Here is a 57,671-nt window from a genome sequence, read left to right as displayed (position 1 = left end):
AAGACCGTTACTCCCGTCGTGTACCGATGTCAGAGATCGGGAAAAACGAGTTTAACCTGAACATCTCGCGCTACATCAGCACCGCCGTTGGTGAGGAGGAAATTGACCTTGAGGCAACCAACCGCTCATTGCTTCAGATCGAGCAGGAAATCCGTAAGGCGAAGGACACACACAACGGCTTCCTAAAGGAGCTGGGGTTGGAGTTGTTGCCCTGAGACGGGAATCAGGAACATGACCGAATTCCGCATCCTGTCTCCTGACTCCTGTCTCCTGACTCCTGTCTTCTCACTCATAACGAATCGCTTCGATGGGATCGAGGCGGGTGGCCATCCGGGCCGGGTAAATGGCGGAGAGAACCGCAAGAATGAGGGAGATAGAGGTAACCGCGAGAAAATCGGTCCATTCGACTGCGACCGGGAAGGAATCAATGATAAAGTTTTCGGAATTCGGGATTTTATACCATCCGGTCAGTTGCTGCAGCCAGACCACGCCATAACCCAGCAGTGAGCCCATTCCCACACCCGACAGTCCGACCAGCAAACCCTGATTGAGGAAAATGCGGTAAATCTGTTCACGTGAGCTTCCCATGGACATGAGAATACCGATATCCCGGCGTTTTTCGAGTACGGTCATCATGAGCGTACCGACCACGTTAAAGGCAGCTATCACAATCAGGAGGGTGAGAATGAAATAAGCTCCCCATTTTTCGAACTGCATGATGCTGTACATGTTCCGGCGAAGATCATACCAGGTTCTGATTTCATAATCGGAGCCCAGCCGGGACTGAAGCCGTTCTTTCACGTCGGCTGCATCGGCTTCAGGTGACAGCCTGATCGCCACACCGGTCATTTCATCGCGGTAACGGAATAAGTCGGCGGCGGCTTCAAAGCTGATGTAGGAAAACCCGATGTCGTACACGCGCTGAACCTGGTACATACCGGTCATCTGTAACCGTTTGGTACGGGGGGCCTGCATCTGAGTAAACACTTTATCCAAACCAACCGGTGACAATACCGCAATGGTATCATGAACCATGGCATCCAACTGATCGGCCAGTGCGATCCCCATGACCATTCCGCGCTGATCCTGTTCATTCCCGGCCACATTTTGTAAACCGGCCACCATGTGGAGATCCAGACTGACCATTTTCTTAAACAGACTGTCATCCATGCCGTAGAGCCAGGCAACCTGATGGTTTTGTCCTCTGACCAGCAAGCCCTTTTCTTCGATAAACGGCGCTGAAAGCACAATGGATTTTTCTTCGCGGAGGGCCTGAATTAAAACCGAATCACTGACAGACAAGCGGTCACCGGTAGCCGATTCGATGCGGATATCGGGATCAAGCCCTTTGAGCAAACTCCCCACCAACGTTGAAAATCCGTTAAACACCGAGAGAACCACAATCAGGGAGGCGACTCCGACCGTCATGCCGGCAATGGAAATCACCGAGATGATGTTGATCAGGTTGATTCGCTTACGCGAAAACACATACCGTCCGGCGATTAACCATTCAAAGCGGTTCATCCGAACCTCACTGTATCAGAAACCGGCAACCGGGATGCGACCCATGCAGGTGCCCAGGCAGCCAGCACCGACAAGGAAAGCGTCAGCACGTTGACAAGGACCACATCGGTCAGGGATAACCGGATGGGAACGGTATCCATGAAATAGGATTCGGGCGGAAGCGGGATAATCTGGAAATAGTATTGAAGCAGACAGAATCCGATGCCAATCACGTTGCCGATGATCAGACCCGTGGTGGTAATCAGCACACCCTGACCGATGAAAATCCGCAGAATCTGATTGCCTGTTGCGCCCATCGATCTTAAAATGCCGACTTCCCGGGTTTTATCGACCACCATCATCAGAATGGTTCCGACAATGTTGATGATCGCAATCATGATCAGCGCCAGAATAATGATGGGGATCATCTGCTGCTGCAATCCGATCCACCCGAAGAGATTGGCCTGTGTCTGAAAAATACTCCGCACGAAAAACGGCCAGGGCAATGCATTCTGAAGTTCATCCGTGCGGTCATTGGCCAGCATCAGATCATCGGTTTCCAGACTGATTTCGGTGAGCAGACCGGGGCTGGAAAATAATTCACGGGCCGATTCCAGCGGAACATACACGAATAAATCGTCAAATCCCTGCATGCCTGTGTCGAAAATGCCAACCACCCGGCCCTGAATGATGTTGGGCAAATTGCCCGGAGAAGGCATTCCGCTGATTCCAAAAAAGGTGATCCGGCTGTTCAGTTCCGCACCCAGAAGCCGTGCCAGGGTTCTGCCCAGAACCACCGGATGTTTCACCGAATCGGTATCATCAAAGAACCGGCCGTCGGTCATGTACGGACCTAAACGTGCCACCAGCGGACCGTTTAATACCCCGTTAACCAGCACACCTTCCAGGTTTTTCCCGCAGCGAACCAGTCCTTGTCGGGCAAAGACAGGAGAAACAGAAGTGATAAAGCGGGTGGTATCGAGGGCCTGAAGTTTTTCATTTGGGTATTGAAAAACCTCTCCGGAAAAGGCCGTGACCGAAATGTGAGAACCAAAGGCGACCAGTTTTTTCTGAATTTCATCAGAAAACCCGTTAACGATGGCCAGGGTAATAATCAGGGCTGCAGAACCGATGGCAACGCCGCCAATGGCAAAAGCCGTGATGAAGGAAAGGAATCCCTCGCTTTTCCGGGACCGGTAAAACCGGCCGGCAATCAGCCGTTCAAAAACCAGCATGAAGATCAGGCTTTCCGACTTAACTCATTGCCGGCGCTGCCACTCATTCGGGTCTCATGGTCGGAAAGAATAACACATCGCGGATTGATTCCTGATCGAGCAAAATCATGGTCAGACGGTCAATTCCGATTCCGAGACCGGCTGTGGGAGGCATGCCATATTCCAGCGCCCGGATAAAATCGTCATCCATCACCATGGCTTCATCATCACCCCGCTCGCCCAGCCGGCCCTGTTCTTCGAATCGTTCCCGCTGATCGATGGGATCGTTCAATTCGGAAAATGCATTGCAGAGTTCCTTCCCGCCTACAATGGCCTCGAACCGTTCAACCAGACCTTCTTTAGAACGGTGTTTCTTGGCGAGAGGAGACATTTCAACCGGGTAGTCGGTGATAAAAGTCGGATTGATCAGGGTTTTCTCGACGAAAGTTCCGAAAAACTCATCAATGATTTTCCCCACTCCGATTTTCGGATCGAGATCGAGTCCCTTTTCTTTGGCAATTTTGCGCAACTCGGCTTCGGATTTCCCTTCCAGATTCACGCCGATTTTTTCGGCAATGGAATCGAACATGGTCACCCGGCGCCAGGGTGTTTTAAAATCGATTTCTTTCCCCTGATAGGAAATGCGGGTGGTTCCGTTCAGTGCGAGGCAAACCGTCTCAATGGCATTTTCAACAAATTCCATCATCCAGTTGTAGTCTTTATACGCCACGTACAATTCCACCTGAGTGAATTCCGGATTGTGGAACCGGTCCATGCCTTCATTCCGGAAATCGCGGGAAAATTCATAGACGCCATCGAATCCGCCCACGATGAGACGTTTGAGGTACAATTCGTTTGAAATCCGCAGATACAGCGTCATTCCCAGCGCATTGTGCGTGGTGGTAAACGGACGGGCTGCGGCGCCGCCATAAATCGGCTGAAGAATCGGTGTTTCCACCTCGAGGTACCCGGCCTTGTTGAAGTAATCACGCAGGGTCTGAACAATTTGCGACCGTTTCTGAAACACTTTCCGAACGTCGGGGTTCACCACCAGATCGACATACCGCTGGCGGTATCTGACTTCCTTATCGGAAAACTCATCATACACGACTTTCTGGCCATCCACTTCCTTTTCCTTGGCAATGGGCAGCGGACGAAGGGTCTTGGTCAGAAGGGCAATTTCGCGGGTATGGATGGAAATTTCACCGGTCCGGGTGCGGAAGACGTAGCCTTTCACGCCGACGATATCACCCAGATCATACATGTGAAACTGCTGATACTTTTCCTCGCCGATTTCATCTTTTTTCAGATAGACCTGAATGCGGCCATCCGAATCCATCAGATGAAAGAAGGAGGCTTTTCCCATCTGACGGATCGCCATGATGCGTCCGGCCACCGATACTTCACGGGGTGGTTGCTGGTCATCCTGGAACGACTGAATAATCTCAGCCGATTTAGCAGTGATTTCCCATTCATAAGCAAAGGGATTCACACCGGCTTCCCGCAGGTCCTGCAGGTATTTGCGGCGCTGAAGCATCTGATCGTTTAATTCCTGGCTCAAGTTGATTCCTGTCTTCGATAAAATGTTAAATAAAAATTGTTACTTCAGTTGATTGATCCAGCTTTTCATTCGGGTGCAATAACCCGGAATAAAGTCGAGAATCTCATCCACAAGTTCATCCTGATACAGATGAGCGGCCTGATTTCTTAAATCAATGGCCTGAAAAAGAATTTCGAAATCCTCTTTGCATAAAATGCCCTGCCTGTTGGCTTCCTTCACAATCGGTTTCGGACTGGCAAGTTCTACTCCAAACTGTGCGCTAAGGATCGATTTCAAGACTTTCCATGACAGTTCAACCGACATTTCAAATTGTTTGATAAATCCGGTCTTTAATAAATCCCGAACCTTTTCATCCGATTCCTGACTTAACAGGTCATTCATACCTGATAGAGTATGAATCAACCGGTTTAAATCATTCAATCTTTCAGTGTAACCGGGCCTTGCTGCCATATTTCCACCTGCTCTGTTGCTGTGCGGTAAAATCTCTCTGATACGCGACTGAAATCGACCACATCAAAAAAACACGGAATAATCGACTCATCCAATTGTTCCTTCAGATCACCCAGAATCGTGATGGGAATCCGTTCGGGTCCGATCACGCCGATATCATAATCTGAAAATTGGTTGGCATGTCCGGTTACGCGGCTTCCGAATAAAAAAACCGTGTACCGGTCGGCAGGAAAAACGCTCAACACCTTGTTTTTAATCAGGATGAGCGCTTCTTCCGCGGTCGGAACTTTATATCCATTCGTCAGGTCGATCGTTATCATCTCATTTTTCCAGAACCGGTTGCACAATGGCCGGTTCTTTGTCGGTGTAGACCCGTGGAACCCGTCCGGTGATTCCGCACAGAACTTCCCAGGGGATCGTATTGCTCCACCGTGCCACATCGGCGGCGGTCACCATCTGTTCACCGAAGATGACCACTTCATCCATCTTTTTCACATCGTGATTCAGGCCCAGATTCACCATGATATTATCCATGGTGACATTCCCCACCTGCGGATACCGCTTTCCATTGATCACCACTTTCAGCCGGTTGCTGACAGCACGGGTCACTCCGTCGGCATAGCCGATGGGAACGACGGCCAGATCGGTTTCAGCCGAGGATTTCCAGGAACTGCCATAAGAAACGGGCGTTCCGGCTGCAATCCGTTTCACCAGACTCACGTGCGAAATCAGCGACAAGGCTGGGGTGAGAATGATCGGTGCGTTGATCAGACCCTGGGGTGCATACCCGTACAACAGCAATCCCGGACGAACCATGTCAAAATGGGCATCAGGATAATACAGAGTCGCCGCCGAATTGGCGACATGTTTCAATTCCACTTCCACCTTCAGCCGGTCGGCAATCTCCAGACAATCCTGAAAACGCCTGATCTGACTGATGGTAAAATCGGGCGAGGCATCATCTGCGTTCGGAAAGTGACTCCACAAACCCTTTAAACGGATTCCCGGCAAAGCGGCAATTTTTGGAAGTTCCCGTTCCAGTTCGCGCTGCATGAGTCCGTACCGTCCCATGCCGGTATCAATCTTCAGATGAACATCGGGTTTGCGGCCTGCGCGGATGGCTTCATCGCTCACAAACCGGGCCGTTTCATAATCAGAAACGGAGACTTCCAGATCAAGGGTGAAATAATCCCTGATACAGAGCGGATCGGGATTTCCGAAAACCAGAATGGGTCTGGAGACGCCGAATTCTCTGATGCGCCGGGCTTCATCGGTACTGGCCACGGCCAGATAATCGGCTCCTGCATCGGCCAGCGCCCGACTGACGGTTTCGATGCCATGACCATAGGCATTGGCCTTTACGACCGCCATGATTTTCGGGCCGGCACCAATCCACCATCTCACCTGCCTGAGGTTGCTGCGGATAGCTCCCAGATTGACCACTGCACAGGTGCGTTTATCCATGAGGCTTTGGTTGGTTTCCCGTAAAAATCCGTTTATTTACCGGCCAGCAGGTAGGCTTTGATGAACTCATCCAGATCACCATCCATGACACCCTGCACATCGCTGGTCTCGAAATCGGTTCGCAGATCCTTCACCAGGTTGTAGGGGTGAAACACGTATGACCGGATCTGACTTCCCCACTCAATTTTCTTCTTCGTTCCCTCAATGGCATCGAGCCGGGCCTGTTCTTCATCGCGGCGGGCCTGATACAGCCGTGCTTTGAGCATTTTCATTGCCCGTTCCCGGTTCTGTAACTGGCTTCGCTCCTGCTGACAGGAAACCACGATTCCGCTTGGAAGGTGCCGCAGACGCACGGCCGTTTCGACCTTGTTCACGTTCTGTCCGCCTTTTCCTCCCGACCGGAAGGTATCCATTTCGATATCGGCCGGATTGACGGTGATTTCGACATCGTCATCGACTTCAGGGTAGATGAAAACCGATGAGAAGGACGTATGACGACGGGCGTTGCTATCGAAGGGAGAGATACGAACCAACCGGTGAACTCCGATTTCGGCTTTCAGATATCCGTAAGCAAAGGGACCTTCAAATTCGATGGTACACGATTTAATACCGGCACCGTCGCCTTCGAGAATATCGGCAATGTTAACGGTGTATCCGCGTTTCTCACCCCACCTCACATACATCCGCATCAGCATTTCGGACCAATCCTGTGCTTCGGTTCCGCCGGCACCGGCGTTGATCACCATCTGGGCATTCCGGTTGTCATCGGGACCTGCCAGCATCTGACGGAGTTCCAGATCTTTCAAAGCCGTTTCAGCTTTGCGGATTTCGCCATCCAATTCGCCTGCCAGCGATTCGTCTTCCGATTCAATGGCCAGTTCATAAAACGCCTGTGCATCATCAACCAACCGGCTGACCGACTTAAAACTGGTTACCCAGGATTTGACTTCATCGATGGTTTTCATGTGCGCTTTGGCCTTCCGGTTATCATCCCAGAAACCCGGCGCTTCGGTAGAGGCTTCTAATTTGGCCAGTTGAGCTGTCTTGTTGTCGAGGTCAAAGAAACCTCCGCAGATCAGAGGTTCTTGATTGAAGGTCTTTTAACTGTTCTTTCTGTGGTTCCAGCATGATGAAGGAGACTTTCCTGTAAAACCTGCAAAGATACCAATCTGGGTCGGAATCTTCAAAGATGCGGGGGTGGCAGTTCTCCCCTCACCACTTCCAGCGGATGGCCAGAAAAACCGGATTTTCAATAACCCGGAACCGATCAGCCTGCGCAAAGGTGTTTCTGGTCCGACTCTCGGTGAAATGATGATTCAGTCCGCCCCGGATCATCCACTGGTCATTTATGGTCCACCCGAGCCAGAATTCTGAATTCAGGGTTCCGAGATCCGGATTGCCTCCTAAGAGCAGATTAAGTGGTGTCACAGACGCGTTCTCCGTTGCGTTTTCAGGGTTCCACTCCCCAAGGGAAGCGCCCACCACGTCGATGTTGAATCCGGCCGAAAAGGCAGAAGTGATCTGTCCTTCAGCGCCGATCAGCAGGTTGGCAGAACCCACCCGGACCGTACCTTTTGTTTTTACGGCATCATCGGAAATGTTTTTGGCCTCCACCGGACCACTGGTCCAGAAACCAACCCGCACCCCTGTGGTTACCTGAAGCTGATTATCGAACCAGGACCATACTTTCCAACCGGCAGACAGATTCACCCCCGATCCGAACTGACTTTTCAGCAAGGCACCATCCAGATAAAACGGTTGAGACAGCAGGGTCAGCGGGAACAGGGTGAAGGCGGCCAGCAGATGTAAACGCATAAAAATTTCCTTTTCTGAATCTGTCGGTTGACGGGGGGAATCCTTACAGGGATTGCAAAAAGAGGCAGATTCTCATAAAAAACAAAACCGGAACTTTAAAGGCTCCGGTTTTGAGAGGTGAGGGTGGGGCAACGATTTACTTGAGAAAAGGTACGATCCTTTATTTGAGAACAACCATTTTCTGAGTTTTTACCGAGTTCCCTGCTTTCATGCGGTAATAGTAGATTCCACTTGCAAGAGAAGTTGCAGAAAACGATGCTTTATGATACCCAGCCGGGTAAAACGCATCAGTCACCTTACCAACAACCGCTCCGGTTATGTCGTACACTAATATTTCCACGCGTGATGCTGCCGGAATAGTGAATGATATGGTTGTAAGGGGATTAAACGGGTTGGGGTAGTTTTGTAAGAGTGAAAAGGCAGTGGGTACTGTCGAAACTTCCAGAATATCCGAGTAAGAAAACTCACCATTTGTATCCATTTGTTTCAGCCGATAGTAAGCCTTCAGGGAAGGTTTACTATCAATAAAATTATAGTCCTGTTGAACAGATGTATTTCCTTTCCCTTCTACAAAACCCACTTTCATCCAGCTCAGTTGGTTTTCAGATTTCTGTATTTCAAATCCAAAATTGTCGGATTCCGTCTTCGTTGACCATATCAGTTTAACCTGACCAAAATCTGATTCGTGCCTGAAAGAAAATAATTCAACCGGGACTGAAGTCCAGGAAGAATCTAATCGATTATAATACACAGCAAACAGATCAAAACCATTGCCAGGTGTTGCATTTTGGCAGGAAATAGTAAATTTGTACGAATTCAGATTAACAGTACCAGTAAATTCTATTGTATCTGTAATACCTGTTCCATACAGTTTTACAACACCACTCGGTGAATAACAAAGGGTCCAATCTACATTTTGGCCAACCGAAAATCCTGCCACAGGATCAGGTGATGTATATTGATCACTTTCAATCTGATTCCGAAAATAAATTTGTCCATCCGAAACCCATAATCCGATAAATGCGTCATCAGTAGAAGGAAATTGATCAAAATATTCTGACCATTGGTTTGTAAAACCAATTCGCATACCATCACCATTGGATCCGCTTGTATTTAGATGAGGTATCAGACTGATATTAAATTCAGACATCCCAGTGAAGGTTCGGATTGTACGTATTTCAGCCTGAGAGTAATTATCGATTCCAAAAATTGTGGTGTCACCATTTTGTGTTGGAAAGTAGGATCCCATATTCACATTGAATGACCACCAATTCCCTTCCCAATTATCCGAATTGACCTTAATGGAGGTGTCCACTTTAAATACAGTCAGCAGATCAAAACCATTTCCAGGTGTGGCATTCTGGCATGAAATCGTGAATTTGTAGGAATTCAGATTTACTGACCCAGTAAATTCAACTGTATCAGAAATTCCAGTTCCATGGAGTTTTAACGTTCCTTCAGGGGAATAAGAAATGAACCAATCTACCCTCTCCCCAACCGAATAAACTGCAATCGGTTCGGGGGAAGTATATTGATCACCCTCAATTTGATTGCGGAAATAAATAAACCCATCGGTGACCCACAATCCAATAAATGAATCATCCGCCGATGGAAACTGATCAAAATATTCTGACCATTGGTTTGTAAAACCAATTCGCATTCCATCGCCATTAGTCCCGGTGGTATTCAGATAAGGAATCAGACTGACTTTGAATTCTGATGTCCCATTATAGGTATGGATTGTTCGTATTTCAGACTGCGAATAATTGTCAATTCCGAAAATCGTAGTGTCACCATTTTGTGTGGGGAAATAGTACCCCATGTTGGCATTAAAGGTCCACCAGTTACCTTCCCAGTTATCCGGATTCACCGCAATCCGCTGAGCACACAACAATTGGTTGATTAATAGAATCGACGTAACGAGAACCATGTTTTTCATACGCACTCCTTTGGTTTGGTTGTTTTTTTCTTGACAAAACTCATACCAACCTTCCAATTGTTTACTATCCGCTCATTTTACCTGATTGTTGTTTACCTTTGGCAACATACAAATCCATTCCAGTTGACTATTGTAAACCGGTTGTGACTAAACCATCAATGAATAGCAGTCCAAATGAATGGGTATACAAATTGCTTAAGAATTATGTATACCATAGGATCCACAAATGATACCATTGTTTTTCAGATTTCTTTCCTTGTTTATTTGCCTGGTTCTGGTTTCTTTTCTTGAATACCTTGTGTTTTCCTTTAACAAACCAATGAAAGCCGATATAAAAAGTCGGATTTCTCAGGCTGAGTATTCTACACTGGCCTCTGACTTTGATCATGATGGACGTTCCGAGATTGTTGACGTACAAATAATATCTGAAAAGGATAAGAATGGGTGGATTAAACCCAAGCGAACACAAATCATTACCCAATCCTCCGATTATCATACAATCAACCAGATTAACTTGCCATTTGTATTATACCGACACCTCGTATCGGTGTTTGATTTCGATCAGAATCAGATTGATGAATTGTATATGTTTTCCATGGAAAGCGATTCTCTGTTTTTATGGGTAATTGATCCGTTACACGATCCTTCAATTCTGGTGAACCGGTTATTTTGTCAATACGTCGGAGATAATGAGTATGTAAAAGGAGGTAATACACCGGATGTATACTTTACAACCGGGTTTACCCAATATAACTCAGATCAGGATTTTGACCTAGTCGTTTATATTCAGGCCGGTTTTGGTGTTAATCCAAGGCACTTTATAGTGATGGATATTAAAAATCAGCAGCAGATATTCATTTCAAAGCCAATGGGATTTGCCACCAGACAATTTGATTTCAGAGACATTAATCAGGACGGAAAATCTGAATGCATTTTATTACATACTTTATCCCCATCAAATGACCGGGGAAAAACAAATCCATTCAGTGATGGGTCAAACTGGGCAATCATATTCACTGGTGACCTGACAACGGTATTATTTAAAAAGGAATATCCAGGGAGTTTTGGTGAAAGCCAATTTCATCCATTTAATAATAATCAATTTTTTATGATTGTAAGCACATACAATGCACAGAGATCCAGTGGACTAATCCAGATTCTTGACAAGAATTTTGTACCGGGACGCGAAGTAAACCTGGAGAATTCACGTGTTTTATCCTCAGCTATTATGCACTCGAATAATGAACCAACCGGCCTGTGGGTTCTGGGAAATGACGGTGTGATCAGAATTTTTGATGCCAACCTGATTCAAACTGATCAGATTGATCATTCTGGGCTTGGTGATCCGGTTGTTGAGTTTTCTGCTGACCTGGAATCGGATGGCCGCCCTGAATATTTATTCCGGACCAAGAATCCAAGACTATACGGACTGCTGAGTGAAGACCTAAAACATACTTACCTGTTCGAAGTCGATTATGTGAAAACCCAGATGCTGGGTAAGAATGCTTACCTGAAGTTAAATGGGGGAAGCAACCCCACGCTGTTTTTCAGAACTGAAAAATCTGCCTACGAACTCTCCTACCTCCCAAATCCCTGGTACTATCCGCTTTTTATTCTGCCCTTTTTGATCGGAGGGCTTGCCTTTCTTGGATTGAATACCGGATTTTCCCGAATCACCAGCCACCGAATTTCCACTGAAACGATTGCTGCCTACAGGACCTTCAGTCCCGGGCTAATTGGCTTCTTCGCACCGGATGGCAGACTGATTTCCTGGTACAATCACCAAACCTACTGGGAACCTGCTGTCAACTTCCTTACCACAAATGGACAGTCGGGTTGGATTCGTGATCAGATTCTTGATGCCAAAGGAAGCCCTGTCAACTTAACTGCCGATATGGACGAACTGAAATCATGTGTGGTGTCTCTAAAACCAATTGCACTCTTTCGTACCTGGGGAGTTATTGCCTGGAAGGTTGAGATCAACTCAACAACACGGGACCAACGACTTCAGATTTGGGCAAAAGTAATGCAGAAATTGGTTCACGACCTGAAAACACCGCTTTCTTCCCTGTCTCTGAACCTTCGGACTTTAAAACTGAAACTGGAAGATCTTCACCTGCCTGAAAGTCACAGTCAGCCGGAAATCCAGATGATGGAATCGGAAATAAACCGCCTCAGAGACCAGTCACGCCAGTTTCTCCGGATGGTAAACCTCGATCCACCCAAACTATCAACGGTCATTTTACAACATCTGATTGAAAAGGTGTGCGGTCGTTTTTCTGCCTTTTTTAATAATGGCACCGATTTGGTACTTGAATTTCCGGATGAACCCGTTAATGTTAATCTGGACCATGGACAATGGGATTTTGTTTTTCAGACATTGGTTGAGAATGCCATCGATGCGCTTGGTAACAAGGGAACACTCACCATATCTGTCAGCACCATTCACAGGGTCGATCTGGATTTTAAACCCATGATTGAAATACAGGTTTCAGATACCGGTGAGGGAATTTCTGAAGACAATCAGGATCAGATATTTGAACCCTACTTTTCCACCAAACGTGAAGGTACCGGGCTTGGCCTTGCAATTGTGAAGAAAGTTGTTGAAGACCATAGCGGAACGATCCAGGTAAAATCCACTCCCGGCCTTGTAACCACCTTTACTATTTATATTCCCTGCTAAACAAACCAGGAAAACTATGCCACATCTGCTTGCAATTGATGACGATTTAAGGTTCCTCACATCATTAAGGAATCTGGTTTCCCGGCTTGGTTATACAATGACCATAGAAAACAACCCGCATTTACTCGAAGATCACCTTCGAAAACAGGAAACAGACTGTGTTCTGCTTGATGTAAAGATGCCTGGAAGATCTGGCATTGATGTATTGCGATCGGTCAAATCGGGTTGGCCTGCAGTCCCGGTTATCATGATTTCCGGAGAAAGCACCATCACCATTGCTTTGGACTGTATCAAACAGGGAGCCTTCGATTTCATCGAAAAACCAATCGATCCGGACCGCCTGCTGATCGCTCTGAGAAACGCCACCGAGTCGAAGTCGTTGAATGTGAATCAAACCACGTTTCTGACTGAAATAAAAAAGGAGTATGAAATCCTTGGTACAAGCCATGCAATAGTTTCACTGCACGATTTCATCGGCACTGTGGCACCGACAGATGCAAGGGTTTTAATTTATGGAGAAACCGGGACGGGTAAGGAATTAATTGCCCGTAGTATTCATTTGAATTCGAAACGTGTTAATAAGCCATTTATTAAACTTAATTGTGCATCGATTCCTTCGGAATTATTGGAAAGTGAGTTGTTCGGGTTCAGGAAAGGGTCTTTCACCGGTGCCAGTCGTGATCAGAGAGGAAAATTCCTTCTGGCTGATCAGGGAACACTTTTTCTCGATGAAATCGGTGATATGAGCATGGATCTTCAGGCAAAATTGCTAAGGGTTCTTGAAGAAGGCGAAGTTGATCTGATCGGGGACCCGACACCCCGAAAAATTAATGTCCGGGTGATTGCAGCAACCAATCAGGATTTGCCCCAACGGATCCGGAATCATCAGTTCAGGGAAGATCTTTACCACCGTCTGCATGTGGTTTCCACCACAGCTCCTGCGCTTCGTGACCGCCCGGAGGATATCGGATTTCTGGCAAATACTTTCATCAGGAAGTTTTGTGATCAATACAACAAGCCAATTCTGACACTTGCGGATTCTGCAATTCATGAAATGGCTGCGTATTCGTGGCCCGGCAATGTTCGCGAGTTAAAGAATCTCATGGAGCGATTGGTCATTTTCACCAAAACTTCCATAGTGTCCGACAAGGAGGTAAAATCTGCAATGGGGTTACCACAATCAGAGAAGGAACACCACCCATCGGATTCTGTCCTGAAGTCAACGAGGGATGACTCCGAAAAACAGCAGATAGTGGCGACATTGGAATACCATCATTGGGCCATTGGTGAAACCGCTGATGCGCTTGGAATCAATCGTACCACCCTCTTCAAAAAAATGAAACGGTACGCCATCACGAAACCCTGATCATCGCGGAATCCGGTCGGGATAGTCAGTAATAATACCATCCACCCCCATAGCAACCAGACGGGTCATATCGGCAGGTTCATTGACCGTCCAGGGAATCACTTTCATCCCCTTCTTTTTTGCCTCGCTGATCAGTTCATGCGTCACCAGTTTGTAATGCGGACTCAGGATATCTGGTATGAAGGGCAGGGATTTCAGATGATCTGACACCGATTTTTTTTCCCACACCAGCAAGGCAAGCGGTATCTGTTCGGTTAACCGGTGAACCGCAACCAGGGCCCGCGGATCAAATGATTGAATAATCACCCGATCGGTGAATCCAGTCCAGCGGATCTGATCGACAACCAGACGGGCAAATTCATCGGGATGCGGATGAAAAACACCATCTCCTTCCGGGGTGGATTTGATCTCAATGTTAAACAACATTTTCGGAAGGGATTTTTCCACACGATACGCTTCGGTTGCAGCGAATACCTGATACAAGGACGGCTTTATGGCGGGCATTGCCACCTGCCCGGGAAACTCCGGATTCCCCCGACGGCCCACATCAAATTTCTGAATGGAATCGGCTGTCATGCGGTACAGGTTCAATGAAGGTCCGTCGGTTTCAGATACCGGGCGCCCGTCGGGCCAGGAAGCGATGGCTGCATTCATCCACGGTTCATGAGACACCATCACAACTGAATCGGCTGAAATAACCACATCCAATTCCAGCGTATTCACACCGAGATCCAGTGCTTTGAGAAAGGAGGGAATGGTGTTTTCCGGAGCCAATCCCCGCGCCCCGCGATGACCCTGCCAGTCAACTTTTCCCCCGGATTGGGGTGGCTTCTGGCTGCAGGAAAGACCAGCCAGCAAAATCAGAACGGCAATCAATCCTTTAAAAGGGGTTTTATGCAGACCAATCATTTTTTTATTCTTTCAGAGATACAAATGTCCGATATTGCCTGAGAACCAGTCAAAGTCCATCACAGTTCCGGGAAGTAGACTAAACCCGTTTTCCGGAATTGACAATGGTGAATTCATTCGCTGATTCTGAACCAAAGACCAACCCTTTACTGCAGACAATCATGAAATCCTTCATACTGACCGTTTTATTACTTGCTTCCGGTTCCTCCGCGGCGCAGGAACCTCCCTTTCACCGCGGAGTCAATCTGACCGGATGGTTTCAGTGGGTCACACCACAGACCATTTCATTCGGAAAATATAACCGTCACACCTTCGAAGAAATAAAAAGCCTGGGTGCCGATGTCATCCGGCTGCCCATCGACCTGCAGATGATGTTGGGTCCGGGCCCGGGCTATGAGCCCGATTCAACCTTCCTTTTCTTTCTTGATCAGGTGATTCATTGGTCCGATTCCCTTGACCTGTACCTGATTGTCGATAACCACACGTTCGATCCATCCATTCCCACCCCTCCGACAGTGATCAACTGGATGAAGCCAGCATGGAAATCCATCGCAACCCGATATAAAGGATCCTGGCCAAAGGTGGTTTTCGAAATCCTGAATGAACCGCACGCAATCAGCGCTTCTACGTGGAATCTGATTCAGAATGACGTTCTTTCCGCCATCCGGGCCATTGATTCCGACCGGTGGATTATCGCCGGTCCGGTTGATTTCAATTCATATAATCAGCTTTCAACCCTGCCGGTTTTTACCGATCCGAAGGTAATCGTGACGTTTCATTTTTATGATCCGTTTCTGCTGACTCATCAGGGGGCCAACTGGACCGATCCGTCACTTGAACATCTGGGCGGACTTCCCTACCCCTATGATGCGGGACGAATGCCGGTGCTGCCGGATGTTTATAAGGGAACCTGGATTGAATCCAGCTTTAACAACTATAAAAACGAAGGAAAAGACAGCTGGGTTCAGGAAAAATTGGAAATTCCTGCCAGTTACCGACGCACAAAAAACCAGATTCTGTATTGTGGTGAATTTGGCATTTTAAACCATTTTTCAACCACCGATGACCGGGCACGTTGGTATGAAACAGTCCGGAAACAACTCGAAGCCGATTCCATCGCCTGGACCATCTGGGACTATCAGGGCGGATTCGGACTGTTCGTTCCCGGTTCTGCCGAACGGTTCCATCATGATCTGAATCTGCCGCTGGTTGAAGCGCTGGGATTCACAGCCCCACCCCAAACAGCCTGGATTCAGCGACCTGATACGCTGCCGGTTTCCATTTACAGTGATTTCCTTCATCATGGACTGGATAACACCAGCTGGTCCCCCACTGGCACGGTTTCCCTTCATACCCGAAATACGGGAGGAACCGGCATGCATGCCATCGAAATGAAAAACCTGCCACAATACGGAACCTTCGGATTCCGGTTCGCAGGAAACAGGGATTTTTCCAGACTCAGGACCGGCGGGTATTACCTGAAGATGAAGATCAAAGGAACCGCAGGTGTCAATCAGCTGGAAGTCAGATTCATCGACACCAAAACAGGAACGGGGGATCATCCCTGGCGGAACCGGGTTATTCTGCAAGCTCCCACAGTCAACTGGGGAACCGACTGGAAAACGGTGAAGATTCCGCTTTCCTCTTTTCAGGAATCGGGTTCCTGGGATGAAAATGCATGGCATGATCCGAAGGGATTGTTCGACTGGAAATCCATCGATAAACTGGAAATTGTGGCCGAACAAAAAGCCATGACGGGTGAGACTATCTGGCTGGATGACATTGAAATCACCGATGGAATTCACACGCACACAGAGGAAAGTCCGGACAGGCCCACCGGTTTCAGGATTGATACCATCTGGCCGAATCCTTTCAATCCGGAAGTTCACATCGGTCTGAGCGGAGTAAACAGCGGCGAGGCCATTTCTGCGGCCATTTATTCGGTAACCGGTCAGAAAATCGTCACTCTGAATGTGACGGGTTCCATGATCAGATGGAATGGTAAAAATGAACAGGGCGTTTCCTGTTCCTCCGGGATTTATTTCATACATGTGGAACATCAGAATCTGGTCCGGACCGGAAAATTGGTCTTTCTCCGCTGATAAACAGGTCTTTCCGGAACCATTCAGACCATTTCTGACTTATCGGGGTGAAATAAAACCGGGAGCTCTATGGACTTACTGTATCCGCTGCTGAAACTCATTCACGTTTTTTCCATGGCCATCTGGATCGGTGCCCCTCTTCTTCTGGGCCGCGACATCCGCTCGGCCATTGCAGCCGGCGAAACCAACAGCCTGACCAACCGGATTGATGCGCTCAACCGGCTGACTTTATGGTCAGGTCTGATCACGTTTGTTACCGGATTTGTTCTGATTTTTGTTCTGGGCGGGTTTAAAGCCGTTCACCCGGGCATCCATATCGGGTTGCTTCTGACCATTGTACTCCTCGGAATTTCTCATGGAATGACCTACCCAACCTGGAGAAAACTCAAAGCCGATGCGTTTCGTTCAGAGGCTCTGCTCGGTAAATTATCAGTAGCCAACGGGATCGAGCACGCCCTTAAACTGGTCATTCTTGTTCTGATGGTCGTCAGGCAACTCTGGGGCTGATTCCCATGAAACGTCTGCTCAGGTATCTGTCCTGGACCGGACTTTTTCTTCTGGTCCTTCTGATTCCTGCAGTGGTCTGGATTTCCTGGCAACTGGTGCGCGATCCGTTGGATGCTATCCGTCCCGGTTATTCACTTCAGCCAACCGAAAATCCAACACCCTACTCCGTTGAACTGCCGGGAGATATCCGGACTTACACCGATTACGACATGCCGGTTTCAACGGGGGATACCATCCGATGGACGGTCTCTCTGCCCGATTCACTTTCCGGCCGGATTCCAGTGGTTCTGATTCTGGGTGGATTGGAGATCGGCCGGGCCAGCCTCACTTACATTGAGCAGCACGGACCTGTTGCCCTGCTGGCCTATGAATATCCGTACAGCCCCACCTATTGGTACGAGGGAACGGTGATTGAAGAAATTCCTGCCATCCGGAATGCCATTCTGGCCGTTCCCGGTCAGGTGGCCACCATCATGAACTGGGCGGCAGGACAATCCTGGGCCGATACCACCGCCCTTTCCGTATTGGGTTACTCCTTCGGTGCATTTTTTATTCCGGCTTCTTACCGGTTGATGGAAGAAGCACACCTTCCGACAGGCCCGGCGGTTATTGCGTATGGCGGATCTGATTTGTATGCCATTATCCGGCACAACATGAAAAAACTCCCCGACTGGCAACGCACACCGGTTTCCTGGCTGGCAGCCCTCAGTATTCATCCCATCGATCCGGATCTTTACCTGCCCGGGATGAAAGCGGAAAAGTTATTTATCAATGGTAAACAGGATGATCTGATTCCCTTTGATCTGGCACTCAGGATGCAGGCACAGGCCAGCGGACCCACCTCCATCATTAACCTCAATGAAGGTCACATGCATCCACGAAAAAAAGACCTCACATCACGACTGGTCCGAATCAGCCGTGATTGGCTCGACTCCAGATGGAAGGGTGATACCACACAAGTCCGGATGGAGGAATAGGTCCCCGTCAATCCCCGGCTTTAACCCAATTCTAATCCTCCCGGCTTTCTTCATTTTCCCAATCCTTTGTATTCTTGAATTTTCCATTTAAAAGGACTTCATCATGGATAGCAAAGCCAGAATTCTCGACGCCATGAAAAAGGCTGGGACTCCCGTCAGCAACGGACAAATCGCCGACCTGACCGGCATTGACCGGAAAGAGGTTGATAAACTGATGACCAAACTTAAAACGGAAGGTGCTATTGTATCTCCCAAACGGTGTTATTGGGAACCAGCAAAATAACCAGACCGCACAGACCGCGGTTCCATCTACCCTTTATCCGGACCGTTCCGTATCTTCCGGCATGACCTTTACTGAACAGTTACAAGCTGCCGGAGTGGTCGGAGCCGGAGGAGCCGGATTCCCCACTCACATCAAAGCCAATTCAAAGGCCGATACCTTCCTGGTAAACGGGGCCGAATGTGAACCCCTTATTCATAAAGATTTCGAATTGATGGTGCACTTCCCCGGACCGATCGTCAGGGGAGCTTACCGGATGATGGAATCGGTTGGTGCCTCGCGCGGATTTTTTTGCATCAAATCGAAAAATAAAGCGGCCATCGATGCCATCCGGAAAGAACTGCCCGACGACCGGATGACCATTTTTGAATTGGGTGATTTCTATCCGTCGGGTGATGAGTACGAAATTGTCTATGCGGCCACCGGCCGGCTGATTCCGCCTGGTGGCATTCCTCTTCAGGTCGGTTGTGTGGTCAACAACACCGAATCGTGCTTTCAGGCCGGCATGGCAGCAGAAGGAAAATCAGTTACCCAAAAATTCCTCTGCGTAACCGGTGCTGTGAAAGAACCCTTTTCGGCCTGGGTTCCCATCGGAACCGATTTCGGCTCCCTGATCAGAATGGCAGGCGGACCCACGGTCTCCGATTGGGGAGTGTTCGTGGGCGGAGTCATGATGGGATCACTCACCTTTGACCTCACGGAAGTGGTAACAAAAACAACCGCCGGACTGATTGTGCTTCCACGTTCCCACCGTCTGATTGAACGAAAGTCCTTACCCGATAAAGTGAAGCATAAAATCGGGCAGTCTGCCTGCGATCAGTGCAGTTACTGCACCGATTACTGTCCGCGATATCTGTTGGGTTATCAGGTTCTGCCGCACAAGGTGATGCGGTCGCTTGGTTTTACCGGATCGGAGGATAACCGGTGGAATGCCTATGCTGATTTATGCTGTGCCTGCGGTCTCTGCACACTTTATGCCTGCCCGGAAGACTTGTTTCCAAAAGAAGCCTGCGACCAGTCAAAGGCGGCCAACCGGCAGTCGGGATTTAAATTTCAGCAACCCACTGCTCCTGAAGTGCACCCCATGAAGGAAGGCCGTCGTGTACCGTTAAAGCGGCTGATCAAACGCCTCGGGCTCGAAGAATTTGATCATCACACCCCACTGAAAACCTGGAATCAGCCAGCCGGCAGCGTAAAAATTCTACTTAAGCAACACGCCGGCATTCCTGCAGAGGCGGTGGTAAAATCCGGCCAGAAGGTCCGTGCAGGTGATTTGCTCGCCAGTCCGCCCGCCGGTCAATTGGGTGCCGGAATCCATGCCAGCATCAGCGGCACCGTTGGTGAAATCAACGCAAAATGGCTCATTATCAATCCGGCCTGACCGGAAACATTCAGAATCTGAAAAAGAAATTGGTTTTATGATCACTTATCCTGCCACATCGATCGGACTCATTGAACTCAGCAGCATTACAGCCGGCTATCAGGCAGCCGATGTGATGCTGAAATCGGCCAACGTAAACCTGATGCTCTCACGTACCATCTGTTCGGGAAAATACATGGTGCTGATTTCGGGAGAAGTTGCAGCGGTGAAAACTGCCGTGGAAAATGCCTGCGCCGAAGTGAAGTTCTTTCTCATCGATCATTTCGTCATTCCCAATGTCGACCCGTCAGTCCTTCGTGGCATATCGGGTCAGTCCACCGCCACTTTCCTCGATGCATTGGGAATCTGTGAATCCTTCAACATTGCAGCACTCATCGAAGCGGCCGATCAGGCTGTGAAATCGGCGTCGGTCGATCTGATTGAATTGCGGCTGGCCATGGCTTTGGGCGGGAAGGCGTTTTTTTCAGTTACCGGCGATGTTTCCTCGGTAAAAACTGCGGTGGAAACCGGGGCAGCGGTTCTGACTGAAAAAGGTGCACTGGTAAATAAACTGGTCATTGCCCAACCACGTCCCGAGCTCATGCGCGACATGATCTGAGAACCAGTTACCAGACCAGTGCCATCAGGTAATCCGATTCAAGGGTTCCCTTTGCCGATACAATCCGTTTTTCGAGCACCCCTTCTCTTTTAAATCCGACAGAAGCGTACAACTCCTGCGCACGACGGTTGCTTTCCCTGACGGCCAGTTCAATGCGGCACACATCTGGGAATTTTTTACGGATTTCCCCAATAAAGCCATTCAGAATCAGACGGCCCAACCCTTTTCCCTGTGCCGAAAGATGCACAGCCATGGTCACATCGCCGATCACGTGCGAAAAAGCCTCTGGTCCTGGTTTCCATCCATGAATCTCGGCCAGGAAGTCACCGGCTTCATCTTCAATGGCAAGTGAAATTCCCCGGGTGGAGGAGTGCAGAATCACCTGATCGCACCAGGAAGAGGTGATTTCATCCGGACGGCGGGCGATTCCACCCGGGAAGGCGGCGACTTCCCGGTAAAGTTTCTGGAGCCGGTCCGAATCTGCCCGGGTCACCGGACGGTAAACCGGTTGCTTACTCATTTCTTTTTCATCGCCGGCTGACGGTTGGCCAGATTAAAAATCAGGCGGAACTTTCCCGATGAATCCTTCTGCCAGATGTTCACATAATAATACGGCTCGGGATACGGCACATAATTGCTGTTATACACGGTAATCAGCCCGTAAGTATAAGCCAGATCTCCGGCAGCCGACATGGCACCTCCCATGGGTTCAATGGTGGGAAATCCGGCCGTCCCAGAAATAAACCAATCAAAATCCTGATTATTGAACTCCACCTTTTTCGGGTGCTGATTGGTCCGGTAGAGACTTGCCTGCGGATGCATGGCTGCAACCATCCGGTCATTAAACGTCCATTTATCCTTCTTTGATGTATCTGGCCAGGATGATTCTAAGGCAAAAACCGAATCGATGGTCCATGCCTGTGGCAGGCCCGGTGTCATGGTGGTATCCGGGACCACCAGCGGATGAATATCGGGATGTTCAATTTTTTCCTCATGGGACGAACGGACTCCGTAATTCAGAACCAGTTTCCAGTCGCCCGGATTGGTACGCTGCCAGATGCCCACATAGTACCCCCAGGAACAGCCAGCCATCCGGTTGGAACAGGGAATCGTATCGGGTTGAAACGAAAACGGACCAACCGTATAGCCCAGATCGCCTGATGCGGATACATCCGCCAGATCGGGTGTCCATTTCAGGGTACCTTTAGATTCCTTCTGGGCAGCATACCATTTTTTTCCGTTCACGGGTCCGGGCCGGAACAGAATGGATGAATCGGCAAGAAATCGCAGGAAGGCCATCTTGTGTCCACCAGACACGGAAAGACTGTCGAACCGGATTTCGGTGGCCACCAGACTTTTCAGGCTGGCTTCCCGGTTCTCGGGTGTCGGGCGGGAGGTTTCCAGACCGGGTGAACATGCCGAAAAAAGGAGGATGGGAAACAGATAGGCAATGAATTTCATAACAAGTCCTGATAAACACGGTTGGGACGACACGGGAAGCAGATCGTTCCCTTCCCGGCTCTTTAAAACAGGGGCAAAGATACAGATCGGATGCAGAATGAACAGGTTTTCAGAAAGAAACCGTCTGGCAGACAGCCTGGAATCCCTCACAGATTGATATTCGGGCCCCCGAAGGTGAACTTTGCCCGATGATTCAGCATATCCACTTTATCGGATTTGGTCTGATGGCTTCGTCCTTATCGGCGGCCATCCGCAGATCCCACCCGGCCATACGGTTAACCGCAGAATCGGCTGATGATGGTGCCGGTTTCGGCGTAGAAAAAGCCATCCTGGATTCAGCGCTGACGGTTGAAGGCATTTCCCATCCGGACTCCTGTCTGGTGATCATTGCCACCCCGGTCACCGTGATTTCAAAGGAACTTCAGCGGTTAAATGCCCTGGGATATCCGGGGTGGATCACCGACATCGGAAGCGTTAAATCGTCCTTTCACGGGCAGGCTGGTTCACTCGGATTGAAATATTTCGGTGGCCATCCCATGACCGGGTCTGAAAAACAATCTGCGCGTCACTTCAATCCTGTCATGTATGAAAATGCGGTGTATGTGCTGACCCCGCCGGTCAATGGGGACTGGGACATTCTGAACGACTTCGAGCGGTTGCTTCAGTCGGTCGGGGCCCTTCCCCTGATTCTGGAACCGGCGATCCACGATGAGATTGCCGCGACCATTTCCCATCTGCCCCAGCTTCTGGCCGTCGCTCTGGTGGGTTTTGTGGCGGCCCATCAGAAAGACAATCCGGCCTACCTTCAACTGGCAGCCGGCGGATTCCGCGACATGACCCGCATCGCCTCAAGTCCGGAAGGAATCTGGAAGGACATTCTCTCGGCAAACCGGCCGGTGATTCAGCAGAAACTGAGTGGTTTTATCCGTTTCCTTTCCGGCATGGAGCAGCAATTGGAAACCGGAGATCTCACCGACCTGATGAAGCGGTTTTCCGAAGCCCGGTTCACCCGTGACAGCATCCCCAGGAACACCAAAGGGTTCATCCATCCGCTGTTTGACCTGATGGTTTTGGTCGAAGACCAGCCCGGGGTTATTTTTACCATGAGCAAGCTGCTTTATGAAAACGGGATCAACATCCGCGACATGGAACTGATCAAAGTCCGGGAAGGGTTACAAGGCGCATTCCGGCTTTCATTTTCCACTGAAACAGACTGGACCCGTGCCAACCAGTTACTGAACGAAAACGGATTCCAGTCACAGCGACTTTAAACACACCCCACATGAAAAAAGTAAAAGATTCCATCGTTGAAATGACCGAGTTGGTGACTCCTCAGGATACCAATCACCACGGCAACCTGTCCGGTGGCCGGCTGATGCACTGGATTGATATCGCCGCCGCCATGGCAGCCATGAGACATTGCAACCGGCCGGTGGTAACCCGTTCCATCGATTCTATTTCGTTCAATAACAGCATCCGGCTCGGACAGGCTGTGGTGATTAAAGCCAGTGTGAACCGAGTGTTCAATTCCTCCATGGAAGTCGGTGTGAAAATTTACAGCGAAAACCTCATGACCGGCGACCGCAAACACACCAACTCGGCCTATTTGACTTTTGTAGCACTCGATGCCGACAATCACCCGGTACGCATCATCCCGATCGAACCGGAAACCGACGAAGAACGCCGTCGATTCGAAAAAGCCCTTCAGCGGCGTGAACTCAGACTCCAGGCCAAATGATCAGACTGGTACTTTTTCTTTCCTTCCTGATTCCTCTGTCGGTTTCTGCGCATGAAGCCGATACCACCGACTTTGGAAAGTGCCGGCTGATTTCTCATTCTGCCTTCAGTAAAATTCAGACTCCGGTTCTTGAGGGAATGAAACGGGTGGTTTCTTCATCGGGACGTTTCCGTTTGTACTACACCGAATCGGGAACCGATGCCCTGCCGGTTGCAGACAAAAATTTTAACGGAATCAATGATTTTATCGATTCTTCACTGGTCGAGATCGAGAACATTTTCAAGATCGAAGTCACCGACCAGAATTTACCCCTGACGTTTCTCGACTCTATCCCGGTTTATTTCAGGAATCTGGGCGGCGGAACCTATGGGCAAACCGTTTATACAACGGGATCAACCTATCCTGAACAGGTAAAGGCTGATTACATTGAAATCAATTCCAAACTGAATATCCTGAACACCACCGGAATGGATATGATCAGGGTAACCCTGGCCCATGAATTCTATCACGTTCTTCATATGCAATCCGGAATCTGGATGGGATCCACATCCGATTTTCTTTTCTACTATGAAATGAGCGCCACATTTTTTGAGGAAGTGGTGTACGATTCAATCAACGATTACCGGTTTTATCTGCGTAACGGATTTTATTCAACACCCAGCCAATACATTCATGGAAAGACCTCGAATCTGATTTATTCCATGACCATTTTTTTTCAGTATCTGCGTGACCGGTACGGCGTAAAAAAATCCCTCGATTATTGTACCTCGATTCTGCGAAACCTGAAAACCCGGTCTCCGTCGGTGGCCATGGCACAATCGGCTATTTCCACTTTCGGCCGGTCCATGGAAGATCTCTACAATGACTTTGCCGTCTCGGCTAGCATCACCGGGACTGCTGCCATCGGGAAAAACCTGATGGCTGAAAGCCCGTTTTTTCCCTCTTTCCGGACCAATAACAGCGATACACTGCGCAGTGATTCTGGTTTAATTACTTTTTCAAGGTTATTCCCAACCGGTTATACCATTAAATGGGTGAAACACAACGGTAAAACATGGCCTTTGGCTGTAACCAATGGCGATTTTATCCGGTTTTCTTCCGAAGGATTTTCTGTTCAGTCCGATACACTAAATTTATATTTTGAATATGGCCCCGGTGAAGGCTTTTACCTGGATGCATCCACACGACTGGTTGTTGGATTGGAAAGCAAATCACTGGGCACCTATTTGCGGGCCGGAATTTACAACCCGGACAAAAACCAGGTCGAGTCGGTCCCGATCTTCCGGTTCAATCCACCCACATTTATTCCCGATATGATTATCGGACCCAATCCGGTTATTGCCGGATCCACCCCATTCATTAATATTCTGAACGTAACCCCCATGAAACCGGTGTCGGTTACCATCGCCACTGTCGATGGGCATGTGGTGTATGATCAGACCACCCAACCGTTTTCTGACCGCATTTCCATTCCGGTTACCTCCTGGATTGCTCAGGCGGGAACTGGCATGTACCTCATCCGGGTCGAATCGGGTGACCGGAAACCCCTGTTTGCCAAACTGGCCGTGATCCGTCCATGATCGCGGTTTCCTTCGAGGATCTTGGTCACCGGTTCAGCAGGAACTGGCTCTTCCGTCACCTGAATGGTCACTTTCAGACCGGAGATTTTGTTTTGGTCACCGGCCGCAACGGAGCAGGCAAGTCGACGTTGTTACGCATGACCGGTTTACTGGCCGATTCCCTCGAAGGAAAAGTACATCTGTCCCCTTCCGGTCAATACACGAAACTGAACCGCCATCTCTGGTGCGGGTATGTGAGTCCGCCCGTGAGGTTGTATGCCGAACTGACGGGAGAGGAAACCCTGAGACTGGCTGCTGACTCCCGGCAGCTTACCCCAGATGCACGGCTTGACTCCTGGAAGGCATCCTCCGGACTGTCGGCCTCTGATTGGAATAAACCCGTTCGCCAATGGTCCTCCGGCATGACCCAGCGATTGAAATTGCTGACAGCCTGTATGCATGCACCTCACCTGCTGTTACTTGATGAACCATTTTCAAATCTAGATCAGTCCGGCAGGAACTGGTTTGAATCCATCCTGGCAGATATGCGGTCTTCCACGCTTATCTTTCTGGCAACGAATGACCCGGCTGATTTTGAGCTTTCTTCCACCGTGATCCGGATTGGTGATGAGAAGGCTTAAGTGGTTGTTCATTGCGCTGATGACCGGGTGTTCCTCCCAGTTTCGGTCCGATGCACCACCCGACATTCCGTGGGCATCCTCACCCGATTCAATCCGTAAATATGTGCAGGTTCTGACCTCACCAGCCCTCGGTGGACGTGAAAGCGGCAGCCCTTTCGAAAAAATTACGCTTGATACCCTTCATGGATTGATGACTCCGTTTATTAACGATTCCAACATCACCATGCAGCCCTTCCGGGTACAGGAACTCACCACCAATACCGATTCGACGCTGATCACAATCGGAGATCACTCCCTCCTCTTCGGCACTGATTATTATCTGTTTAACCCTCCCGGTCCGATGGTGGTGGATCAGCAGGGACCCCTTCGCTTTTTCGCTGAACCAACGGGTGAAGCAATCAACCTTCCGATGGTGATCATGCCGGTAACCGAATCGGGTGATTGGTTCCGGTCCTATCATTCCATGCTGGGTAAATCCGTTTCCGTTAACCCCGAAGTGGTATTTCTGCTTCAATCCCCCGATGAAATTCACGACTGGCCCGAAAACCTGTCGTGGTTTACCATGAATCCGGCTTCCTTTTCCGGGACCGACTTTGTGGAAGATCCTTTCCCGGCCGTCGTTCTGTCGAAACTGGTGTCGGAAAAACTCGGCAAAGCCTTCATCCGGCAACCGGATACCAGTTTTACCGCGGCCGTTCAGATCAGAATACGCCAGAACGAAAAAGAGTATGCCAATCTGGTGGTTCAGTTACCCGGTCAGGATCCGGATCCAAAGACCATCGTCATTGGTGCCCATCTCGATCATCTGGGGTCCAGGCCGGGGGGTGTTTACTATCCGGGAGCCGATGACAATGCATCGGGTGTTGCGGCACTGATCGAATCCATCCGTCAGATCAGGCAATCTGGCTGGAAACACCGGCACAATCTGGTATTCGTCTTTTTTGGCGGGGAGGAAAAGGGTTTGATGGGAGCCATTCACTTTGCAGCCGACCCCACACCGGTATTGCCTTCCCTCAGTCAGGTTGTTGCCATGATCAATGCGGACATGGTGGGTCGTGAGCACCCCGATTCCATCGAAGTGGTAGGCCATGACCGACTGAAAGCCGATTTTCAGAAACAGGTCGAATCACTAAACGGAAAACTGGCCCTTCATCACTCTTACCGGATGAACTCGGATCGCAGTTCGGCCGATGTGTATTACCGGAGCGACCACTACCCCTTTGCCGAAAAGGGAATCCCTGTGGTTTTTATCACCGATGGAATGGGTGAAAACCAGTTCCGGTATTCTCCGGCCAATGATTATCACCGGTCCGATGACACGGCCGACCTGCTCGACTATGAAAAGATCAGCCGGGTGAGTAACTGGATTCTGACCCTGGTCGGACGCCTCGATCAGAACTGAAACGCCCCGACCGTTCAGAAAATGATCAGTCCCTATCTTTTTTCTATATTTGCAGGTTCATCACCTTTTTTCCATAAACGGATCATTACAACCATGAAAACTTTCTCTTCATTTCTCGCTCTGGCTGGTCTTGCCATTCTGACCGCCTGTTCATCAGAACCGGCCAATGTTCAGGAGTTTCAGGAACTGGTTCAGAAACTGGATGCCAAAAACAATCAGATTGTATCGGTGAACCAGGAAATCAGACAACTGGTCCGGGAATACAACACCCAGGTACCTCCCTCTCAGCGGGTGGCACTGACCGGCGTCGATTCGCTCGGTTTCAGTGAAAAGCAGCAACAGGTGCTTTCCGAGTTGCTTCAGATGGAAGAAAACGTGAGTTACCGCGGTCTTCTGCAGCAGATTGTTGATAAAAATGCCGAAGTCTGGGATCTGGCCGGCCAGGTTGCCGAACTCCGCGATAAATTACCGGTACCACGCCGCGTTAAAGCTGGTGATACGCACTTCGATCTGGTGATGCTGTATCTTAAAAACGAGAAAAGTCTCGATGAAAAAACCGCCCGCGATCTGGCAGAAAAAACCATGCTGATCGATGAACTGGTTCCGGGATTTGATGTGTGGATGTACTACAATGATGGTACGTTCGGAACCTTCGTTACCCAGGGAACCGCACCGGTTTCACCGAATAAATACAAATACTCCATCCGTCGCGAGCAGATTGCCCGTGAAACTCAAAAGGTGCTTCAGCAATACAAAGATTCCCTGGTTCAGGCAACCACCGATACCCTTAAGACACAAGGGGTGGTGACTCCCTGATTTTTTTCCGGATTTCCCGCTGCAGTGATCACCCGATTTACGGCTGATCGCTGCAGAACGGACCGGCTTTCACCGGATGCATTCCGCATACCGGACTGCCTTTCCTCTCAATTAAATCGATCCACATGAGTACTGCAAAAATTTACGATCCCAGTCAGGTCGAAACCACCCGTTATTCCGCCTGGCTACAGAATGGTCATTTCCGGTCAGATGCTGCTTCTTCAAAGGAAAAATACTGCATCATGATTCCCCCTCCGAATGTCACCGGCGTGCTTCACATGGGTCACGTGCTCAACCTGACCATTCAGGATGTTCTGAGCCGCAAAGCACGCATGAAAGGAATGGATGTACTCTGGCAGCCGGGAATGGATCATGCCGGAATCGCCACGCAGACCCGTGTTGAACGCACACTCCGTCAGGAAGAAGGGAAAACCCGCCACGATCTCGGACGCGATGCATTCATTGCCCGTGTCTGGCAATGGAAGGAAAAGTACGGCGGAATCATCTTTAACCAGTTTCAGAACCTGGGACTTTCCTGCGATTGGGATCGCAGCCGGTTTACCATGGATGAAGGACTGTCCCGTGCCGTCCGGAAAGTTTTCGTGGAATGGTACCAGGCCGGCCTGATTTACCGCGGAAACCGGCTCATCAACTGGTGCCCCGCTTCCATGACGGCGCTCTCCGATGAAGAAGTGATTTACAAAGAGCAGAACTCGAAACTGTATTTTTTCCGGTATCCGCTGGCCGATGGATCGGGTCACGTGGTGGTGGCCACCACCCGTCCGGAAACCATGCTGGGTGATACAGCCGTGGCCGTTAATCCATCCGACGAACGCTACACGGCCCTGATTGGCAAACAGATTGATCTGCCACTCACAGGACGGAAAATTCCGGTCATAGCCGACAGTTATGTCGATCCGGCCTTTGGAACCGGCGTGGTAAAAATCACCCCGGCTCACGACCCCAACGACTATGAAATGGCACTGCGGCATCACTTGCCCATGATCAACATCATGAATCCCGATGCCAGTCTGAATGAGGAGGTACCGCCAGCCTACCGCGGACTCGACCGGTTCGATGCCCGCAAAAAGGTGGTTGCCGATTTTGAAGCAGCCGGTCTGCTCGAAAAAATTCAGGATCACCCCAATAAAATCGGCTATTCAGAACGGGCCGATGTGGTGATTGAACCCCGGCTCAGTGACCAATGGTTTGTGAAAATGGAACCCCTCGCCAAACCAGCCCTCGAGGCTGTCCGGAATGGCGATATCCAATTTTACCCGGAACGGTGGGTGAAGACCTACGAACACTGGATGACCAATATCAAAGACTGGTGCATTTCCCGGCAACTCTGGTGGGGACACAGAATTCCGGTCTGGTACTGCGATTCCTGTGGTCATATTACCTGTGCCATGGAAGATCCGACCGTCTGCGAATCGTGTAAGTCCACCAGCATCCGTCAGGATGAAGATGTGCTCGACACCTGGTTTTCCTCGCAGTTATGGCCATTTTCCACACTGGACTGGCCGGAAGACTCCCTGTACCTGAAATCCTACTACCCGACCAATGATCTGGTCACCGGACCCGACATCATTTTCTTCTGGGTAGCCCGGATGGTCATGTCCTCCCTGTACTTCACGGGAAAAGTCCCGTTCAGAAACGTGTATTTCACCGGCATTATCCGGGATAAAATCGGCCGCAAAATGTCGAAATCCCTCGGAAATTCCCCCGAACCGCTCGACCTGATTAAAACGTATGGCGCCGACGGACTACGGGTTGGTATCATGCAGATGGCTCCCCAGGGAACCGATGTTCATTTCGATGAAGAACGTCTGGAACAGGGACGAAATTTTGCCAACAAAATCTGGAATGCCTTCCGGTTTCTGGATCAGTTTACCGATGAGTCCAACCGGTTCGATGATCAGTTGCCGGCTTCCCTTTCCGACCTGGCCGATCGCTGGATGGTTCACCGACTGCAGATGGCCATCAGAGAAACCGAGTCTCTTTACTCCCGTTACCGGATGAATGAGGTTATCAATACCATTTATGAGGTTATCTGGGGTGATTTCTGCGACTGGTATCTTGAGCTGATCAAACCGCGACTGTATGGTCAGGATCCCGATGTAAAAAACCAGACACTGGGTCTGGCCATCCGCATTTTCGGCGATCTGATGAAACTGCTTCATCCGTTTATGCCCTACATCACCGAGGAAGTCTGGCAAAATCTCAAAACTCGTCCGGCCGGAGCCACCATTCTGTACGATGCATACCCGGTTTCAGATGAGCGATATACCAACGAAATCGCTGCACGCGACATGGCCTTTATTCAGCAGTGCATCAATTCCATCCGGAATGTCCGTGTGGAAATGAATGTGCCGCCGGGAAAACCCATCAGTCTGCAGGTCAGAACAACCGACGCCGGATTCACCTCTCTGTTTCTCGACAACAAAATCTATTTCGAAAAACTGGCCCGTGTGGCATCCATCGAAGCCGATCCGTCGATGGTAAAACCCGAAAAGGCTGGGTCCATTGTGGTAGCCGGGCAGGAATTGTTTATTCCGCTTGAAGGACTTATCGATACCGGTGCCGAAAAAGCCCGTCTTCAGAAGGAGATCGACCGGTTGACCGGCATTCTGAAAGGTACCGAGGCCAAACTGAACAATCCGGGATTTCTGGCAAAAGCACCTGCTGCAGTGCTGGATGCAGAAAAGGAAAAAGCCCAGTCGGTGCGCGAAAATCTGGAAAAACTGGCCGAGGCCTATCGCCAATTGGGATGAGAAACTCCATTCATCCCCACCTGCTGGTAACCCTGATTCAGGGTCGGTTTCTGCTGCTGAAAAACCAGATCGTCCGGCGGAAACGGTGGGGTCTGGTGGTCATGGCCGTTCTCAGTCTGCTGTTCATTGGTTTTCAGTGGATTGCCGGTGCCTTCGCCGGAAATGCCATCGCCTCCATCAGAGAGTTGGATGGTCATGCCTTCTGGGGGTTTCTCCTGTTTCTCTCCTCGCTGTTTGCCTTGCTGCTTCCGCTTCGGTCACCCACCATGATGATTCCGCGTGATCTGCAGTTCCGGTACCTGCCCGTGCCCGATTTGAATTGGTATCTGGCCGATTGGGCCGACCGTCTGATGCAAACCTCCTTCTGGTTCCCCTTCAGCCTTTTTTCCGGCTTGGCACTGACCTTTTTCCCCCCGGAAAAGGTACTTCCGGCCATGTTCCTGTTGTTTTTATGGGTGACCTTGCTTTCCATGCTGTCACGCCTGGTTACCAGCCTTGTGATCGGATTTACCCGCACCCGGAACCAGCAGCGGGGGTTACTGGCTGCATTTCTGATTTTATATTTCGGATTCGTATTCTGGACCGGTGACCGCAGCACCAGCGAGTACCGGGTCGAATCCATCACTTCCTGGTGGTTCAGCCGGCCGGTGGTGAATTCCATGATGGAACCAGCACTTTCCGGTATTTTCTGGATCTTCCTTGCCTGGACCGGCCTGATCTGGCTGGACTGGAAGGCGTTTCTTTCCCTTTCAACCACCGAAGAGTCCATGAGCAGCAAACCCTCTGCACCCGGATCGGTTGTGCGACGAACACCCATTGGCTCCCCCTGGCTGGCCATCCTGTTCCGGCATCCCACCTTTGGTCTGATGATGCTGGTCTTTCCCGTCATCGCTCTGGTCAGCAACCGCGACGCATGGAATCTGAGTCCGCTTCAACAACTGATGGAAACCGATGGCCGGTCGGTGGTTTTGGTGTTCGCCGCTGGATTCTGGGCCTACGGTCTCGGATTACTCGGTTCATTTGGCCTGACGCACCTCACCCATCCCGATAAACTGCGCACGCTGATGATTCCCTTTAAACTGGTGCAGATTCCGGTGGTTATAATCATCGCCATTCTGATCAATCTGCCCACCATGCCGGGACTTGCCGGATCGGTTCTGATCGAATTTCTGACCACCCGCATTCTGCTGGCTGTGGCACTGGCTCTTTTCATTGCCGACGGACTGCTTCTGTTGAACCCATGGCTGTTCCCACGGTTCCCCTCGCGGTCAGGCCGGTCTCCCAGAACAGCAGGAACCATGATTTTTAATCTGATCCTTTTCGGGGGTGTGCTGGTCATGCTGGGCGGACAATCGCTGCTGACACTGATGGGACCCGGTTCACCAAACCTGTGGATGGTCCTCGCATCCTGCCTGATCTATCTGGCCCTGTCGTTTGCAGCCATGCCTTACCTGCTGGCTCAGATCTGGTACAGGGGCAGACATGCTTTCATTTCGCGATACACGGAGCTTACATGATTCCTGCCATTGAACTCTCCGGTCTGACCAAATCGTGGCCGTCGGGAACCGCTGTGAACCACCTCGATCTGACCGTTCCCACCGGATGCATTTTTGGTTTTCTGGGACCAAACGGGGCCGGAAAAACCACCACCATCCGGATGATCAGCCGTCTGACCGAACCGACTTCTGGCTCTATCCGGATTTTTGGCAAATCGGTTGACAATCTGACGGCAGAAGACCGCCAGGCTGTCGGCGTGTTGTTTTCTGAACCCGCCCTTCATGATCTGATGACCGCCGGTGAAAATGCCTCCTGGTTTGGTCGCCTCTCCGGATTGAATGAACGTTCCATTAATCAGCGGATGGCACGGCTGGGACGGTGGCTGGGAGTCGATACAGCCGATTCGAAACTGGCTGGTGATTTTTCTTCGGGCATGCGCAAAAAACTCGGCCTGCTCTGCGCCATGATGGCCCACCCGAAACTGCTGATCCTCGATGAACCTTTCGAATCGGTTGATCCTGCAGGAACCCGGCGGATCAGACGTCTGCTGACCAGTTATGCACAGGCGGGCGGAACGGTGTTTCTTTCCAGTCACGTCCTCTCACAACTCGAGGCCGTGATGACCCATCTGGCCATTATCCATCATGGTGAATTGGTTCTGTCGGGTGAAATCGGAACCATCCGCTCCGAGCTGCAATCCCTGCAGCAGAAAACCGATCTGGAAAGTATTTTTCTGTCGTCCACCGACATGGACGATGAACCCGATATTGAGTTTACTTGGGAAGATCCGGCGTAAGGCCTTCGTCCTCAACCAGAAATGGGGTATGAAAATGGTGCTGCCCGAGAAGGGCCACCAACCGATCGTTCCTGATCAGACGGTATTGCTCGGGACCATCATCGGGGTTTTCACCGAAAAACAGGTAGGACCGGCGTGCATTCGCAACCAGATCGCGCCACCACCAGGCTTTTCCATCCGATACATTTAACTGCAGACCCTGATCTCCCGTCACCAGCAACCGCTGAATGTACTCAGCCAGATCGCTGACGTGAATCAGGTTGACGGTCTTGTTCCGGTTCCTGATCAGCCCCTTGGCCAACCATTCATACGGATGTTTGCCATACCCCCACAGACCGGAACAAACCAGCCAGTTGGCACCCTGTTCCTTCAGAAACAGTTCGGACCGGACCCGTTCCGTAGAGTGATTGACCGGGGATAGCTCGGTAATTTCCCCGGTTTCAGGCAGGTAGCAACTGGTGGTCCCGAGCACCACACGGATCACCGAATCCCGGCTTTTTAAAAAGGCATGAAACTCCCGAACCTGCTCTTCAGGAACCGCCGGGAACGTCCATATCAGATCACTGCCTTCCGGGATGGAAGACCACGTGCCTTTATCGGAGAGATCAAACCGAAGATTGATCCAGGAATCTGATTTCGGATGCCGGGAGGTCCCATGAATCTCGACCGGGGTTTCAAGAAACCGGTCACGAATGGCCTCGGCTGCAAATCCGGCTCCGAGCAGAATCAGTTTATTCATTGTTTCCGCACCACCACACGGGTTACCGATCCGGGACCTGAATGATGGCCCTCATCAAGTTGAATCACACAACCTTCTAACCGGATGATCTCATAACCGGTTCCGAATTCACGCCGGATCTCTTCTGGTGTCACCAGCATGTCCGCATCTTTGGGTCCGCCCGACTGATAGTATAACTGTTCAGGGGAAAATTGCTCTGAAATAAAATAGCCACCCGGTTTGAGTGATTGATGGATACCTGCATAGACCAGATGCCTGTCCGCAGAAGGCAGATGACAGAAAATGTTCACGATGCCATCCCAGGAATCAGCCATCCACGGACCCGATTGAACTGATTGAATCTGGTAATCGAGCCGGATCTGGTGTTTTGAAGCCAGCTGAAGCGCCTTGTCGCGTCCCATGACGGACTGATCAACCGCCGTTACCCGGTAACCGTTGCGAGCCAGCCAGACCGCATTCCGCCCTTCACCTTCTCCGAGACTCAACACATGTGAACCTGATTTCAGAACCACCGCAGCCTCACGCAGGAATTCATTGGGTTCTTCCCCGTACAGAAAGGAGGTCTGACTGTATCGATCATTCCAAAAACCGGCGTTCATTCGTCATCCTTGCAGGGATTGAGTAACTTTGAAGCCATGAAAAATACACATTTTCTGATCAAAATCAGTCTGATCCTGTTTTCGAGCCTGCTGGTTCTGTTTCTGGCAGCGGTTCTGCTGTGGCCAACAGCCATCCGGTACGTCCTCGATCGTCAGCTGACCTCTCTTGAAGCAAGATGGAACGGAACGGCCACTTACCAGTCTCTCGAGGTCGATGGACTCACCATCCGACTGAAGGGCCTGGATCTTTCAGGAAATCAATCCGGCAAACAATCACTCATGTCCGCCCGGCTGCTCGAAGTCACTCTTTCCTGGAGTCAGTTCTGGACTTTCAGCCGCATTCCCGACTCCTTCCGGATGGATAGTGCCAGCATTTATCTGGTACGCGATGCATCGGGACGCTGGAATTTTTCAGACATAAGACAACAAGACCTGCCTTCCGACACAACTGCAACGGGTTTCCCCAAAATCACCGGTCCCCTTCGTTGGTTGCTCAACCGGCTTTCTGCCGATCAGATTCCGCAGGTATCGGTCACCAATACCCGCATGCGCATTCAGACTCCCGATTATGACTGGCGGCTCGACTCGCTGGTTACTCTTATCGGAAACAACCAACTGTCCATCCGGCTGAAAAGTCCGCAGAATGTGCTTCAGGCAACCGGGACTATTCACGGGGATTCGCTTTCCATTCTGATCAACGATCCGTTCCGGCTGACGCTTCCCCTGCCCATCGAAAAACCCCTCGTCCTTACGGGCAAAGCCGGTGCATTTACCATGACATCGGATGGATCATCCAGTTTCACTTTCGAAGGCGGCTATCAGCAGCTGATGTTTTCTCATCCCGGTCTGGCCGTTCAGCCTGTTCTGTTCCGGGCCTTCCGGGGCAAAACAACGGTGTCCTTTCCTTCTGGAAATCTGATGGAAATCCGGTCCGAATTCAACCCCGGCGATCTTCAGGTGAACCATGACTTTACACTGGATGAAAATCAGGATAAACCGGTGATCACCTCTGGCCTGAATCTTGAACCTGCCGGCATGGTCCTGTTCCGCCGGTCCCTGCCCGATGCCATCCTGGGTCCGCTTACCGAGTTCAGATTTTCTGGTGAACTGGGGTATGACCTGTCCATACAGGTCGATTTTAATCAGTTGGATAGTCTTAAACTGGAAGGAACGGTTCTGACCCGTCAATTCAGTGTGCTCTCACCGGGTGTGGATTTCAACCGGCTGGATACCACCTTTTATCAGACCGTGTACGACGGAACCGATTCGGCCGGAACCGTTCTGATTGGTACACAGAACCCGGACTTTGTTCCCTTTTCAGCCATTCCTTCACATCTGACCGGTGCTGTTCTGACCAATGAAGATGGTCAGTTTTTCAATCATCGCGGATTCAATCCGGAAGCCTTCCGGTTGGCCCTGATCGCCAATCTGGAAAGCCGGGGTTTCCGCCGGGGTGCCTCCACCATTTCCATGCAGCTGGTTAAGAATCTCTATCTGAACCGGCGGAAAAACCTGGCCCGGAAATTTCAGGAACTGGTCATTACCTGGCTGCTCGAGTATCAGCGGCCGGTGAGTAAGGAACGAATGCTGGAAATCTACCTGAACATGATTGAATGGGGTCCCGGTGTGTACGGAATCGGTCCGGCCGCCCGGTTCTACTTCAATAAACCGGCAACGACCCTCACGCCGGAAGAAAGCTTCTTCCTGGCAACACTAGTTCCCTCTCCTAAGAAATATGCCCGCCGTTTCCGTTCAGGCACCCTGTCACCCGCCGTTGTGGAAACGATGGATTTTATTGCAGGGAAAATGGTCCGGGCCGATCGGCTGGATTCTGCTAATTTCAGCGGATTGAATTGGGAATCGATTCAGATCACCGGACCCGCCAAAGTGGCCATTCTGCCCACGGTGACCGATTCAGCCACAACCATCGACCTGAGTGAGGACGACCGGGATTAAGGGATCTGCCGACGCAGATTCAGACTTCCCGAGGGTTCCCCGATCCGTAATCCGTCCGCAGGAAAAGGCTCTGAATCGGTCAGTTGTTGTCTGACCCGGTCCGGTAAAAACCACCGGATGACCGACGGTGTCTGATGAAACTCACAGGACCATTTCAGGAAAAGAGCCGTTTCGGTCCATTCCAACCGGCAGCTGACCGTTCCGAACGGAGTTCCCGTGTTTTTTATTTCGACCAGACCATCCGGCCTGGCAAACCATTCCGGATCGGTTACGGGTGTCAGCCAGAGTTCATCCTGCCAGTCACATACCAGACAATCTCGTACCATGGAAACCCATTCTGCATTGGCCCATCCATGATGGCCCTCTCCCATCACCCCGCCTCCGAGTGTCGGATGAAACGCTTCAGGCCAGGTGTACGTCGGTGTGGCTGTTTCTGCCAGAGAACGTAAATGAGTCCACAGGACCGGATCCCGCTGGTACAAATAAAACCGAAGCAGGTGAAGTGAGAGATAGACATTCACTCCAGTATGCGCCACCGGATGAAAAAACCGTCCCGTGGTCATAAACCGGCTGATGAGAAAACGACAGGATTCCGTGATGAGCGGATCGGAAAACTCAACCAGCTGAAGCGGGTACAAAGCTGCCAGAATGCCGATTGAACCTGCATCGGCATGTCGCTTGGGTGAAGCCGGAACCGCTCCGTTTCCATCCCGCGCGACCAATCGGACCGATCGGAAAAGGGTTGTCCGGTATTCCTCCCTTTCCCGGTCCAACCATTGAAGCTGGGCCGGTTGTCCGGTTTGTGCAGCCAGCATAGCGAGCGAATCCAGACCGGCCAGGCTCCAGAAATTATCCCAATAGTAAAAATCATTTGCCCCGAAATGTTCGGCACTGAATCCGGCAGGTAGCAAGCCCCTGATCTCGTGGTCGGGTCCGGCCTGAATGCGTTTTTTCTGAATCCATCGTGCGCCCTGAACCAGCTCATTCCAAATGTGAAGGATGGTTTCCTGATCCCGGGTATACCTCCAGTACTGACCGGCTAACCAGAGCAACTGTCCGTTCGAATCCCACTCTCCTTCCTGGCTTTCAAAAAAGCCATCGGGCTTTTGCCGGGCAGGTGCTGCCAGAAGCAACGCCTTCACGGGTGCTGCCTGTCCCGATTTCAGCAGGACCATTCCCAGAAAGGCGGCATCCCTGAACCAGAAATCCTGATAAATCAGGTAGCCCGGAATCAGGGCAGACCCCTGCACAAATAACGATTGATAACCGATCGCCGAGGTCGTCACCGGCTGAAGTTGTTCATCCGGAATCGAAATCGACAGCGCATGATCCCATTCCCGGTTCCATCGGTAGTAAAACCGGTTCTTAGCCCGGCTGTAGTTAAACATCTCTGGATCTTCCCAATCCAATGCCTGCAAACCATCCGAAACCGCCAGCGGAAAGGCAAAATCCAGATTCTCGATGTCACCGGCCAGGATATTCAGGTGAAAGACCGATGCCGCAGTTGCCAGCCCCATCGGACAGGAATCCTTCATCACCGGACGCTTTTTCATGGGCATGTTCCAGACATCACCCGCCTTGTCACTGCCGGCCAGAACCACCGTTGGGGTATCTGGTGAAATCACCGCCGGCTGCTGATTCACCCACCACAACCGCCTTCCCTCTTCGTAACGCACGTCGTAGACCGGGGAAATCCCTTCGGGGTTGTACGGCCGGACTGACATCCAGATTTTAACCGACTGCATCCGGTGAGTGGTATTGCGGATTTTCAGGCGGGTGAATCCGAAATCAAAACCTGCCACCGTCGAGACAAACACATTTTGGCGGATTCCCACGCCCTTTGCAGTGGTCATCTGCCGGCGGATTAACGGAAACCGGTTGGAAATGTAACTGTCAGGTTCGGGCGGGCCATCGAACAGCGGAACCAGATGATCGCCTTCCTGCAACCAGAACTCGATGGAAAAGCCGTCACGCAAGGGGGTCATCATCATGCCAGGATCGACCACCAGACGTTCGGTGTGGTTTGGCAGACCGAGCAGGGTCCAATTTCTGAAAACCCGGTTCTGGCAGATGATCAGATGGGCCACCGCCTGAAACTGCGGATCGGCCGGATTCCCCTGACGCATCAGCCAGTACGGCCATTTCCAGTGAGTGCGCGTCTGCCAGGCCAGTTGGGTGTATAAACCGCGGCCAAACATTTTAAGTCCGAGACTCAGAATTTCCGATGGCAAGGCATGATCGGCCGGCTGTCCGTATTTCGCAGCCAGTTCAAGAAACGGCCCCGATTGCTCCAGTTTCATGCCGGGGAACAGCCACCTGGCCATCTGGATCAGGGCGGGAAGAAAGGGAACCACCGGACCTCCGGATTGGGGAAAGGATTAATTCTGCGAAATGGCGGGAACCCCGCCGGGGATCACTTCATGAAAAACGGTTTCATGAATGGTGTACTTCAGATACGGAGTCAGCGGAAGGGACTGCATGATGTCATCGGCTTTTTCCAGACTATCAGCAAGGATGACTATCCACAGCATGCTGCGGTCGGCCGCCAGTGTATAGCCGATGATCCGGCGGTTGAGCATGTGTCCGTTCACCCTGGCACGGTGGTCCGGAATCAGATCGATCATCCGATCGGTCAGCTCGGGAATATGCGCAGTCACCATGTATGTCATACCGGTTTCCCCTCAGTAAAGGTTTGACTGAAGTTAGCCAATGTTTCCATTTTATCCAGCGCCAGTCCGTCACTGATCGAGGCCTGTGCCAGTTCATATCCTTCGAACAGACTGCCAGTCAGACCCGACACATAAATGGCAGCCCCGGCATTCAAAGCTACCATGGCCCGCCCGGCACCATCGCGCCTGCCGGCAAAAATATCCCGGATGATGGCCGCATTGTCCTCCGGCGTTCCGCCCAGCAGGTCTTCATGACGGTAGTCCGGCAGATGAAATTCGATCGGATTGATGCGGTACGTCCGGATTTCGCCCGATTTCAGTTCGGTCAGCACGGTTTGACCGGTCACCGACAGTTCATCATAGCCACCGGTTCCGTGAGCCACCAGCACATGTTCAGACCCCATGGCCTGAAGCACTTCAGCAAACAACTCAGTCAGACCGGGATGAAACACCCCGATGACCTGCCTGCGGGCACGGGCCGGATTGGTTAACGGACCCAGCATGTTAAAGATTGTGCGGACTCCCATTTCCTTCCGTGGACCGATGGCATGTTTCATGGCAGGATGAAGCGTCTGGGCGAAAAGAAATCCGATTCCGGTTTCATCGACACAACGGGCCATCTGGTCGGCATTCAGGGAAATGTTGATTCCAAGCGCCTGAAGCACGTCGGCACTACCCGATTTCGACGAAACCGCCCGGTTGCCATGTTTGGCGACTTTCACGCCGGCACCGGCTGCCACAAAGGCGGCCGCGGTGGAAATGTTAAACGTTCCCGAAGCATCCCCACCCGTTCCGCAGGTATCAACCAGCGGCGAAACGGTTGGTTTCACCACCGTGGCAAAATCGCGCATGGCCTGTGCCGACCCGACGATTTCATCGACCACTTCCCCCTTCATGCGCAGGGCAATTAAATACCCGGCAATCTGGGTTGGCAATGCCTGCCCCGACATGATATCATTCATCACCTGATACGCTTCATTCCGGCTGAGGTGATGCCCCTCGACAATTTTCTTTAACGCTTGCTGAATCATACCCGATTTCCCTGATAATGACGTGGTGTCATCAATATATTAACCTGATTAAAAATATCCTGACCTTTACCTGGCTATTGGTTCCACCAACTAACAGTCCGGTTGAATCTCCTGACAGAAAAACGCCGGGGTAAAAGCACCTTTGACTGGCAACTTTACAGAAAACCAGAAAATAACGATTTATTGAATCTATTTTATTGAAACCAGTTAACAACCTGAAGGTTTGAAACCATTTCGAATTCTGACTGATTATTTGTCACAAGGATGCCAGAGTAAAAAAGAACGGTTGAGGCAATTAATAAATCATTGGGCCCAACAGGTTTACCCGATTTCTCACAGGAACTACGAATTTCTGCATAAATATCCGCCATCGATTCTGAAAAGGAAATCACCTCAAATGGTTCGAGAAATGTCCTGATTTTAATCAGGTTTTCCTCTTTTCGTTTGCTTTTATATGCTCCAAAAATCAACTCCGCTTTTACAATCGATGGAATTTTTACAGTGGAAGGAATAGTGGAAAGTAGTTTGTCTCTGATTGAGGTGCTTGTCCCATTCAAAAAGTAGATACATGTATTTGTATCTAAAAAATAAATCATAAATCCATCCGAAGGTGATCAGTAGATAATCCTTGATCACCGGGATCTGTAAAAGTCTCATCCGTAATGGATCCGAACAGCTTTTCAAAGTCCTTGGGGTATTGCGGATCAATATGGGACTTAAGTTGATCACTCACCCATTTTGAAATGGAAACCTTTTCCCGGGCAGCAGCTCCCACTATCTTCCTTAAAGTTGCCTCGTCTATGTATAAGGAAATCTGTGGCATGGTTTACTCTGATTTTTAATCTTTCACCTAAAGGTAAGTCAATATAAGTATACTTGCAAGTATACTTACGCTACTGGTTTCAACCAATTAAGTATCAGAAGAATCGGAAGAACAGAATAGCTTCAGGATCAGATCACGTTTTTCCCAGCCATATCCCACTCACCCATGCGCCTTTAACAGATACGTCTTGTAGTCAAAGGCCGGACTTCTTTCCGGGGTGTGGCAGGTACGGCAATCTTTTTCGGCTGTGCGATCGCGGGTGACGGTACAGCGTTTGGCGGTGGGATCCACATGCACTTCATGGCATTGCTGGCAGTGCACATTCACCCAGCCGGAGGTTTCCTGCGTATTCCTGAAGTAGTTCACATCGCCATAATGCGTTGTGTGGCAGGTCAGACAATCGCTGTCTTTTTCCATGCCGGCATTTTTCAGAGTTTCGAAGGCATGTGCATGGCCAGAAGTCAGCCATTGATCGGTGATGGCCTTGTGGCAGCTTCCGCAATTTTCCACCGACACATTGCCCATTAATTCCGGTTTAAGGTCGGGTTGAACCGAATCGGTCTCGGCATAGTATTTATTGATCTTGGCCCAGACCAGTGAATCGCCGTAAATCGTCGAATCGAGCAGAATACGGTTAAAATGATCCATCCGGAATTTCCCGTCGATGAATTTCCCTTCCAGAACACCCACCCGTTCTCCATCAGGTCCGTTCTGAACGATCGGCGTTTCATTCACCACCCACAGGGAATCCCGCACATCCTGATCATGAGCCGAAATGATCAGAGACAACTGCGGAAACTGTTCCGCCATCTGTTTATCCTGAAACAATCCCAGATGCGAGAGCAGGATGACGTTTCGTATCTCCTTTTTTTCCAGTTCGGCCAGAACGGCTGCCAGAATGGTGGAAGGATCGGCCACAATCAGCTGGCTGCGGGTCGAATCGGGCAGGATATCGAGCAGTTGCGGGTCGATCAGGCTGATAATAGCCACCTGTTCGCCTTTTCGTTTAACGACACGCGCACTTTTACCCAGGTTTGTCAGATTGGCCGAGGTCATGGGAAGCGGCGCCATCCACCGATCATAAAATCCAAGTCCGTTAATCAGATCCTGCTCACCAACCCCGATGGCGTCATACTGCAGCATCATCATGATCTCAGCCACATATTTATCGCGAAGCGGAAACCGGTAATAAGTAGAAAGCACATCGCCGCCATCCAGGTAGATGGCATCCCGGTCGGCAACAGAAGCCGTGGCAAAAATGGCCATCCGCCGGTGAAGGCCGCCGTTTTTATGCCCCGAACACCCGCAATCTTCCAGATATCCATTGGTATTGTGGGTAAACACAATGGTATGCGAGGGGGTGAACCAGTCGCAGGCGGTGAAGAGGGACGAGAAAATAATAATCGGAAGTACACTCAGGAGTCTCATGGATTAAAAGTAACGCGCTGACAGGTCGATTTCAAAGAACGGGGGCCGGGATGAACTTTATACCCGACCTGCCTGAATGTACCTTTGCACCCATGAATCTACCATTTACCACCATCATCTTCGATCTCGGCGGTGTCATCGTCAACATCGACTATCACGATACCGTGCTGGCCTTTCACGACCTGGGCTTTACCGGTTTCGATCAGCATTTTTCCTTCCATCAGCAGATGGATGTCTTCGATCAGTATGAAATGGGACTGATTTCCTCTGCGGAATTCCGCTCCCGTCTGAACCGGCAGTTTAACCGTTCCTTACCCGATGCGGAATTCGACCGCGCCTGGTACACCATGGTAAAAGACATTCCTCCCTACCGGATTGACCTGATCAGAAAGGTGAAGTCCCGTTACCAGACCTTTCTTCTGAGCAACACGAATGAAAGCCACATCCGGCTGTTCAATGAATACGTCCATTCTTCATTCGGACTGAAGGATCTGTCTGACCTGTTCCATAAAATGTACTATTCTTACGAGGTTCACCTGCGGAAACCCGATGTGGCCATTTACCGGCATGTGCTGGAAGAAAACGGGCTCGATCCGCAGAAAACCCTGTTTATGGATGACAATCCGGCCAATGTGGCGGGATCAAGGCTGGCTGGCATTCCCACCATTCACATGACGGGCGGATTGGAATTGTCGGATGTTTTCGATGTGGAAACCGGACAGTTGAAACCTGTGGTAATGGATCTGGTTCAGCAGTAACCCAGCCGGTGACCGATCCGGTACACGCCTTCCAGTACCAGATCGGGAACCTGTTCCATGCTCAGAACCGAATGCGACCGGATAAACGTACTGAATCCGCCGGTAATGGTCAGTTTCAGTGGCTGATCAAATTCCTTCTGAATTTCACCGATGATACCCTCGGCCGATTTCAGTGAGCCGAGTAAGATGCCATTCTGCATGGCCGCCGTGGTGTTTTTTGCAATGATCGTATCTGGCAATTCCAGATTAATCCGCGGAAGTTTTGCGGCCCGGCGATGGAGAGAAAGCGCACTGGTCTCGATTCCCGGCGAAATCACCCCGCCCAGATAGTCGCCCTTGTCGTTATAGACATCAAAGGTGGTCGCTGTTCCCAGATCGATCACCACACCCGGTCCGCCAAACCGATGCATGGCCGCAATCACATTGGCCAGCCGGTCGGCACCAACCGCACGCGGATCGTCGTAGATGATTTTTATTCCCAGATCGAGATGATGCCCGACCGTAAAGGATTCACGTCCGATATAAGTGGTGGCCACCGCCTGGTAAATGGTGGTGACATCGGGAACGACACTGCAGATGCCCACATGCCGGATATCGGCTGTCTGATAGCCGCGGTTACGGAGCAGTTCGAGAACCAGAATGCCCAGTTCATCCACGGTCTGAAGGTTTCCTGTGGTGATTCTCCAGGAATGAAGCACCACCCCATCTTTCATGATGCCAATCACCGTATTGGTGTTTCCGATGTCGATTGCCAGCAGATAATTCATGGTTGTACCCGGATATGAAAAATTTCGTTGCCCTGATAGGCCAGTGTGTGTCCTTCAGACTGAATCACCAGCCGTCCCTCATCATCAACCGAGTCGGCAAAACCGACTTTCTCTTCGCCGTGATGGGTGAACCGGATGGTCTGACCCGTTGTCACGCAGGCCGACCGGTAAGCCATGAGCAAATCACTTACCGGTTCCTGCTGCAGTACCCGCTCCAGATTCATGAGCAGATCGGCCAGCAGTCGCTCACGGTCTTCAGGATGCCCGGTCAGTAGGGCCAGACTAACGGGTTCCACTCCGCCCGGAACCGAAAACCGTACCTGATTCACATTCAGACCGATTCCGATGATAAAGGCCATGGTTGATCCGGTGGTTCTTGCTTCAACCAGAATGCCTGCCAGTTTCCGGCCATCGTGAACCAAATCATTCGGCCATTTGATTCCGGCACCAGCCACCCGGTCACCAATCGTTCTTACGATGGCCAGAGAGGTCAGCAGGGGAATCAGCCCTGACTTTTTATCGGTCACCGGGCGGATATCGAGAACACTGAACAGCAGGTTTTTCCCCGGTTCATCCACCCAGACACGGTCGAGACGGCCACGTCCGGCCGATTGAGTATCAGCAAGGACCACGGTTCCCGGTGCTGCACCAGCCAGTTCCTTCAGAACGGTATTCGTCGATCCGGTGGCAGGCCGGTAAACCAGGGTCTGACCAAGACCGGATGCATTCAGCCGTCCAAACCGGCCGGGATTAAATGCCATGGTCAGTCAGGGATCAGCCAGGAAACACCATATGCCGGCAGATCGGTCAGCGGCCGTGATTCACCAACCGTCCAGGCTGTCCCGTTCCAGGTCACCGGTTTTCCGGAATACGGCTTTTTAAAGGTTAAACCCGCGGGCGACAGGTTGAAATATCCTGTCAGCTTCTGGTTTCCATCCGACCGGTGAACAATCAGCAATCCCGGTTCGGGTGTTGAAAAGGTAAGCGTGGGTGATTCCTTGTAATCCCTGGCGGCCAGAACCGGAAAGGTTTTCCTGAGGGCAATGAGGGACCGGTAGGTCTGGTAGAAATCAGAGGTTGGTGCAGGGAAAACCATTTTCTGTCTCACATTGGTATCGGGCGGATTTTTCCCTGTCAGTCCGGCTTCATCACCATAATACACCATGGGCGTTCCCGGAAGGGCGAAAAGCAGATTCTGAGCCAGATTCCACTCTGCCCGGTTTTCTCTGAAAAGCGACAACGACCGGAAATTGTCGTGATTGGAAGTAAATGTGACCCATTGTGCACCCGATGGCAATACTTCCTGGCGCATGGGTTGCCAGAACCGCATGAGCAGGTCGGGCTTCTGTTCATGAATGGCATCGCGTAGGGTGTAGTACAACGGGTAATCAAACGTCATGTCGAATTCCTGATCGTAAAACGGCAGAAGCGCCAGTTGATCGGCCACCCAGATTTCACCCAGAATCGTCACATCGGGCCGTATCTTTTTCACATGTGCCCGGAACCGTTTCCAGTAACTGTGCGGCACTTCAATCGCGGCGTCGCACCGGAATCCATCCACCCCATCCGAAAAATCACCATCCTGATCAGGATCCATCCAGAATTCAGCCATTTTCAGGAAGTAATCCTGTACCTCCGGATTCTGGAAATTCAGCTTGGGCATGCCATCATCCATCCCGAAGTATTTCCAGCTGAGCGGCTGATCGCCCGTCATCTGAAACCAGGTCCAATAGCGGCTTTCCTTCCCCTTTTTCCGGATGTCGAGAAACCACGGATGGGTGGTGTCGGTGTGGTTAATGACGAAATCCATCCAGAGATCGATGCCGCGTTCATCGGCTGCCATGGCCAGTTGCCTGAAATCTTCCATGGTGCCGTATTCCCGATCGATGGCCAGATAATCATTGATGGCGTAACCATGATCGCGTGGAGATTCATTAAACGGCATGAGCCACAGACCGGTCACGCCAAGCGAGTCGAGGTACGGCAGTTTCCCGGTGATTCCCTTCAGATCACCGGTTCCATCGTCATTGCTGTCGGCAAATTGCCTGATGTAAATCTCATATAACACCATGGCATCATTCTGCGGCGGCGTTTTCAGGTCGATGGGCTTACTCCAGACAAAGACGAGAAACGAGTGATACCAGTTCAGGTTGGGATGTCCGATCTGAATCTCCACCTGAATTTCTCCGTCCAGATCGGGATGAACCGGCACCCTGATTTCTCCATCGGCAAGCCGGGTTAACTCCCTGACCGGCCGGCCATTCAGTGTCACCACCACACTGGCGGCAGGTAAAATCGATTTTGGATCGTTAAACACCAGCCGGATAAATTCCGGACGGATGGCCGCCCCATCGGCAATGGGAGAGCTGAACATCAGACCAAATTCGTCGGGACGGATGGTCTGAATGACCGAATTCCGCCACTGATCCATGGTGATATACGGTGCATTCGGATCGGGAATCCACTTCGTGCCATTGAGAACCACTTTGTACTGTTCCCGCTTTCCGGGAGCCAGTTTGATGCTGGCTGACCACAAGTGATCAGTCCGTTTTTTCATGGGAGTTGCGGTGGCGGACCAACCATTGAACGAGCCGGCCAGTGCAACAGACTGAACCGATGCTGAACTGTCATAGTAAAAAAACCAATACTCACCGGTTTCCCGATCAATTCGCGGAAACAGAGAACCCGGTTCTTCCTCACGGCATCCGGCGAGCAACAGGACCGGAAGTAGCAGAAAAAGCAGTCTCATGCGGATGAATCCTCCTATCGCTGACGGTGTTGTAAAATGGAGCGGAGCGTGGTGGCAAATGGCTGATCGGTGCGGGCAGCCACCCAATCAATTCCCAGATTACGGAATTTGTTCCCGAGGTCGGTCTGCCAGGCTTGTGCCTGCTGTTTAAAATCACCGGCCAGCTGAACCCAATGGGTAGCCAGGCGTTCGCCGGTTTCTGAATCTTCCGCCCAGACATCACGGAGCGGTTCCAGTTCCAGATCACCCGGTGTGAGAACCTGAACCGCCATCAGATCATGCCCATGAGAGGCCAGTTGCCGCAGCGCCGGAATGAACTGGTCGGGATCTTCCATGAAATCCGAAATCAGAATGAACAATCCGCGGCGGCTTTGCTGACGGGCGGCCTGTTCCAACCCAATGGCCAGACGGGTTTTTCCCGAGGGCTCAACGGTTTCCAGCGTTTTAAACAAAACCGGTTCGATCCACGCAGCTCCGCGGGGAAACTGCACCGACCGGATTGTTTCATCGGTCACCATCAGACCGGCTGCATCCCGTTGTCTCAGAATCAGGTGAATGAGTGATCCGGCCAGCACCGCCGCATACTCCCACTTGGAACGCCCGTCGTGGGTCAGTGACATGCTGGCAGAGGCATCCAGAATGAGGGTGGCCTGCAGGTTGGTTTCTTCTTCGTACTGGCGTACAACCGCCTTTTCTTTCCGGGCCCAGACTTTCCAGTCAAAATGTCTCAGGTCATCCCCAGGCTGATAGGGACGGTGCTGAGCAAAATCCGCCGAAAATCCGTGAAAAGGAGAATCGTGAATTCCGGTAAGATAGCCTTCCACCACCCGGGCTGCTTTCAGCCTGAGCGGCAGATCGGCAATGAGATCGGCTAAACGGTCCATGATGTGTGAAGGGCTGGGCGGTATTGGAGCTGTCCGAAAAAGAAACCAGATTGTTGAATCAGGTCATTAACGGAAACTGCACCTTGATTAGGTGCTGAAATGATGGTTGTCATTCCGGCACAGGCCGGAATCCAGCAGTTTTCGTTCTTTTCCAGGGACCCCGTCACCGTTACTCTTTCACGCCTCCCAGCGTCAGTCCAGACACCAGATACCGGCTGAGCGCCATGAAGAGCACGACCACCGGCAGCGAAACAAACAGGGCTGCTGCAGCATACAATCCCCACTCGGTGGCAAAATTCGATTGAAAACTCTTCAGACCCAACGGAAGCGTAAACATCGTGGTATCCTGAATGAGCACGGCAGCCACCAGGTACTCACTCCAGGCCGACATGAAACTGAACAGGGCTGTGATCACCAGCGCCGGTGCAGCCAGCGGCAGAACGATCCGGTAAAAGGTCATCCACTGACTGCATCCATCGATGGCTGCGGCTTCTTCGAGCGATTTGGGAATGGTATCGTAATAACCCTTCATCTGCCAGACACAGAACGGAAGCGCGGTAGCCGAGTAGGCAATGATCAGCCCGATGTAGGTGTCATACAATCCCATTTTGATCAGCATAATGAACAAGGGAAGGAGCAGCATGGTCACCGGAAACATTTGGGTCACAATCATCCCGATCATAGCCGTTTCCTTCCCGCGGAATTTATACCGCGAAAATGCATAACCGGCCGTTGATGCCAGTGCCACCCCGGTCAGGGTGACCGTAAAAGATACCAGCATGGAATTCCACAACCACCGCATGAAAGGTTTATCGAACAGCAGCTGATAGTAGGCATCCAGTGTCCAGTTCTCGGGAATGATACTCAGGTCCTTGCTCCATAACAGGTCCCCGGGCCGCAGCGACACGGTGATCACATTCAGAATGGGGTAAATCGACCAGAGAACAAACAGGGTTAAAAACGCATAGGTGAAGATTTTTCCACCCAGCGAGGCTTCACGTGGGCTCTTTTTCATTCGTACACACTCTCCGTTCCGCGTGTCCGTTTAATGTAATTCCATCCGAAAATCAGCAGCAATCCGAAAATGACCATGCTGAACGCAGCCGCATAGCCAATCCGGAAATAGTTCAGACCAACCTTATACACCCAGCTCACCAGAATGTGGGTCGAATCCGATGGTTTTCCTCCATCGGACACCAGCCAGACGACGTTGAAATTGTTAAAGGTCCAGATGACACCCAGCGTAATAGCCGGGACCATCACCGGCCGTAGCAATGGCAGCGTGATATTCCAGAATTGAAACCACTTGCTGGCTCCGTCAATTTCGGCGGCTTCATATAAATCATTGGGAATCGACTGAAGCCCACCCAGCGCCACAATCATCATAAACGGAATGCCCAGCCAGATGTTGGTCATCAGCGCCGCAAAAAAGGCGCCCCACTCACTTCCCAGCCATTGAACCGGACCCATGCCGAGTGTTTCCAGAATCAGGTTGATCGCTCCGTATTCGTAATTGAACATGCCCCGCCAGGTAAGGGCCGTGATGTACTGCGGGACGGCCCAGGGAAGGATGATCAGAATGCGGAAGATGTTTTTTCCCACCAGGTACTGATTCATCAGAATGGCGAGGAAAATCCCAAAGGCCACGTGAACGGTTACGTTCAGCACCGTCCACAGGATGGTTTTGAAGAAAAAGTACCAGAAATACCGGTCGGTGAACACTTCCAGATAGTTGTCGATTCCGGTCAGTTTCCAGTCCCGGAAATTCATCAGGTTCATGTTCGAGAAGGACACCACCAGATTGTACAGGAACGGACCGACAATGACCAGAGCCATAACAAGCAATGCCGGGAAGATGTACAGATACGCCAGCCGTTTCGGATCGTTGGTGAGGGAAATGCCAGGTTTCATATTATTTCCTGAAATCCTTGATTAGGGTGGTCGTCCGTTCCTGCATCATTTCCGCTGCTTTTTCCGGCGTGTTGGGCGGATTCCCGAATATACTCTGATAGCCCGGCCGCATGCCATCCCAGACCGCCCGGATTTCTGTGATCAGCGGCATGGGGGTCCCCACCGAAATCTGGTCGATAGAGGCTTTCATAATGGGGTTGTTCTGTATCTCGGGAGAGAAAAAGGCTTCCTTCCTGGATGGAATGGTAAAATTCGCCAGCGACATTTCGAGTTGAACCTCAGGGCTGTTCAGATATTTCAACAGTTCCACTGCCTTCTCGGTCTGCTCGGGTGTCATGTTCGGATTAAGGCTGTAACCCCGGGTGGCCACAATCGGGGCCGGCCATTTTCCGCTGCTTTCAATGTAAGGGATCCGCGCAATGCCGATATCCATTCCCGATTTGATGTAATCTCCCCATGACCACGGTCCGTCAATGATCATCGCTGACCGGCCTTCTTTAAACATCGACTTGGCCAGATCGTAATTGCTTTCCAGCGGAATGATCCGGTACGTGTTCCGCATGGCATCAATCAGCCGGATGGATTCAATGGCAGCCTGTGAGTTCAGTTGCGGATTCCGGTTTTCATCAAAAATCCGTCCGCCGTAACCGGTAAAAAACGGAAAGAAGAAGTAGGGTTCGATGTAATTCCACACAATGCCATACTGCTCAGGACGGCCATCCCCATCCTGATCGATAGTCATTCGTTTCGAGAGTTCCAGCAATTCACTCAGAGAATCGGGAGGCGTGGCGATCAGTTTCTTGTTGTAAATCAGACAAAGGTGATTGCCCACCTGATCGGCAATCTGGTACAGATGCGTTTCACCCGATCGCGGATTTTTCAGCCATGTCAGTGTATTGACGGTGGTATCGATGAACAATGACAGGAAGGACGAATCAAACAAGTCTTCCATGGGCCGAAGCACGTCCAGTTCCAGCATGGGGGGAATCTGGTCGGATGGACCGTGGATCATGGTCGGACCACTGCCACCGAGAGCGGCGATCAGATAATTGGTTCTGAGTTCCTCGGTTTCATAATAGAGTTGCTTAAATTCCCAGTCAGGATATTTCTGACCAAACAAGGCCAGATGTTTATCCAGAATATCCCGTTCCATGGGCTGCATCTGATTCCAGATGATGATTCGGTTCGGACTGTGGCGCACACAGCCGGCCATGCTTACTACCAGAACAAGTGCCAGTAAAACCCGGGTCATTGTGTATCCCATGTAAAAAAAGGTAAAATATCAAAAAGAACCGCATCGGTCAACTCAATCCGGCAGGAAACCACAGGTATCGGGACTAAATAAAAAAGGCCCGGTTCCCTTCCGGAAACCAGGCCCTCTTTTGAAAAAAAAACCTTTGTGTTATTTCGTCAATCGCAACAGGCGGAACCCGGATGATTTTCAGGTTCTGAGTTTTCTATTATCAGAGGCGAAGCCCTGACATCTTTTACCAACTGTCTGATGAGATGTCACCGCTACGTGGCTCAATGCTTCCTGTATGCACTTCCGTGCTACGAAGATGTCACCACTACGTGGCTCAAATTCCTTCATTGACCTGATCTTCTCTGGTTTTCATGAACGTTTCCTTGAAAATATGGGAGGTTCTGCCATTGGAATTTGCCTTTTAAGGGGCGTAGCCCTGACATCTCCGTAGTGAAACATTGAAATCATTGTTATTCGGCAATATCGTGGTTTGTATTTAAGGGGCGTAGCCCTGACATCTTTAACCAGTTGACTGATATGATTTCTCCACTATGTGGTTGAAATTCATTCATATCAAGCCAATAGAACCATTGAAAAATAAAACCCCATGGAGTAAAAGTAGTGCAAAAAAAAAGCCGGATCCCCTTGCAGGAATCCGGCTTTAAGAGGGTTAAACCCCGGTTGGCTTATTTCGCGAATACCATCTTGATGGTCTTGTTGAAATTGCCGGCAGTCATCTTAACCAGGTAAGAACCGGTTGCCAGGTTGTTAGCCTGGAAGTTAACCGAGTGCAGACCTGCAGATTTAGCGTCATAATTGAAGGTTGAAACCACCTGCCCCAGCACATTGTAAACTGTAAAGTTCACAATTCCCGCCTTGGCAACGGTGAAAGGAATCATCGTGCTCGGATTGAATGGATTCGGATAGTTTGGCAGCAACCGGACTTCATGAGGAGCACCAGGATTTTGGTCTGCGACGGCATTGTAACGCGAAGGTTCGATATCACCGAACCAATTGGTAACAGTGTTAACCTCTTTAGCTGCAAGGTTTGTGAGATGGTGGTTTCCATTACCAGCTTCGTTATCAGCACCCCCGATACTGAATTTGTACTCCTGACCGGAAAAGTCGGAAGCTTCGTAGGTTAAGGTGATGGTCCAGATACTATCACCAGCCACTTCGTCTCCCTTGGTGGTTCCATCATCACTCATCCGGCGGTTTTCTCCCAACGAATCCTGATTCCATGGTACCCACCCTCCTGTGGCAGGTCCGTTGATGTAGATCGGGTATTCTTTATAATTGGCTTTTGTGATGACCAATGAACCACCGGAAACATCATCGAGCGTTCCGTTCAGATTTTCCAGGAAATTTATGGCCATCGACATGTCAACTTTAATAACCAGCGAGGTGGCAACACCAACCGGGTTGGTATTCCTGAAATACGGCATCCGGTGGGATGAGACTGCATCTTCCAGTAGATCGGAAGCATTCAATGTACCCGATTTTTCATCGGGAGTTAGAATTTTACGATAAGCCGAACCTGTAATAGTACCGGTTTCATCGAAGTTGTCAAAGTAAAATTCTTCCTGATCCAGGTTGCCGTTCACTTTGTAGTACTTGTATGCAACATACTTGTTTTCAATACCAGCGAAATCTTCCATGGTACCCGTATAGACAGTTCCGAATAAGGGAGCCTTCAGAGTCAATTCTTGAATTTCCCCTGATGAACCAGCGTAACCTGCACGAACAACCACAGTATCGGTTGCAGGATCAAACCCATTGGTGTTAATGGCATTGAACAGGTCTACTTCGAAAAATATATCATAGACGGCAGAATCAGGAGGTTGGGAGAAGTTTAGAAGAACATCGTTTCCTGCAAATGAGGCAACTGAGATGAGAAGAAGCAGTGAAGATGGGATCAGTCGCCTCATAAAACCTCCGTAAGAAATGGAATTACGATACCGGGGAAACAATTTCTTAAAAAAAGGTAATCAATTATAGGGAAAGATACAAGCAGGTCCGGAATGGAAAAAAACTGGAATTGCATCGGTTTTATTCCCAGATTCCGACTTTCTTAGGGATGGCAGGTTGATGATTCATGATTGAGGTGATTCCAGTGCAAACACTCTTAACGGGACTGGATGGTTAAAATAAAAAAGCCCGGTTCCCTTCCGGAAATCAGGCCCTCCTTTGAAAAAACCCTTTGGGTTATTTCGTCAGCAGAATCCGGATGATATCGGTATGGTTTCCCACCTGCAATTTCACCAGATAAGTTCCGCTTGCCAGATTCCGGGCGGTGAACGGAATCTGATGTGTTCCAGCAGAAGGTACTTCAGCATCAAAGGCCGCCACTTCCTGCCCCAGCACATTGTAAACCGTAAAGTTAACAACACCCGCCTTGGCAACGGTAAACGGAATCATCGTGCTCGGATTGAATGGATTTGGGTAGTTTTGCTGCAACCGGAATCCGGTAACTTCTTTATTTGTCTCATTTTCGACACCTACACAGAATCCGTTTCCGCTTTCACAAGTCAGAAACCACGATCCCTTATCGGGGATGAAATACCGGTTAGGGTCCGTCACCCCAAACTGAACACGGTGAACATTCAGAGGTTTTGCAAACAGATTCGCCACGTGGTTGAAAGTAAGTCCTGTTTCATTTGCAGCGTATCCGATACTCAGTTGAAACTCCTGAGATATCTGACTCGTTGCGTTTTTAGGAATTTCAATGGTGTAAATCAGATCACCGGCCACTGCATCCCCATAGGTAACTCCGTCATCAAACAGCTGAACGCTATCCGGGTACCAGGGTGTCATGGATAAAAGCCACCACCCCCATCTGGATGCCGGACCATGAATGAAAACAGGGAGGGTATCAATATTGGCGGCCGTCACCTTCAGGGGACCTCCCAGAATGTCATTAAGCTCGCCTCCCAGTGTTTTGGTGGTATAATGAGCCGATCGCATGTCAGCTTCTATCCGTAGGATGGTGGGCACTCCGACCGAATCGGTATTTCTAAAGAATGGAGTCCGATGAGTGGATATGGGATCATCCAGAAGATCGGAAGCAATCAGAATGCCAGAGGTATCTACAGGAGTGGAAATTTTCCGGTACTTCGGACCTGTGGTGGTACCGGTTTCATCAAGGAAATCGTAATAATACTCTTCCTGCTCCACCCCATCCCGTATTCTCAAATATTTGTAGGCTACGTATTTGTTGGGAACCCCCTCGAACGCTTCGAGTGTCCCGTTATAAACGGTACCAAAAAGGGGGGCATCCAGTTGTACTTCCTGAATTTTTGGTCCTGAGGCTGCATATCCGGCACGAACAACCACATTGTCTTTTGCAGGGTCAAACCCATTGGTATTGATGGCATTAAAAAGATCCACCTCGAAATTGATGTCATAAATAGCTGGCTCGCAAATGCAAATTACGCGTTGATTGTTCCACCATACCCAGGCAAGAGTGGTATCGTTACCAGAGAGGGTTACCTTCCGGTTAGAAATTTCTTCCCAGGTGGTTGAACCAGCAGAGTTGAAGGTGAATTTATATTCCAGATTTTTTCCGGCTTTGGATGGATCTACCAGAACGGTACGGCTGTAGAAATGCTTGTCAGCTTCATAAATTCCAGCGCCGCAACAGAGGTCATCATGACGGACTTCCGGATACAGACGTCCTTCTGGTAAAACCGACCAGCTGTCATCCAGCATGGAACCACGCACATACACTTCTGCGGTGTTTCTTGGAAAAGTCTGCAGGTCTTCGAAATTAACACGGAAGTGAACAGCGATGTTGTTGGTTTCTCCCTTGGCAATTTCAAGCGGATTCCAGTCAATTCCACGGGTGATGGTGTCACCTGTAACAGGATCCGGATAGTTTACTTTCAGTCCGGATGTGAAGATTTCAATGGTTTCATCACCTTCAATATCGAATGGAGCGATCTCAACGCGATCCCAGCCAGTGCCACTGTTGGTTGAAGTTACCACCTTAGCCGCTCCACCTGAATTATTTTGATCGGTTGTCAGGGTTCCCATCCAGTAGTCACCGCCAATGTTGGTCAGCTTTACACCCTCGTCATAGGACCAGTCACCGAAAATGCCACTGCCACGGATGGAAACAGTGTTTTTGTAAAAATCAGAGACGGTATCCTGTACAAAAGCCGTGTTTACGATAAAGGTGATCACTGAGCTGTCACCCATCTGTCCAACCAGATTCGTTAAAGAAGGGGTTGTACGGGCGTTTAACGTATAAATGAATGGAGTTACCAGTAAGACAACCAGAAGCGAAACCACTGTTTTTTTCATACAACCTCCATCGGGTATCAGATGTAAGTCAGAGAATACATTATCCTTAAGAAAAGGTAAGGGTTTGGAACAAAAGATACAAGCAGGTCCGGAATGACAAGGAAAATTATAATCGGAATGGGGTTGTTCTCAGATCCCCGCTTCCGTCGGGATGGCAGGTTGAGGATTCTTGACGGGTGTGATTCCAGTGCAAACACTCTTAACGGGACTGGCTGGTTAAAATAAAAAGGCCCGGTTCCCTTCCGGAAACCAGGCCCTCTTTTGAAAAAAACCTTGGGTTATTTCGTCAGCAGAATCCGGATGATATCGGTATGGTTTCCAACCTGTAACTTAACCAGATAAGTGCCGCTCGCCAGATTCCGGGCAGTGAACGGAATCTGATGTGTACCTGCAGAAGGCACTTCAGCATCAAAGGCAGCCACTTCCTGCCCCAGCACATTGTAAACCGTAAAGTTAACAACACCCGCCTTGGCAACGGTGAACGAAATCATCGTGCTCGGATTGAATGGGTTTGGGTAGTTTTGCAAAAGAAGGAAGTCATTTATTGATTTCGCCGGATCATCATCAACTCCAACACCTGGAGAGCAAGGACCGATATGATCACTAAAATCCCAGTATCCTGTTCCTGGATTCTCATACCTCGACGGATGAATTTCTCCGAATTGAACACTTACGTTATTCACATCCTTTGGAAATAGATTGGCCACATGGTTGTTTCCGAAACCGCCTTCATTATCAGCTCCCCCGATACTCAGTTTATATTCTTGCGAAATTGTTGATGATGCATCAAATTGAAGTGTAATGGTCCAGATGTTGTCACCGGCCACTTTGTCACCCCTGGTGATCCCATCATCACTCATTCTGCGCGAGTCTCCAAGGGAAACCGAATCCCAATCCGCCCAACCGCCCGTGGCCGGACCATTGATATAGACTGGGTAATCTGCAATGTTGGCCGCATTTATCACCAGACTTCCTCCGTGCAGGTCTTCCAGAGAACCCTCACCCACGGTCACAAAACATATGGCCGGCATCAGATCCGCCTCAACAATAAGGGAGGTATTTGCACCGACAGGATTGAAGTTCCTGAAGAATGGCATCCGGTGTGTGGATACTGCATCGTCCAGAAGATCGGAAGCAAGCAGGAATCCGGCTGTATCGGCCGGTGTCAGAATCTTCCGGAACTTCGGACCCGTGATGATACCGGTTTCATCGTAGTTATCGAAATAGAACTCTTCTTGGTCCAGGCTTCCGTTCACTTTATAGTATTGATAAGCAACATACCGGTTATTATATCCATCAAAATCTTCCATGGTACCCGTATAGACCGTTCCGAATAATGGAGCTGTCAGAGTCAATTCTTGAATTTCACCTGATGAACCAGCGTAACCTGCACGAACAACCACGGTATCGATTGCAGGATCAAATCCATTGGTGTTGATTGCATTGAACAGGTCCACTTCGAAATTGATGTCATAGGTAGCAGTAGAAGGAGGAAAAGGGTCTCCACCGCCTGGCCAATACACCCATGCGAGGGTGGTGTCTTTTCCAGAGAGGGTTACTTTCCGGTTAGAAATTGCTTCCCAGGTGGTTGAACCAGCAGAGTTGAAGGTGAATTTATACTCCAGATTTTTTCCGGCTTTAGAAGGATCAACCAGTACCGTACGACTATAAAAGAATTTTTCGGCTTCATACCCTCCCGTCAGATCATCATGACGCACCTCAGGATACAGACGGCCTTCTGGTAACACTGACCAGCTGTCATCCAGTATGGAGCCACGCACATAGACTTCTGCTGTTTCACGAGAAAAATAAACGTTTCCACTTAAATTCACCCGAAAATGAACGGCGATGTTGTTGGACTCTCCCTTGGCAATTTCGAGCGGATTCCAATTCATATCACGGGTTTGTTCAAGACCCGTTACGGGATCGGTATAGGTGGTTTTAAGACCGGAGGTGAACAACCGGATGGTTTTGTTGCCGGTAATTGCAAAATCCGGAATCGTAACCGGATCCACCCCCGTTCCTGTCTCTGTTATAGTCACAATCTTAGCGGTCCCACCTGATTGGGTCTGATCGGTGACAATCGTTCCTTTCCAGTAATCCCCGCCGATATTGGTCAGCTTCAGAGCCATTTCTTCAGACCCATCACCGAATATTCCACCACCTCGGATGGAAACGGTTGAGCCGTAATCAGCATCAACGATATCCTGAACGAATGCAGTGTTCACGATGAAAGTCAGGGCTCCGCCTGGTTCACCGCTTTCATAAGCTTCTAACTCGATCTGAGGTCCGAGGTAGTAAATAGCAGCAGGGTTGGTTCCGGCTACAACAGGAGGATCTCCGGTGGTACCGAAATCTGTCCACATCAGGTGAGCCTGG

Annotated in this window: 50 protein-coding genes (1 of these 50 running past the window's edge); 20 read left to right on the top strand and 30 right to left on the bottom strand. The window is 50.3% G+C overall.

Going from position 1 to position 57,671, the window contains the following annotated elements; all coding sequences use genetic code 11:
- A protein-coding gene (locus HUU10_11805; GenBank protein NUQ82285.1) for a type I restriction-modification system subunit M crosses the window boundary here: on the top strand, positions 1 to 215 show its 3' end. Its footprint begins 1,399 nt before the window's first position; only the last 215 of its 1,614 coding nucleotides appear in the window; its start codon lies beyond the left edge, outside the window; its stop codon occupies positions 213 to 215.
- 70 nt (positions 216 to 285) lie between these two features.
- Here the strand turns inward: HUU10_11805 and HUU10_11800 are convergent, their stop codons facing one another.
- The 9 genes from HUU10_11800 to HUU10_11760 form a co-directional block, all read right to left on the bottom strand.
- The gene (locus tag HUU10_11800; protein NUQ82284.1) at positions 286 to 1,524 is read right to left on the bottom strand and encodes an ABC transporter permease; all 1,239 of its coding nucleotides are present in this window, start codon (positions 1,522 to 1,524) and stop codon (positions 286 to 288) included.
- Positions 1,521 to 2,738, bottom strand: a complete 1,218-nt coding sequence (locus HUU10_11795) for an ABC transporter permease (GenBank protein ID NUQ82283.1) — start codon at positions 2,736 to 2,738, stop codon at positions 1,521 to 1,523. Before HUU10_11795 ends, HUU10_11800 begins: the two co-directional genes overlap by 4 nt.
- A 43-nt stretch (positions 2,739 to 2,781) precedes the next feature.
- Positions 2,782 to 4,254 (bottom strand): lysine--tRNA ligase, encoded by a 1,473-nt coding sequence (gene lysS / locus HUU10_11790; GenBank protein ID NUQ82282.1) that lies wholly within the window; start codon positions 4,252 to 4,254, stop codon positions 2,782 to 2,784.
- A gap of 63 nt (positions 4,255 to 4,317) precedes the next feature.
- A complete protein-coding gene (locus HUU10_11785) occupies positions 4,318 to 4,659 on the bottom strand; it encodes a nucleotidyltransferase substrate binding protein (GenBank protein ID NUQ82281.1) in 342 nt (113 codons plus the stop codon).
- 35 nt (positions 4,660 to 4,694) lie between these two features.
- Positions 4,695 to 5,048, bottom strand: a complete 354-nt coding sequence (locus HUU10_11780) for a nucleotidyltransferase domain-containing protein (GenBank protein NUQ82280.1) — start codon at positions 5,046 to 5,048, stop codon at positions 4,695 to 4,697.
- Position 5,049: 1 nt separating this feature from the next.
- On the bottom strand, positions 5,050 to 6,192 hold the full coding sequence (alr, locus tag HUU10_11775) for an alanine racemase (protein NUQ82279.1): 1,143 nt from the start codon (positions 6,190 to 6,192) through the stop codon (positions 5,050 to 5,052).
- Between the two features lie 32 nt (positions 6,193 to 6,224).
- Positions 6,225 to 7,271, bottom strand: coding sequence for a peptide chain release factor 2 (locus HUU10_11770; protein ID NUQ82278.1), 1,047 nt, complete (start codon positions 7,269 to 7,271; stop codon positions 6,225 to 6,227).
- Between the two features lie 133 nt (positions 7,272 to 7,404).
- Entirely contained in the window at positions 7,405 to 8,007 is a 603-nt protein-coding gene (locus HUU10_11765) for a hypothetical protein (protein NUQ82277.1), read from the bottom strand.
- Positions 8,008 to 8,167: 160 nt separating this feature from the next.
- Positions 8,168 to 9,946 carry a T9SS type A sorting domain-containing protein gene (locus HUU10_11760; protein ID NUQ82276.1) on the bottom strand — a complete coding sequence of 593 codons (1,779 nt, stop codon included), beginning with the start codon at positions 9,944 to 9,946 and terminating at the stop codon, positions 8,168 to 8,170.
- 226 nt (positions 9,947 to 10,172) lie between these two features.
- Here HUU10_11760 and HUU10_11755 point away from each other — a divergent pair, with 226 nt between their 5' ends.
- Both HUU10_11755 and HUU10_11750 read left to right on the top strand, forming a co-directional pair.
- Positions 10,173 to 12,629: a HAMP domain-containing histidine kinase gene (locus tag HUU10_11755; GenBank protein NUQ82275.1), complete on the top strand. Its 2,457-nt coding sequence runs from the start codon at positions 10,173 to 10,175 to the stop codon at positions 12,627 to 12,629.
- Positions 12,630 to 12,645: 16 nt separating this feature from the next.
- On the top strand, positions 12,646 to 13,995 hold the full coding sequence (locus HUU10_11750) for a sigma-54-dependent Fis family transcriptional regulator (GenBank protein ID NUQ82274.1): 1,350 nt from the start codon (positions 12,646 to 12,648) through the stop codon (positions 13,993 to 13,995).
- Here HUU10_11750 and HUU10_11745 read toward each other — a convergent pair whose 3' ends face one another.
- A complete protein-coding gene (locus HUU10_11745; GenBank protein ID NUQ82273.1) occupies positions 13,996 to 14,904 on the bottom strand; it encodes a glycerophosphodiester phosphodiesterase in 909 nt (302 codons plus the stop codon). It lies immediately after the preceding gene.
- Between the two features lie 161 nt (positions 14,905 to 15,065).
- Between HUU10_11745 and HUU10_11740 the strand changes: the two genes are divergently transcribed.
- The 6 genes from HUU10_11740 to HUU10_11715 all read left to right on the top strand — a co-directional run bounded on the left by HUU10_11740 (position 15,066) and on the right by HUU10_11715 (position 20,749).
- The gene (locus HUU10_11740) at positions 15,066 to 17,006 is read left to right on the top strand and encodes a cellulase family glycosylhydrolase (GenBank protein NUQ82272.1); all 1,941 of its coding nucleotides are present in this window, start codon (positions 15,066 to 15,068) and stop codon (positions 17,004 to 17,006) included.
- A 69-nt stretch (positions 17,007 to 17,075) separates the two neighbouring features.
- On the top strand, positions 17,076 to 17,513 hold the full coding sequence (locus tag HUU10_11735; protein NUQ82271.1) for a hypothetical protein: 438 nt from the start codon (positions 17,076 to 17,078) through the stop codon (positions 17,511 to 17,513).
- 5 nt (positions 17,514 to 17,518) lie between these two features.
- Positions 17,519 to 18,490, top strand: coding sequence for a hypothetical protein (locus tag HUU10_11730; protein ID NUQ82270.1), 972 nt, complete (start codon positions 17,519 to 17,521; stop codon positions 18,488 to 18,490).
- 103 nt (positions 18,491 to 18,593) lie between these two features.
- Positions 18,594 to 18,773: a MarR family transcriptional regulator gene (locus HUU10_11725; protein ID NUQ82269.1), complete on the top strand. Its 180-nt coding sequence runs from the start codon at positions 18,594 to 18,596 to the stop codon at positions 18,771 to 18,773.
- 61 nt (positions 18,774 to 18,834) lie between these two features.
- Positions 18,835 to 20,151 (top strand): SLBB domain-containing protein, encoded by a 1,317-nt coding sequence (locus tag HUU10_11720; protein ID NUQ82268.1) that lies wholly within the window; start codon positions 18,835 to 18,837, stop codon positions 20,149 to 20,151.
- A gap of 37 nt (positions 20,152 to 20,188) precedes the next feature.
- On the top strand, positions 20,189 to 20,749 hold the full coding sequence (locus HUU10_11715) for a BMC domain-containing protein (protein ID NUQ82267.1): 561 nt from the start codon (positions 20,189 to 20,191) through the stop codon (positions 20,747 to 20,749).
- Positions 20,750 to 20,756: 7 nt separating this feature from the next.
- Here HUU10_11715 and HUU10_11710 read toward each other — a convergent pair whose 3' ends face one another.
- Positions 20,757 to 21,269 carry a GNAT family N-acetyltransferase gene (locus tag HUU10_11710; protein ID NUQ82266.1) on the bottom strand — a complete coding sequence of 171 codons (513 nt, stop codon included), beginning with the start codon at positions 21,267 to 21,269 and terminating at the stop codon, positions 20,757 to 20,759.
- Complete coding sequence (locus HUU10_11705; protein NUQ82265.1) at positions 21,266 to 22,210, bottom strand: hypothetical protein; 945 nt, start codon at positions 22,208 to 22,210, stop codon at positions 21,266 to 21,268. Before HUU10_11705 ends, HUU10_11710 begins: the two co-directional genes overlap by 4 nt.
- Positions 22,211 to 22,398: 188 nt before the next feature.
- Here HUU10_11705 and HUU10_11700 point away from each other — a divergent pair, with 188 nt between their 5' ends.
- From HUU10_11700 to HUU10_11660, 9 genes are all read left to right on the top strand, one after another.
- Complete coding sequence (locus tag HUU10_11700) at positions 22,399 to 23,481, top strand: prephenate dehydrogenase/arogenate dehydrogenase family protein (GenBank protein NUQ82264.1); 1,083 nt, start codon at positions 22,399 to 22,401, stop codon at positions 23,479 to 23,481.
- 11 nt (positions 23,482 to 23,492) lie between these two features.
- Entirely contained in the window at positions 23,493 to 23,948 is a 456-nt protein-coding gene (locus HUU10_11695) for an acyl-CoA thioesterase (protein ID NUQ82263.1), read from the top strand.
- Entirely contained in the window at positions 23,945 to 25,528 is a 1,584-nt protein-coding gene (locus HUU10_11690) for a T9SS type A sorting domain-containing protein (protein NUQ82262.1), read from the top strand. The genes HUU10_11695 and HUU10_11690 overlap by 4 nt, the downstream gene beginning before the upstream one ends.
- Positions 25,525 to 26,148 carry an ATP-binding cassette domain-containing protein gene (locus HUU10_11685; GenBank protein ID NUQ82261.1) on the top strand — a complete coding sequence of 208 codons (624 nt, stop codon included), beginning with the start codon at positions 25,525 to 25,527 and terminating at the stop codon, positions 26,146 to 26,148. Before HUU10_11690 ends, HUU10_11685 begins: the two co-directional genes overlap by 4 nt.
- Complete coding sequence (locus HUU10_11680) at positions 26,135 to 27,550, top strand: M20/M25/M40 family metallo-hydrolase (protein ID NUQ82260.1); 1,416 nt, start codon at positions 26,135 to 26,137, stop codon at positions 27,548 to 27,550. Before HUU10_11685 ends, HUU10_11680 begins: the two co-directional genes overlap by 14 nt.
- Positions 27,551 to 27,643: 93 nt before the next feature.
- Positions 27,644 to 28,366 carry a hypothetical protein gene (locus HUU10_11675; protein ID NUQ82259.1) on the top strand — a complete coding sequence of 241 codons (723 nt, stop codon included), beginning with the start codon at positions 27,644 to 27,646 and terminating at the stop codon, positions 28,364 to 28,366.
- Positions 28,367 to 28,491: 125 nt separating this feature from the next.
- Positions 28,492 to 31,140 (top strand): valine--tRNA ligase, encoded by a 2,649-nt coding sequence (locus HUU10_11670; GenBank protein ID NUQ82258.1) that lies wholly within the window; start codon positions 28,492 to 28,494, stop codon positions 31,138 to 31,140.
- A complete protein-coding gene (locus HUU10_11665) occupies positions 31,137 to 32,657 on the top strand; it encodes a hypothetical protein (protein NUQ82257.1) in 1,521 nt (506 codons plus the stop codon). The genes HUU10_11670 and HUU10_11665 overlap by 4 nt, the downstream gene beginning before the upstream one ends.
- Positions 32,654 to 33,433 (top strand): ABC transporter ATP-binding protein, encoded by a 780-nt coding sequence (locus HUU10_11660; GenBank protein NUQ82256.1) that lies wholly within the window; start codon positions 32,654 to 32,656, stop codon positions 33,431 to 33,433. Before HUU10_11665 ends, HUU10_11660 begins: the two co-directional genes overlap by 4 nt.
- Here HUU10_11660 and HUU10_11655 read toward each other — a convergent pair.
- Positions 33,411 to 34,172, bottom strand: coding sequence for a hypothetical protein (locus HUU10_11655; GenBank protein NUQ82255.1), 762 nt, complete (start codon positions 34,170 to 34,172; stop codon positions 33,411 to 33,413). The two genes, HUU10_11660 and HUU10_11655, sit on opposite strands and share 23 nt — an antisense overlap.
- Entirely contained in the window at positions 34,169 to 34,771 is a 603-nt protein-coding gene (locus HUU10_11650) for a methyltransferase domain-containing protein (protein ID NUQ82254.1), read from the bottom strand. Before HUU10_11650 ends, HUU10_11655 begins: the two co-directional genes overlap by 4 nt.
- A 36-nt stretch (positions 34,772 to 34,807) precedes the next feature.
- Between HUU10_11650 and HUU10_11645 the strand changes: the two genes are divergently transcribed.
- Complete coding sequence (locus HUU10_11645) at positions 34,808 to 36,727, top strand: transglycosylase domain-containing protein (protein ID NUQ82253.1); 1,920 nt, start codon at positions 34,808 to 34,810, stop codon at positions 36,725 to 36,727.
- Here the strand turns inward: HUU10_11645 and HUU10_11640 are convergent.
- From HUU10_11640 to HUU10_11615, 6 genes are all read right to left on the bottom strand, one after another.
- Entirely contained in the window at positions 36,724 to 39,081 is a 2,358-nt protein-coding gene (locus tag HUU10_11640) for a hypothetical protein (GenBank protein ID NUQ82252.1), read from the bottom strand. The genes HUU10_11645 and HUU10_11640 overlap by 4 nt on opposite strands.
- A gap of 24 nt (positions 39,082 to 39,105) precedes the next feature.
- Positions 39,106 to 39,396, bottom strand: a complete 291-nt coding sequence (locus HUU10_11635) for a hypothetical protein (protein NUQ82251.1) — start codon at positions 39,394 to 39,396, stop codon at positions 39,106 to 39,108.
- A complete protein-coding gene (trpD, locus tag HUU10_11630) occupies positions 39,393 to 40,427 on the bottom strand; it encodes an anthranilate phosphoribosyltransferase (GenBank protein NUQ82250.1) in 1,035 nt (344 codons plus the stop codon). The genes HUU10_11635 and trpD overlap by 4 nt, the downstream gene beginning before the upstream one ends.
- A gap of 194 nt (positions 40,428 to 40,621) precedes the next feature.
- Positions 40,622 to 41,023, bottom strand: a complete 402-nt coding sequence (locus HUU10_11625) for a type II toxin-antitoxin system VapC family toxin (protein ID NUQ82249.1) — start codon at positions 41,021 to 41,023, stop codon at positions 40,622 to 40,624.
- Positions 41,020 to 41,250, bottom strand: a complete 231-nt coding sequence (locus tag HUU10_11620) for a hypothetical protein (GenBank protein ID NUQ82248.1) — start codon at positions 41,248 to 41,250, stop codon at positions 41,020 to 41,022. The genes HUU10_11625 and HUU10_11620 overlap by 4 nt, the downstream gene beginning before the upstream one ends.
- 159 nt (positions 41,251 to 41,409) lie before the next feature.
- On the bottom strand, positions 41,410 to 42,678 hold the full coding sequence (locus tag HUU10_11615; protein ID NUQ82247.1) for a hypothetical protein: 1,269 nt from the start codon (positions 42,676 to 42,678) through the stop codon (positions 41,410 to 41,412).
- A gap of 50 nt (positions 42,679 to 42,728) precedes the next feature.
- On the opposite strand from HUU10_11615, the gene HUU10_11610 reads away from it, so the two are divergent.
- Complete coding sequence (locus HUU10_11610; protein ID NUQ82246.1) at positions 42,729 to 43,436, top strand: HAD family phosphatase; 708 nt, start codon at positions 42,729 to 42,731, stop codon at positions 43,434 to 43,436.
- On the opposite strand, the gene HUU10_11605 is transcribed toward HUU10_11610, so the two are convergent.
- The 10 genes from HUU10_11605 to HUU10_11560 form a co-directional block, all read right to left on the bottom strand.
- Positions 43,427 to 44,203 carry a type III pantothenate kinase gene (locus HUU10_11605; protein NUQ82245.1) on the bottom strand — a complete coding sequence of 259 codons (777 nt, stop codon included), beginning with the start codon at positions 44,201 to 44,203 and terminating at the stop codon, positions 43,427 to 43,429. The two genes, HUU10_11610 and HUU10_11605, sit on opposite strands and share 10 nt — an antisense overlap.
- Positions 44,200 to 44,964 carry a biotin--[acetyl-CoA-carboxylase] ligase gene (locus HUU10_11600; GenBank protein NUQ82244.1) on the bottom strand — a complete coding sequence of 255 codons (765 nt, stop codon included), beginning with the start codon at positions 44,962 to 44,964 and terminating at the stop codon, positions 44,200 to 44,202. The genes HUU10_11605 and HUU10_11600 overlap by 4 nt, the downstream gene beginning before the upstream one ends.
- A gap of 2 nt (positions 44,965 to 44,966) precedes the next feature.
- A complete protein-coding gene (locus tag HUU10_11595; protein ID NUQ82243.1) occupies positions 44,967 to 46,952 on the bottom strand; it encodes a DUF3459 domain-containing protein in 1,986 nt (661 codons plus the stop codon).
- 14 nt (positions 46,953 to 46,966) lie between these two features.
- On the bottom strand, positions 46,967 to 47,836 hold the full coding sequence (locus tag HUU10_11590; protein ID NUQ82242.1) for a DUF58 domain-containing protein: 870 nt from the start codon (positions 47,834 to 47,836) through the stop codon (positions 46,967 to 46,969).
- 169 nt (positions 47,837 to 48,005) lie between these two features.
- Positions 48,006 to 48,851, bottom strand: a complete 846-nt coding sequence (locus HUU10_11585) for a sugar ABC transporter permease (protein NUQ82241.1) — start codon at positions 48,849 to 48,851, stop codon at positions 48,006 to 48,008.
- Positions 48,848 to 49,747, bottom strand: coding sequence for a sugar ABC transporter permease (locus HUU10_11580; protein NUQ82240.1), 900 nt, complete (start codon positions 49,745 to 49,747; stop codon positions 48,848 to 48,850). Before HUU10_11580 ends, HUU10_11585 begins: the two co-directional genes overlap by 4 nt.
- Position 49,748: 1 nt before the next feature.
- Positions 49,749 to 50,999: an extracellular solute-binding protein gene (locus tag HUU10_11575; protein ID NUQ82239.1), complete on the bottom strand. Its 1,251-nt coding sequence runs from the start codon at positions 50,997 to 50,999 to the stop codon at positions 49,749 to 49,751.
- Positions 51,000 to 51,676: 677 nt separating this feature from the next.
- Positions 51,677 to 52,918, bottom strand: a complete 1,242-nt coding sequence (locus HUU10_11570) for a T9SS type A sorting domain-containing protein (protein NUQ82238.1) — start codon at positions 52,916 to 52,918, stop codon at positions 51,677 to 51,679.
- Between the two features lie 277 nt (positions 52,919 to 53,195).
- Positions 53,196 to 55,292 (bottom strand): T9SS type A sorting domain-containing protein, encoded by a 2,097-nt coding sequence (locus HUU10_11565; GenBank protein ID NUQ82237.1) that lies wholly within the window; start codon positions 55,290 to 55,292, stop codon positions 53,196 to 53,198.
- 278 nt (positions 55,293 to 55,570) lie between these two features.
- Positions 55,571 to 57,658 (bottom strand): T9SS type A sorting domain-containing protein, encoded by a 2,088-nt coding sequence (locus HUU10_11560; GenBank protein NUQ82236.1) that lies wholly within the window; start codon positions 57,656 to 57,658, stop codon positions 55,571 to 55,573.
- Positions 57,659 to 57,671: the final 13 nt, after the last annotated feature.

The organism is Bacteroidota bacterium, from assembly GCA_013360915.1.
Classification (GTDB): domain Bacteria; phylum Bacteroidota; class JABWAT01; order JABWAT01; family JABWAT01; genus JABWAT01.
Note: the sequence above shows the minus strand (reverse complement) of the source record. Positions and strands in the feature narration are given on the sequence as shown.

Coding starts and splice junctions, on each gene's coding strand:
- HUU10_11800 (NUQ82284.1), bottom strand. CDS start 1,524: ATGAACCGCTTTGAATGGTTAATCGCCGGACGGTATGTGTTTTCGCGT.
- HUU10_11795 (NUQ82283.1), bottom strand. CDS start 2,738: ATGCTGGTTTTTGAACGGCTGATTGCCGGCCGGTTTTACCGGTCCCGG.
- lysS (NUQ82282.1), bottom strand. CDS start 4,254: ATGCTTCAGCGCCGCAAATACCTGCAGGACCTGCGGGAAGCCGGTGTG.
- HUU10_11785 (NUQ82281.1), bottom strand. CDS start 4,659: ATGAATGACCTGTTAAGTCAGGAATCGGATGAAAAGGTTCGGGATTTA.
- HUU10_11780 (NUQ82280.1), bottom strand. CDS start 5,048: ATGATAACGATCGACCTGACGAATGGATATAAAGTTCCGACCGCGGAA.
- alr (NUQ82279.1), bottom strand. CDS start 6,192: ATGGATAAACGCACCTGTGCAGTGGTCAATCTGGGAGCTATCCGCAGC.
- HUU10_11765 (NUQ82277.1), bottom strand. CDS start 8,007: ATGCGTTTACATCTGCTGGCCGCCTTCACCCTGTTCCCGCTGACCCTG.
- HUU10_11760 (NUQ82276.1), bottom strand. CDS start 9,946: ATGAAAAACATGGTTCTCGTTACGTCGATTCTATTAATCAACCAATTG.
- HUU10_11755 (NUQ82275.1), top strand. CDS start 10,173: ATGATACCATTGTTTTTCAGATTTCTTTCCTTGTTTATTTGCCTGGTT.
- HUU10_11750 (NUQ82274.1), top strand. CDS start 12,646: ATGCCACATCTGCTTGCAATTGATGACGATTTAAGGTTCCTCACATCA.
- HUU10_11745 (NUQ82273.1), bottom strand. CDS start 14,904: ATGATTGGTCTGCATAAAACCCCTTTTAAAGGATTGATTGCCGTTCTG.
- HUU10_11740 (NUQ82272.1), top strand. CDS start 15,066: ATGAAATCCTTCATACTGACCGTTTTATTACTTGCTTCCGGTTCCTCC.
- HUU10_11735 (NUQ82271.1), top strand. CDS start 17,076: ATGGACTTACTGTATCCGCTGCTGAAACTCATTCACGTTTTTTCCATG.
- HUU10_11730 (NUQ82270.1), top strand. CDS start 17,519: ATGAAACGTCTGCTCAGGTATCTGTCCTGGACCGGACTTTTTCTTCTG.
- HUU10_11725 (NUQ82269.1), top strand. CDS start 18,594: ATGGATAGCAAAGCCAGAATTCTCGACGCCATGAAAAAGGCTGGGACT.
- HUU10_11720 (NUQ82268.1), top strand. CDS start 18,835: ATGACCTTTACTGAACAGTTACAAGCTGCCGGAGTGGTCGGAGCCGGA.
- HUU10_11715 (NUQ82267.1), top strand. CDS start 20,189: ATGATCACTTATCCTGCCACATCGATCGGACTCATTGAACTCAGCAGC.
- HUU10_11710 (NUQ82266.1), bottom strand. CDS start 21,269: ATGAGTAAGCAACCGGTTTACCGTCCGGTGACCCGGGCAGATTCGGAC.
- HUU10_11705 (NUQ82265.1), bottom strand. CDS start 22,210: ATGAAATTCATTGCCTATCTGTTTCCCATCCTCCTTTTTTCGGCATGT.
- HUU10_11700 (NUQ82264.1), top strand. CDS start 22,399: ATGATTCAGCATATCCACTTTATCGGATTTGGTCTGATGGCTTCGTCC.
- HUU10_11695 (NUQ82263.1), top strand. CDS start 23,493: ATGAAAAAAGTAAAAGATTCCATCGTTGAAATGACCGAGTTGGTGACT.
- HUU10_11690 (NUQ82262.1), top strand. CDS start 23,945: ATGATCAGACTGGTACTTTTTCTTTCCTTCCTGATTCCTCTGTCGGTT.
- HUU10_11685 (NUQ82261.1), top strand. CDS start 25,525: ATGATCGCGGTTTCCTTCGAGGATCTTGGTCACCGGTTCAGCAGGAAC.
- HUU10_11680 (NUQ82260.1), top strand. CDS start 26,135: ATGAGAAGGCTTAAGTGGTTGTTCATTGCGCTGATGACCGGGTGTTCC.
- HUU10_11675 (NUQ82259.1), top strand. CDS start 27,644: ATGAAAACTTTCTCTTCATTTCTCGCTCTGGCTGGTCTTGCCATTCTG.
- HUU10_11670 (NUQ82258.1), top strand. CDS start 28,492: ATGAGTACTGCAAAAATTTACGATCCCAGTCAGGTCGAAACCACCCGT.
- HUU10_11665 (NUQ82257.1), top strand. CDS start 31,137: ATGAGAAACTCCATTCATCCCCACCTGCTGGTAACCCTGATTCAGGGT.
- HUU10_11660 (NUQ82256.1), top strand. CDS start 32,654: ATGATTCCTGCCATTGAACTCTCCGGTCTGACCAAATCGTGGCCGTCG.
- HUU10_11655 (NUQ82255.1), bottom strand. CDS start 34,172: ATGAATAAACTGATTCTGCTCGGAGCCGGATTTGCAGCCGAGGCCATT.
- HUU10_11650 (NUQ82254.1), bottom strand. CDS start 34,771: ATGAACGCCGGTTTTTGGAATGATCGATACAGTCAGACCTCCTTTCTG.
- HUU10_11645 (NUQ82253.1), top strand. CDS start 34,808: ATGAAAAATACACATTTTCTGATCAAAATCAGTCTGATCCTGTTTTCG.
- HUU10_11635 (NUQ82251.1), bottom strand. CDS start 39,396: ATGACATACATGGTGACTGCGCATATTCCCGAGCTGACCGATCGGATG.
- trpD (NUQ82250.1), bottom strand. CDS start 40,427: ATGATTCAGCAAGCGTTAAAGAAAATTGTCGAGGGGCATCACCTCAGC.
- HUU10_11625 (NUQ82249.1), bottom strand. CDS start 41,023: ATGATTTATTTTTTAGATACAAATACATGTATCTACTTTTTGAATGGG.
- HUU10_11620 (NUQ82248.1), bottom strand. CDS start 41,250: ATGCCACAGATTTCCTTATACATAGACGAGGCAACTTTAAGGAAGATA.
- HUU10_11615 (NUQ82247.1), bottom strand. CDS start 42,678: ATGAGACTCCTGAGTGTACTTCCGATTATTATTTTCTCGTCCCTCTTC.
- HUU10_11610 (NUQ82246.1), top strand. CDS start 42,729: ATGAACTTTATACCCGACCTGCCTGAATGTACCTTTGCACCCATGAAT.
- HUU10_11605 (NUQ82245.1), bottom strand. CDS start 44,203: ATGAATTATCTGCTGGCAATCGACATCGGAAACACCAATACGGTGATT.
- HUU10_11600 (NUQ82244.1), bottom strand. CDS start 44,964: ATGGCATTTAATCCCGGCCGGTTTGGACGGCTGAATGCATCCGGTCTT.
- HUU10_11595 (NUQ82243.1), bottom strand. CDS start 46,952: ATGAGACTGCTTTTTCTGCTACTTCCGGTCCTGTTGCTCGCCGGATGC.
- HUU10_11590 (NUQ82242.1), bottom strand. CDS start 47,836: ATGGACCGTTTAGCCGATCTCATTGCCGATCTGCCGCTCAGGCTGAAA.
- HUU10_11585 (NUQ82241.1), bottom strand. CDS start 48,851: ATGAAAAAGAGCCCACGTGAAGCCTCGCTGGGTGGAAAAATCTTCACC.
- HUU10_11580 (NUQ82240.1), bottom strand. CDS start 49,747: ATGAAACCTGGCATTTCCCTCACCAACGATCCGAAACGGCTGGCGTAT.
- HUU10_11575 (NUQ82239.1), bottom strand. CDS start 50,999: ATGACCCGGGTTTTACTGGCACTTGTTCTGGTAGTAAGCATGGCCGGC.
- HUU10_11570 (NUQ82238.1), bottom strand. CDS start 52,918: ATGAGGCGACTGATCCCATCTTCACTGCTTCTTCTCATCTCAGTTGCC.
- HUU10_11565 (NUQ82237.1), bottom strand. CDS start 55,292: ATGAAAAAAACAGTGGTTTCGCTTCTGGTTGTCTTACTGGTAACTCCA.
- HUU10_11560 (NUQ82236.1), bottom strand. CDS start 57,658: ATGTGGACAGATTTCGGTACCACCGGAGATCCTCCTGTTGTAGCCGGA.